The organism is Bradyrhizobium lablabi (assembly GCF_018131005.1).
Lineage (GTDB): Bacteria > Pseudomonadota > Alphaproteobacteria > Rhizobiales > Xanthobacteraceae > Bradyrhizobium > Bradyrhizobium lablabi_D.
On sequence record NZ_JAFCJK010000002.1, the window covers coordinates 909,387 to 965,856 of the forward strand.

Consider the following 56,470-nt stretch of genomic DNA (forward strand, 5'->3'; position numbering starts at 1 on the left):
CCTCGCCCAGGAGATTGCCGGCGCCGCGGATGTCGAGGTCGTGCGAGGCGAGTTGGAAGCCCGCGCCGAGCGTTTCCAGCGACTGCAGCACTTTCAGCCGCCGCTCGGCCTGCGCCGTGATCTTGTGCTGCGACGGCAGCGTGAACAGCGCATAGGCGCGCAACTTCGAGCGTCCGACGCGGCCGCGAAGCTGGTAGAGCTGGGCAAGACCGAACATGTCGGCACGGTGCACGATCAGCGTGTTGGCGTTCGGAATGTCGAGGCCGCTTTCGACGATCGTAGTCGAGAGCAGGATGTCGTACTTGCCGTCGTAGAAGGCGGACATGATGTCCTCGATCACGGTCGGCGGCATCTGGCCGTGCGCGACCGCGACCTTCATTTCCGGCACGTTCTTGTCGAGGAAGTCCTTCACGCTCGCAAGGTCCTCGATCCGCGGCACCACGTAGAACGCCTGGCCGCCGCGATAGCGTTCGCGCAGCAGCGCCTCGCGGATCATCAAGGGATCGTGGGGTGCCACGAAGGTGCGGACCGCGAGGCGATCGACCGGGGGCGAAGCGATGATCGAGAGCTCGCGCACGCCGGTGAGCGCGAGCTGCAGCGTGCGCGGGATCGGGGTCGCCGACAGCGTCAGCACGTGCACCTGGGCGCGAAGCTGCTTGAGCCGCTCCTTGTGGCTGACGCCGAAATGCTGCTCCTCGTCGACGATCAGAAGGCCGAGGTCCTTGAACTTGATGGTCTTGCCGAGCAGCGCATGCGTGCCGACCACGATGTCGACATTACCGTCGGCGAGCCCCTTCTTGACCTGGTTCAGCTCCTTAGTCGCAATCAGGCGCGAGGCCTGCGCGACATTGACCGGAAATCCTCGGAAGCGTTCGGCGAAAGTCTTGCTGTGCTGGCGCGCAAGCAGCGTGGTCGGGACCACGACCGCGACCTGCTTGCCTTCAAGCGCTGCGGCAAACGCCGCGCGCAGCGCCACCTCGGTCTTGCCGAAGCCGACGTCGCCGCAGATCAGCCGGTCCATCGGCCGGCCGCTTTCGAGGTCTTTCAATGTCGCGTTGATGGCACCCAACTGGTCCTCGGTTTCCTCATACGGGAAGCGCGCGCAGAACTCGTCATAAACATGCGGCTGCAGCGGGAATTTCGGCGCCTCGTGCAAATGCCGCTCGGCGGCGATCTTGATCAATTCGCCCGCGATCTCGCGAATGCGGTTCTTGAGTTTTGCCTTGCGCGCCTGCCAGCCACTGCCGCCGAGCCGGTCGAGCTCGACATTGGCGCCGTCGGAACCGTATCGTGACAAGAGCTCGATGTTTTCGACCGGCAGGAACAGCTTGGTGTCGGCGGCATAGTGCAGCTCGAGGCAGTCATGCGGCGCCCCGGAGACCTCCAGCGTCTGCAGCCCGACGAAGCGGCCGATGCCGTGCTCGACATGGACGACCAGATCGCCAGTCGCCAGGCTCGTCACCTCCGAGATAAAGTTGTCGAGCTTCCGGCTCGCCCTGCGCGGCCGCACCAGGCGGTCGCCGAGGATGTCCTGCTCGCTGATAACAGCGAATGCGTCGGTCTCGAACCCTGACTCCATGCCGAGCACGGCCAGCATGGTCTCGTTGCGCGGCGTCGCCTGCACGGTCCGCCAGGTGTTGACGCTGGTGAGGTTCAAGAGCTTGTGGTCACGCAGCATCGCGCCCATGCGGTCGCGCGAGCCTTCGCTCCACAGCGCGATCACAACCTTCTTGCGTTGCGCTTGCAGTGCACCGACATGGGCGACAACGGCCTCGAACACGTTGACGGCGGTGTCGGACCGTTCGGGTGCGAAATTGCGGCCTTGCCGCGCGCCGGCGTCGAACACGTCGCCTGCGCCTTCCGGCACCGCGAACGGCGTCAGCCGCGCGACCGGCGCCTCGCCGAGCAGCTTGGTCCATTCGGCGTCGGTCAGATAGAGTCTGTCCGGCGGCAAGGGTTTGTAGATCGCGCCGCCGCCCGGATGCTCCAACGCCTCGCGACGGGCGTCATGGTAATCGTTGATCTGCTTGAAGCGCTCGCGCGCCGCATCTTCGCCCTGCGGCTCGATCGCGACCGCGGCGCCGTCGAGATAGTCGAACAGCGTGTCCATCCGATCCTGAAACAGCGGCAGCCAGTGCTCCATGCCGGGATGCCGGCGGCCCTCGGAGACCGCTTCATAAAGCTGGTCGTCGCGCTCCGGCGCGCCGAAGGCTGCGACATAGCCCATGCGAAAGCGGCGGATGGTCTCGGTCGTGAGCTGGAATTCCGAGACCGGAACCAGGTCGAGCCCGCGCATGTCGAGCAGCGTCCGCTGCGTCTCGGCATCGAAGGTGCGGATCGATTCCAGGCTGTCGCCGAAGAAGTCGAACCGCACGGGCTGCTCGAGGCCCGCCGGAAACAGGTCGAGGATGCCGCCTCTCACCGCATATTCGCCGGGCTCGCGCACGGTGGAGGAGCGCGTGTAGCCGTTATGCTCGAGCCAGGCGACGATCGAATCCATCGGCACGACATGGCCGGGCGCAACCGACAACGCCTGCGCCGCGACGAGCCCGCGGGCCGGCACGCGCTGCACGATCGCGTTCACGGTGGTCAGCACGATCAGCGGCTTGTCGCTTCCCGCAAGCCGCGACAGCTTTGCGAGCGTGGTCAGGCGCTGCGCCAGGATGCCCTGATGCGGCGAGACACGGTCATAGGGCTGGCAATCCCATGCCGGGAACTGCATCACGCCGATATCGGGCGCGAAGAATTCCAGCGCGCGGGCGAGCTGTTGCATCCGCGCGCCGTCGCGGCACACCACGGCAAGGCTGACCGCCGACGGCTTCGGCTTCGCTGCGATCGCGCGTGCGAGATCGGAGATGACGAGCCCTTCGGCGCCTTCGGTGACATTCGCGAAGGTCAGCGCACGGCCAGGCGCCAACATCGCGGCGGGAGATTTGGCAGGCTGCTTCATGCGTCGCTACCCACCGCGCGGAACGCCCTGATCCGCTCGAACAACGCCGTGGCGCATTCGGCCGGTAGCACCTTGTCACCGGTCAGCGCGGCATACAGATCGGGATCGGGCACCTCGATCAGTTGCTCGAGCTGACCGAGCTCCTGATCGGACAGATCGGCGATCGTGGCATCGGCAAAGCGGCCGAGAATCAGATCCATTTCCCGTGTGCCGCGGTGCCAGCAGCGAAACAACAGCCGCTTGCGGCGGTCATCGAGCCCGCCGCTCGATCGTGTCGATCCCGTCATGTCCCAAATCCATCCAAACGCCAAAAGCCCGGACGTGCCGGGCGGGGGTTGATATAGCGGCGGCGCCGGCGAATGTCAGCCCTTGTTCTGCCCTGATTTATCAACCAGCCGCGCCATTGCCGGGCTTGACCCGACGATCGCCGTCTTTTGAAGATGGATGCCCCGATCAAGTCCGCGCGAGACGACGAGTGTTGCGCGCCGAAAGGCCTAAATGCGTCCAGCTCTGCTCAATCCCCTGTTTGCGCCGGTCACGACGCTCCCCGGTGTCGGTCCGAAGCAGGACAAGCTGCTCCGCTATCTGCTCGACCGCAGCGAAACACCGCGGCTCGTCGACTTGCTGTTGCACCTGCCCGCGAGCGTGATCGACCGCCGCGCGCGGCCGAAGATCAGGGACGCGTCGGCGGGAACCATGGTGACGCTGGAAGTCACGGTCGATCGTCATCGGCCGCCCCCGCCGCGCAATTCCCGCGTGCCCTATCTCGTCTATGCGAGCGACGACACCGGCGACGTGGTGCTGACCTTCTTTCGCGCCCAGCCGGGCTATGTCGAAAAGCTGCTGCCGGTCGGCGCCCGGCGCTACGTCTCCGGCACGCTCCAGATGTATGAAGGCACGCCTCAGATCGTGCATCCCGACCGCGTCGTCGATGAAGCGGGCTTTGCAAAGCTCTCCGGCATCGATCCGGTCTATCCGCTCACCGAGGGACTCGCCCTCGGCTCGCTCCGCCGTGCCATTGCGCAGGCGCTGCAGAAGCTGCCGGACTTGCCGGAATGGATCAGCCCGGACGTGCTGCGCCGATGCAAATTCCCGTCGATCAGGGAAGCGCTGACCCGTGTGCATGTGCCGGTTGAGCTCACCGACATTCTGCCCGACGGCCCGTTCTGGTCGCGACTCGCCTTCGACGAGTTGCTCGCGGGCCAGCTTGCGCTGGCGCTGATCCGAGCCCAGCTCCGCCGTCCGGCCGGCGATCGCAATGCCGGCGACGGTCATCTGCGCAAGAAGATCATCGACGCCCTGCCCTATGCGCTGACGAAGTCGCAACGCGAGGCAGTGGCCGCCATCACCGACGATCTGCGCCAGCCGGTGCGGATGCTGCGGCTCGTGCAGGGCGATGTCGGCTCCGGCAAGACGGTCGTCGCGCTGCTTGCGGCGGCGGCTGTCGCCGAAGTCGGCAAGCAGGCCGCGCTGATGGCACCGACGGAAATTCTCGCGCGCCAGCACATCAAGACCATCGCGCCGCTCGCCGAGTGTGCCGGAATACGCGTCGCGATCCTCACCGGTCGCGAGAAAGGCAGGGAACGGCGCGAGCTGTTGGCCCGGCTCGAAGCCGGCGAGATCGACCTGTTGGTCGGCACGCACGCGCTGATCCAGGACGATGTCGTCTACAGAGCCCTGGCGCTCGCCGTCGTCGACGAGCAGCATCGCTTCGGTGTCCGCGAACGGCTCGCGCTGACGTCGAAGGGCGACGCGGTCGACGTGCTGGTGCTAAGCGCTACGCCGATCCCGCGCACGCTGGTCTTGACCTACTTCGGCGACATGGACGTCTCGGAGTTACGCGAAAAACCCGCCGGCCGCCAGCCGATCGACACCCGCGCGGTGCCGATGAGCCGGATCGAGGAAGCGATCGACGGCGTCGGCCGCGCGCTTGCTTCAGGCAAGCTCGTCTATTGGATATGCCCGCTGGTTGACGAATCCGAAGCCGAAGGCGCCGAGCACCTCACCAATGCGACCGAGCGCTATGAATCGCTCCAGAAGCGCTTCGGCGACCGTGTCGGTCTCGTCCATGGCCAGATGAAGGGTGCCGAGAAGGATCGTGTCATGGCGCAATTCGCCGCGCACGAGATCGGGCTGCTGGTTGCGACCACCGTGATCGAGGTCGGCGTCGACGTGCCGGCCGCGACGATCATGGTGATCGAGAACGCCGAGCGTTTTGGCCTCGCCCAATTGCACCAGCTGCGCGGCCGTATCGGGCGCGGTTCGGAAGCCTCGACCTGCCTTCTGCTCTACAAGGAGCCGCTCGGCGAAATGTCGAAGGCGCGCCTCAAGGTGATCCGGGAAACCACCGACGGCTTCCGTATTGCCGAGGAGGATCTCAAGCTGCGCGGCGAAGGCGACGTGCTCGGCGTCAGGCAAAGCGGCCTGCCCGGTTACCGCATTGCGCGCTCTGACGTGCACAGCCAGTTGATCACGCAGGCCCGTGACGAGGCGCTGCGCATCATGAAGGATGATCCGAAGCAGAAGGGCGAGCGCGGCGAGGCGCTGCGCTGCCTGCTGTACCTCTACGAACGCGACGAGGCAGTACCGCTGATCGGCGCAGGCTAATATCTCTCAGCGTCATTGTGACTGCGGTGTCATTGCAAGCGAAGCCAAGCAATCCATCGCGCCGCATACAGGGAGAAATGGATCGTTTCGTCGCCTTGCTACTCGCAATGACTGGGACGGAGCGCGAACGCCGCCGCCTACTCGACCTTCGCCGGTGCTGCTGCCGGCTGCCGCGAGGCCTGGTTGGCGATGCGCGCTGCGTTGGCTACGCCGGCTAGCGCCGCCGTCCGCTTTTGATCGTTGGTGCCGGGCTGTACCACCCCGGCCGACATGATCAGCGTCGCGGCATCTTCGGCACTCATCTCGACTTCGATGATCTTGCTCTTTGGCACGTAGAAGAAGAAGCCGGTGGTCGGGTTCGGCGAACATGGCAGGAACACCGAGATGTGCTCTTCCTTCCCGGGCAGGCTTGCCGCCACGTCCGCGCTCGGCGACTGCGAGATCAGCACGATCGACCACATGCCCGGGGAGGGAAACTCGACGAGGCCGACGCGGCGGAAGCTCGATCCATTGCCGGAGAACAGCGTCTCGAACACCTGCTTCAGGCCACGGTAGATCGCACGCACCGCCGGAATGCGGCCGAGCAGCTTTTCGCCGAGATCGACCAGCGTGCGGCCGATCAGGTTCGCGGTGAGGAAGCCGAGCAGCGTCAGCGCGATGACGGCGACGATCAGCCCGGACCCAGGCAGCCCGAATGGCAGATAGGTCTCCGGCCGGTAGGCTGACGGCACGAACGGCCGGACCAGGCTATCGACCCAGTTGACGAAATACCAGGTGAGATACAGCGTGATCGCCACGGGGCCGGCAACGACCAGTCCGGTCAGGAAATAGGTACGGAAGCGCGCCATCAGCCCGCGCGGGGCGTCGGGAGGCAGTTCACCAGGCGTGACGGGAGGCACTTGGTTGGGAGTCATTATGGTTCCAGGGCGTCGAAGCAGCCGAAAGGCCGCCACCCCCAGCTAAGCCATTCTAACGGGTTTTTGAAGGCCCTGCGTGGCGTCGGCCCTTGCGACTATTCGACCGTGACCGATTTCGCGAGATTCCGCGGCTGGTCCACGTCGGTCCCCATCACGACGGCGGTATGATAGGCCAGCAATTGGACCGGAATGGCATAGACCATCGGCGCAAAGGTCGCCCCCATGTCGGGCATCACGATCGTCACCAGCGAAGAGACGGTCGCCTCCGCCGCCCCCTTGGCGTCCGTCATCAGGATGATCTTGCCGCCGCGCGCCGCGACCTCCTGCATGTTGGACACCGTTTTCTCGAACACCTTGTCGTAGGGCGCGATCACCACCACCGGCATGTTCTCGTCGATCAGCGCGATGGGGCCGTGCTTGAGCTCGCCAGCGGCATAGCCCTCGGCGTGGATGTAGGAGATCTCTTTCAGCTTCAGCGCGCCTTCCAGCGCCAGAGGATAGCTGGTGCCACGGCCGAGATAGAGCACGTCGCGCGACTTCGCGATCTCGCGCGCCAGCTTCTCGATCTGCAGCTCCGATGTCAGCGCTGCCGCCATCAGCCGCGGGATTTCGACAAGACCGTGCACGAGCTTGGTCTCGTCTTGATCGGAGAGCTCGCCGCGCGCCTTGCCGGCGGCGACCGCCAGCGATGACAGCACCATGAGCTGGCAGGTGAAGGCTTTCGTCGAGGCGACGCCGATCTCGGGACCGGCCAGCGTCTGCAGCACCGTCTCGCTCTCGCGGGCGATCGTCGACGTCGGCACGTTGACGATCGAGAGCGTGTGCACCCCTTGCGCCTTGGCGTAGCGCAGCGCTGCCAGCGTGTCGGCGGTCTCGCCGGACTGCGAGATGAAGATCGCGAGATCGCCCTTGCGCAGGGGGGCCTCGCGATAGCGGAATTCGGAGGCGACGTCGAGCTCGACAGGCAGCCGCGCCAGCCGCTCGAGCCAGTATTTTGCGACAAATCCCGCATAGCTTGCGGTGCCGCAGGCCGTGACCGAGACACGCTGGATGTCTTTGAAGTCGAAGGGCAGCTTGACCGGCAGCATGACGCGCTCGGTCGCCATGTCGACATAGCGTGCGAGCGTGTGGCCCACCACTTCGGGCTGCTCGTGAATCTCCTTCGCCATGAAGTGGCGGTAGTTCGCCTTGTCGACGAGCGAAGTCGCAGTCGTATGCTTGATTGCGTCGCGCTGGACGATCGCATTATCCTTGTTGAAGATCGTGGCGCCCTTGCGGGTCAGAACCACCCAGTCGCCATCCTCGAGATAGCTGATGGTGTCGGTGAACGGACCGAGCGCGATCGCGTCCGATCCCAGATACATCTCGCCCTCGCCGTAGCCGACCGCGAGCGGCGGGCCGTTGCGGGCGCCGATCATCAGGTCGCTCTCGCCGGCAAAGATGAAGCCGAGCGCGAATGCGCCGCGCAGTTGTGACAGCGCGGCCCTCACCGCCTCGATCGGCTTGACGCCGCCCTGGAGCAGATTGTCGACGAGATGAAGCACGATCTCGGTATCGGTCTCGGTCGCGAACACCGTGCCCTTCGCCTCGAGTTGCACGCGCAGCTCGCGGAAATTCTCGATGATGCCGTTGTGGACCACGGCGACCCGCTCGGTCGCGTGCGGATGGGCGTTGTTCTCCGTCGGCTTGCCGTGGGTCGCCCAGCGGGTGTGGCCGATGCCGGTATGGCCGCCGAGCGGCTCGGCTTCGAGCCGCGCCTCGAGATTTTTCAGCTTGCCCTCGGCACGGCGCCGCGCGAGCCCGCCGTCCTCGAGCGTGGCAACGCCGGCGGAATCATAGCCGCGATATTCCAGGCGTTTGAGCGAATCGACCAATTGCTCCGCAACCGGAGCGCGTCCAAGAATGCCGACGATGCCGCACATGCAATTCGATGTCCCCAAATCGCCGAGAAATTGCTCATATGGCGACACGGTCCCTTAACGGGAATCGCCGCCCGCAAGATACTCAATAATTATTGCGATTGCTCACAATCCAGCGTTTTCAATGACTTCCCACCCCTTTTTGGGAGGTTCGGTTATTTTTCTGCCAATTCGTCTCCAAGACCGGCGGGTTCCTCCGATGTCGTCCTTTGGCAGTACCACAAGTCGCCCTTGACAAGCTGAATTGCCGGTATGAGCATATGCCCAATCCGTGGGCAGCTGCTCAAAGGGTGATCCAATGCTTAAGGCGGAAGGATACGAGGTCATCTCCTCTTCAGCAGGACATGATCAACACTTCTTCGCATCTGAACAAGCTCCGGGCGATGCGAACGGCCAGGAGCCGTTGCAGAACTCGGCGGAATTCGCGCAGACCTGCAATGCGCAGGCCCATCAGGTCGTCGACGCGATCACGGCAACGGTCGCCAATGCACAGGCCGGGTTAAACTGGCTCCGCGCCGAACCGCCGGATCTGGAGGAAGTGCGCCGCGCGCTCGATAATGTCGCCAACGCCGGTAACCGAGCAGCCGAAGCCGTCGTTCGACTTCGATCTCTCATGAAGACGGTGCCCACAAAGGATGGAGCTCCCGATCCGTCTGATAGTCCCAAGGTGGCCGGAGCGGAGCCTGGTTAGCTTCCCCCGGCGAATTCGACTGCGGCCTCCAATCCTTGATGTGTTTGCGGCGCTTTCTGCCGCCGCCTCAAGCTGGCCGGTCCGGGCGGCGCCGCGGCCGCCGCCAACACCGACGAGCGCGATTCTGCGCTGAAGCCCGCTACGACGAATGCGGCCGACGAAAGCGAACGATCCGAAGTTTGCGCCTGAGCACGTCGTTCATCGTGGCGAAGGCGGGCACGATCAAGCCGCCGCCGAAGAAGCGCAGAACATATTCGCTCACGGCCGCATCCTTCGAAAGATTTGCCTTTGGTGCGAGGAGTCTTCCCGGCGGAGCATGACAGTTTTGTAAATGCCTGCAGAAAAACCAAGCTCCACGCGGAGCTCCGGCTATTCCCGTCAAGCCGGGAAAGACCTGCTTGCAGAGAAGCAGCGCGGCAATCCGGGTCACCCGATCTCCATTACGCGGGCGGCTGTCCTCACCCCAAAGGGTGCTGCTCATATCCGGCGAGAAACGAACCAGCCATGTGGCGGTGAATTCCGATCGCGGCGCGGCGGACGCGGCCGGGTGCGCCGCGATCAAAGCGGTTTGGCGCGAACGACTGGCCGGATGGCGATGAAGCAAATTCCGGATCGATCGGCCACGCGCACAACTCTCCGAATCTGCAGGAGCATGCTGGAAAGCACCAAAGTCCGCGTTGCGAAGACGGCGCACTGCGATCCGTTACTCGTGTGCTCATGGAAGCCACCAAAAGTTGACCGCGTGGCCGCAATAGCCGTTTGTCTTGCTGGTCGATATCGGTGCAGATGGTCCGGCAAATCCATCAAGGGATGATTTTTGGCTGGGAGAGAAATGGCAGATGTATCCGCGAAGTCCCTCTGATCTAACCGTCGCTACTGTCTGCACCGCGCTTGGGCTTGACGCGGCGAGTGTTGCGTCGATGCAGACCGAAGTGATCGGACAAGGCGTCGGAGTTCTCTGCCAGCTCGCGCGGATCAAATTTTCCTATCATGCCGGTGCGCTTGGGCCGAAGTCGGTGGTTGCGAAATTCCCATCAGGGAACGAGCAAACCCGCGGCCTCGCCCGCCAATTCAAGTTTTATGAACGCGAGATAAATTTCTATAGTCGCATCGCCAAAGAGATTTCACTACCAAGTCCGCGCTGCCTCCATGCCGCCCACGATGTATCAACCGATGATTTCGTCCTGCTCATGGAAGATCTCGGTGACCGGCGACTCGGCGATCAACTGCAAGGCTGTTCGGCGCAGGATGCGTTTGCTGCAATCCGTCAGATTGCCTCGTTCCATGCCAAATGGTGGGATAATTCAAAACTTCGCACTATCGATTGGGTGCCAGTTGCCGAAAGCGATATCAGCAAAGGGGGGCTCGCGCTCTGTCCGGTCGCGTGGCCGTCTTTCCTGCAACGAATTGGCGCCAGCCTTCCGGATGACTTTAGGGAAATCGGCGAGCAATTGTCCGGTCAGATCGGCGACCTGCTCGACCGCTTCCGAGATCGGCCCCGGACTTTCTGCCACGGCGACTACCGGCTCGACAATTTATTCTTCGGCCTGCGACCGGAACACGCGCCAATCACCGTTGTCGACTGGCAGATCGCGATCCAATGCATCGGCACCTTCGACGTTGGCTATTTCGTCAGCCAGAGCCTGCCGCCAGCACTGCGTCGCGAGATCGAACTCGAATTGTTGCGTACATATCACGACCGGCTGGTCGAACTCGGCGTGACCAACTATTCGTTCGGCGACTGCATCGAAGACTACCGTTTCACGCTGATGTTCTGCCTCTGCTACCCGATAATCGCCGGCGGCCTCGGCGATCCTAACAACCAACGAGGAGTCGCGTTGGTCCAGGCCATGACCGAACGCTGCGTTTCCGCCATCAGGGATTGGAAGGCGTTTGAATTCTTGAAGTCGTAGGTTCGATATCCTCGACGGCTTCTAATTCCAAGCAGCGCTGTGAGCCCCCGGACGGAACTCCCCTCGAGAGCGACGAGATGAGGATGAATCATCATCGGACCCGCGCCTTTGTCTGAGCATGATCTTTGAGGCGAGAGGCTGCGCGGAAGGCAAAGACGCTGCCTCCCGGCACCGAGGAACGGCAATTGTCTCCGGAGGCCCGACAAGCCGACTCCGTTGTTCACATCAGCGAATGACCGCCGTTGCGCGGCTTGATCTCACACTTGGGTAGGTTTGGCACAAACTGCACTGGCGCTGCCGAATTTTCCCGGCGTAGATTTCAGCCCCAACGCAGGAGTGCTGTCATGGGCAGTGACATACTTTACCGTGCGTCCATCATTGTGCTTGGACTTAGCCCTATAGCGATCGCGGCTGTTGCCCTCTTCATCTAGAACGCGGGCCGTTCTAGCGACCGCTTCGGGGCAGAGATTCACGTCATGCCCCAACTCAATGCTTGCTTACAGGTTTTGCACCGCTTGATTGCCGAGGGAGACGTGAAGGGCGTCCCCATCGCCGAGAGAGCCATCAACGAATACCTGGATGCGACACCCGACCCGGCTCGCAGGAGCGGCCTCCGATTGATCCAGCAATTCGTTCTGGTCCAGCGCGACGCCGTCGCAGAACATCAGCAAGGCTTTGCCGACGCCATAATCGCCTATATTGAGGGGAGGCCAGCAGCGTAATCCTGTGTTGCCAAGAGCGCCCTCACGCGCCGCCGCGATCCGACCCGCCACTGCTTAGCTACCACCGTTTTGCAGCACAGAGTGCACGCGTCGAGCCAGCTCGGATGCACGGAACGGCTTATGAATAATTGAAAACTCGTCGATCGCCTGGTGACGATCAAGCACATCTTCCGCGTAGCCGGAAGTAAGCAGTATCTTGATCTCGCTGTTCCGTCGCTTCGCTTCGCGGGCGAGTTCGATACCATTGGGTTGACCCGGCATAATAATATCGCTGAAAAGAAGATCAAAATCCTGGCCGCTGTCGAGAGCCCGGATGGCTTCAGCTCCATTCCGAGCGCAGACAACCCGATAGCCGAAGCCGGCCAGCATCTCTGATGTGACTTCCAACATATCCTCATTGTCCTCGACCAAGAGGATGCGCTCCGAGCCCTGCGGCATGGACTGCTTTTGGTCAGCTTCCAGTTCGGCATGAGACTTTTGCATGGCTTTCGGCAAGTACAGAGCGATCGTGGTCCCCACGCCGGGCGCGCTTTCGACACTAATATACCCGCCGGATTGCCGGACAAAGCCATAGACCATGCTGAGACCGAGGCCGGTGCCCTTCCCGACTTCCTTGGTGGTGAAGAAGGGCTCAAAAATCCGGTCCCGCACCTCGGGAGGCATCCCATGGCCGGAATCGACGACGGACAGTCTCACATATGATCCAGGCGGGCACCCGGTCACGGCTCCCTCGTCGAGGAGGACGTTCCGCGTCTCGATTTCAAGCACGCCGACGCCCGACATCGCATCGCGACCATTCAGCGCCAGGTTGAGAAGAGCTGTCTCCAGCAGAGACGGATCAACCTCACACAGCCACAGTCGCTCGTCGGTCCGCAGCCTGATCTCGCATCCTCCCCCGACCGCCTGATGGACAAGCCCCTGGAATTCAGAGATCAGCTTGTTGGCATTGACAAGCTTGGGATTGAGTTTTTGTCGGCGGGAGAATGCCAGCAGCTGCGCGGTGAGAGTCGCTCCGCGGTCAGTGGCGCGCCGCGCTATTGCAAGGAACCGGCGGATTTTATCGTTGCCGCCGGAGCCCTCAATGAGCTCGAGGTTCCCCGAAATGACGGCAAGCAGGTTATTGAAGTCATGGGCAACGCCACCCGTGAGCTGGCCGACAGACTCCATCTTCTGACTCTGATGAAGCTGTTCCTCAATGAGCTGGCGCACTTCCACGGCACGCTTGTGCTCGGTGATGTCTCGAAAAAAAATAGCGGGACCTTCGCCGGAAGGGAACGCATTGATCGCATACCAGACACCACGCCGAGCGAACCGTACCTCGAACGAAACCGCACGATCGTGCGACATGGCCTCGCGAAGCCGACTGAAAATCTCCGTATCGGAGGCATCCAAAAGCGCCTCCTGCAGGTCCATGCCAATGAGCTCTCGCCCGTCGGCGATCTGCGTCCAAGCCTTTTGGTTGAAGAAGCTGATGCGCCAGTCGCGATCGACGATAACCACGCTGTCGGCGGTACTTTCGAAGACCATCGTGAGCCGGGCCGCGGCGTCCTCAGCTCTCTTCTTCGCGTCGGACAATTCTCGTTCACGACGTTCCAGCGCGTCGGCCATGATATTGAAAGCGTCGGCGACCCGCGCGATTTCGGATCTGTCCTGGATGTTGACGCGGCGCGTATAGTCGCCGAGCCTCCATTGGTTCGCGGCCTCGACCAATAGTCCGAGGGGGCGATGGATGAACTGCCGGGCCCCAAGCAGCGTGAAAACCAGCACGATCATCGCGCTTAAGCTGATGAGCAGGATGTCGAACCGAGTTCGACGCTGGATCTCGGCAAACGCCTCCGTCTTGTCGAGGCCAAAGCTCACGCGCAATCCTCCGGACTCGGGCCCGAAGGCGGAAAAGCCGACAATCCTCTCGACGCCATCGACGTCGATCAAATCTGACGCAGGCGCACGGCCAACATCCGGTTGCTCGTTGGCGACAGATAGTTTGCCCCCGACAAACTTGCTGTTATCGGGATACCGAGCAAGGTATGTGCCGTTACGATCCATGATCGCCAGCGCGCCTCCTGCCGGAACATCCATCCGTGCGACGGAGTCCGCCAGCCAGTCGAGGCCGAGTGGTGCGATGATGACGCCGCTCATGCGACCATCATCTCCATAGAAGGGCAACGCAAATTGAATGACCCTCCGGGGAATCGAGAGCCCGGTCGAGAATTCGCCCACAGTAAATGCACCGGTCTTTAACGCGTCGGCGAAGTAGGCCCGCTCGGATACATTGACCGGATTGCGCTCACTGTTTGTGTCGCAGAAGGGTTGGCCATGCACATCAGTAATCAGGAAGGTCAGGAAAGCCGGGAAACGCGACTTCATGCCTGCCAGTGCTTCGTTGCACGACTTGCCGTCCCTCGACTTAACTGCCGGAAGTTCCGATAGCGCCATCATGACTTGCCGAATGCCCTGAATGGTCTGCTGTTGCTCTTCGGCGGCGAGCTTGGCCAGGCTGAGCGCCTGGTCCTGTACTTCCACTTGGCGCTTGCGTCGCAGGTTAGACTCGTTGGCCGCCTGGATCGCGAGTGTGGGTAACAATGCAACTGCAAGAAGCGTCAACAGACGCGACAAGATTGTCATTTCGGCCGGACTCAAACGACCCCAAGTCGCGTCAACATGCTGGGTCTCGTCTTGATCGACTGGTAACGCGTTTTGCGGAACATCCTCATCCTGGCCGCCGTTCCGGCGCCGTACGGCACCATGCGGAATTGTTTGTTCATCCCACCAATCTGAAACACGCAACTGTGTAAACCGATTTCGTAACATCTGGAGCGACATTCTTCGTTACAAATGTAATGCGCATCGAGCCAAGGCTACCGTCGCAAGTCGTGGCGGGCAGCAAATTCTGGAACATCGCTTTCACAGCGCCGTTGTCGAGACGTGATCAGGGGAAGCACGAACCCACATGGGAGAGACGCCATGAAACCGCGACAGATCCTGCTTGCGAGCTGCGTTGCAGTCCTTCTTGGCGCCGGCGGCGCACAAGCCGGTCCTTGCAACACGGCAAACAAGGATGCTGGCTCCGGCCCAACACCAGGACATACCAATCAAACCGTTGGAACAGCTGCTTCACCGCGCGACGAGCATCCGCCAACCAGCAGAATGAACAACGCGAGCGGAGATGTGGCTACATCGTCGCAGGACACACAGAAGCAGATGCAGAACCAGCCCACAGCTGCTCAGCAAGCTCAAGGCGCAAAATCCAGAACTGGCGCAGGAAACGATTGCTAGACTTGCGTAGACCGGCCGCCAACCGAGGCGGCTACACGCTTCGTTCCACCACAGTCTGTGCGTGCCCGCGCGGCCGCATCAGATGCAATCGCGCTTAATCCCGCGATCTTCGCTGCTTCGTTATCAAATGGAGGGTTCAAGGTGCAAGCCCGGTTAGCGTCGATCTGTCTTGCGCTGTCCTGCGGATTGGCCACAGCACAGCCTGCCACAACGGGGGACATGAATGCGCCAACTGGCCGCTCGGCTCCCGAAGACAAGGGTCAATTGCAGCCCCAAGGTTGGACCGGCCCGATCAACACCGGCACAGGTGGCGCACCCCCCGAAAGCCCCCAGGGGCAAAGCCCGCCTGGGATGCAGCCCGCGCCAGATGGATCGACAAAAACGACTGTCGAGCCCCCCAAATAATGTGATGGCGGGGTAGCAGCGCATGCAGACACGGCATCGCTTCCGGCGGAATCGTGCCAAGGAAACGCGTGCGAAAAGCGAGCCAATCTCGCTACAGCCTCAAGGAAACGCGGCAACCCGCGGGTAGCAGAGGAGCAGGCGAATTTCCGCGACGGCCTTGACCTGAATCAATGTCGCTCGAATTGGCAGGATCAGCGTTCCGGCATGACCGCGCGCTACGATTGGATCACCCTAGCCGGGTACGCCGCCATATTGCTGGCGGCACTGGCGCTCGTTGCTCTTCTGTTGGCCTAAGCATGATCCGGAAAAGTGTGTTGCTGCCTTCCCTCGCGACAAACGCGCAACGTTTATGCGGAGATCATGCTCAGAACGAGAGATCATGATGCGACTCGACCCAATCGTATCATGATCTGCGCCACGACCTTTTAGCGCTCAAGATGCCCCCCGGCGTTGGCGACAATGCGGGGACAGGTCGAGCTTGGGAGGTCGCTCTTCAATTGAAGATACCTGCCACCGCTTGCTGCGCCGGTGCGGCCGTGGAGTGCCTGAATTGAAAGAGGCCGCGTCGCGAAGCGGCCCCTTGCGGGGCTTCAAATGAAGCAAAAAACGAAAATGGTCTCGCCCCGGCCTGCCGATCATTGAACCGCGGCTTGGAACGTCAGACGAACGGGACGCCGTAGTAGTCGTTCACGGAGCGACTGACCTTCGGGTCATTCCAGTTCCACGCGCCCTCTTCGCGATACTTTGGAGCGCCGCGGAGCTGATCCTCGGTCAGGTTGGTCAGATATCCTTCGAGCTGGGTATCGTATCTCAACGACTGCCACGGCAGCGGATAGAGATCGTCGCCGATGCCCAGAAAGCCTCCGAAACCAAGCACTGCATAGGACACCTTACCGCTGACCTTGCCGATCATCACGCGTTCAACGCTACCGATCTTCTGGCGGTCCGCGCCATACACCGCCGTCCCTTCGACCTTGTCGCTTCCAATCAGGTTCTCAGTTTCTCTCGCTTCCGCTGCCATGTCGTAAAACCTCGCTTGCGTGTTCGATGTAACTGATCAAGCCGCATCACCTGGAAGCGTTCCTATTTGTACTGACGCCGCGGTAACGTTCATGCAGCCGATGGCAGCTGATCGCGTGTCAGCTTGGTGAAGGTGATGCTCCGTAGGAACGACCGCCGACGCCGTCCGTTGCACCAGAAGTCGACAGGAGGAAGACTGCATGAGAGTTGGAAAGATCGCCTTGGCAGCTGCATTCATCATGGGATCAATTGCTTCGGCAACCGCACAGGGCGCAGGTGGAGGTGCCGGCGGTGGCGCCGGCGCCGGCGGAGGTGCCGGTGCGGGCGGAGGTGCAAGTGCCGGTGCAGGAGGCGGCGGAAACTCCCCGGCCGCCACCACCGGTCAGGGTGCATCGAGTAGCCCTCGCTCGGCGAACCCTGGCGCCACGGCCAATGATACGAAAATGAAGGGCCACAGGAAGTGAGACCAAAATACCCGCCGAGGCGGCACCTCGGCGGCATCTCGATATCAGCTACGGCATCTCGCGCTTTGCCATCAAGCCTTTGGAAGTTCATCCAGACTGCGCCCGAGGAATGCCCTCTATCCACCCGCGCGCTTTCAACTGCCCGCGGCCCGTTGCCGGCCTACACGGCGGGCTTGCTTTTTCCTCTATCTTGCGTGCCCGGGCTTCGCTAGGCTGAGGCTTCGGCGGCGTACCTTGGGAGGAGGCGCGCATGAGGGCGATCGGCGTCGGGGTATTCGCGGTCTTTCTTCTCGTGGTTGTCTACGCGGCCTTCGATCTGCGTCGCGATCACAACCAGATCAACCGGATCAAGGAGGAATGCCGGCAGACGTACAACGACCGTGGCAAGGTGAAAGAATGCATTCTCGACTCGGCGCTTCGGCGCGCAAGGGAACCGCAGATGCCGTAAAGGCGGACCTAGTCCACCGCCACGACCGTCGACTGCACGGAGCGTGGACCGTGCCGCAACACCGCGAAAGCCGACAACAGGATCGAAATCGCTTCTGCGTCACACCAGCGGTGTGAAGTTCAAACTGCGCAGGATGCGTAGAGTGATGCGAACCAAACCAGCGACAAGACGACCCGACGGGCAAATCACTCGAAAGCCTGTCCAGTCGTCGTGCGAAAAATATTTCGCTTCCATCGTCGGGCAAATCAGTTGTTCAATCCCGCGCGTCTCACCCGAATGAGGGGCGGCTCGCGATCGTCACGAACGTGGCGTGAGATGCGGTGGACGCGGAGCGCGTGACTGACGAGCGCATGCGATGCGGACGGCGAAATCGTGTGGTCCTGACGCCCCAGTGGCTGGTGTTAAGTCCGCGGGAGGCTAGCGCCTCTTGCTGATGACGGTGGCAACAAAGCCCGGTCTCACCGAGGAGATCACGTATAAGCCGTAAACCATCGCGCAGGGAAAGCCGGGTCGTTTCCGGTTACACCTGTGGTCCTACCCCCGTGCTTTTTGTTGCACGGGACCCATGGGTGCGATCGGCACCCGGCTTTCCCTGCGCCCTCTGCTTGCAGAGAGCGACAACGACGATGCAAGGCTCGGACAATTCACGTCGCGAGAAGGTGAAGTCGTGCCTGCCCGTCATTGCAAGCGAAGCGACTTGCCCGCTGTAGCCTTGGCGAAGGCGGAAGCAATCCATGATTCAGCAAACGCGGACGCGGATCGCTTCGTCGCCAGCGCTCCTCGCGATGAATTGACCAGAACCGTCTCCGTCTTGACGATCACTTGCTCTTCGGCGTCTTCGCCTTGGTCTTCAACTCGCGAAAGCGTGCGGCGCCGCCTTCGCGGATGGTCTGCTGGCTGCGCTCGACGGCAAGAGCGTCGTCGGGCACATCCTTGGTGATGACGGAACCGGAGCCGATATAGGCGCCTTTGCCGATCTTCACCGGCGCCACCAGTGAGGAGTTCGTGCCGACAAAGGCGCCCTCGCCGATCAGCGTCTTGTGCTTGGAAAAGCCGTCATAGTTGCAGGTGATTGTGCCGGCGCCGAGGTTGGAATTCGCCCCAATATGAGCGTCGCCGACATAGGAGAGGTGGTTGACCTTGACGCCGGCCTCGAGCGTCGCGGCCTTCATCTCGACGAAATTGCCGATCCGCGAACCGTCGCCGAGCGAGGTGCCCGGCCGGATCCGCGCGTATGGACCGACCAACGCCTTCTTGCCGATCTTGACCCCGACGACGTGCGAGAAGGAATGGATCACCGCGCCATCGGCAATGGAGACGCCGGGGCCGATCACCACGAAGGGTTCGATGGTGACGTCCTTGCCGAACGTCGTGTCGGCGGCGAGATAGACTGTCTCGGGCGCGATCAGCGTCACGCCGGCCTCGAGCGCTTGCTTGCGCAACCGCGCCTGCATCACGGCCTCGGCCTCTGCAAGCTGCGCCTTGGTGTTGATGCCGCGCACTTCATCTTCGCTGGTTTCGATCACAACGGCCTCCAATCCCAATTCCCTGACAATGGTGACGGCATCGGTCAGATAATATTCGCCCTTGGCATTGGCGTTGCCGATCTTCTCGATGATTTGGAGCGCCTTGCCGCCGTTGAACGCCATCATCCCGGCATTGCACAGGGTGATCCTGCGTTCCTCCGCGCTCGCGTCGGCCTGCTCGCGGATCGCGACCAGTCTGCCGTTCTCGACGATGAGGCGGCCATAGCCGGTCGGATCGGCGGCATGGAAACCCAGCACGGCGAGCGCCGCGCCTTCTCGCAGCGGCGCGCGCAGGCGCGCAAACGTGTCCGCCGAGATCAGCGGGGTGTCGCCGAATGCGACCAGAAGATCGTCGGTGCCGCGCGCGAGGGCCTCACGCGCGGCAAGCACCGCATGCGCGGTGCCGAGCCGCTCGTGCTGGACGAAAGTCTGCGCGTCGGGGCGGATGCGGCGGGCTTCGTCTGCGACCGCCTGATGGTCCGGACCGATCACGACCGCAAGCGACGATCCTGCGCCGGCGGCCGCGGCGGCAAGAACATGCGACAGCAGCGACTGGCCTGCGACAGGATGCAGCACCTTCGGCAAGGCGGAGCGCATGCGCGTTCCCTCGCCGGCGGCCAGCACGACAGTCAGGCTCGATCGCACAGTCATTCAGTGTCCTCAATGCGACACGCCAGGATTGGCGCCGGGCCGTCTTTAATTGTTTTCCCGGGGAGAGGAAACCGATTCGCCCCTCCCCGCGCCCGGATTCAGGTTCCCGGCCCATTTCCTGTTAGTCTTTGCAGCGTGATTCGGCGGGCCTTGAGGAGGGCCAGGGGCGCTTTGGCCAAAGATCGCGACAACCTGGCGGCTGATTTCGAGCGCGAGGCGGGCGGCGGCCTGTTGAACGGCTTTCTGGCCGAAGAGGACGCGTTCGACCGCCGCGCACTGTGGCGCCTCGGCTCGTGGGGTGTCGCCGCCGTCGCCGCTGTGACCATCGCGGTCGTGGCCAACCAGTCCTATCTCACGTTGAAGCGTGATCAGGTTGCCGCCGCCGACATCGCCCGCCAGGCGCAGCAAATGCAGGTGCTCGCCAAGGAAAGCCGCACCGAAGTGCGGCGATTGGCGTCCGCGATCGATACGCTGAGCAGCGACCGCGACCGTCTCTATTCGCGCGTCTCGAGCCTGGAGCAAGGGCTTGATTCCGTGACCGGGGCGATCACCAGGCAGGCCCCAGCGACCGCAGCAGCTTCGCCCAAACCGGTGACAACTCCCGCCGATCCCCCTGCCACGGCCCCCGCTCCCGCGCCGGCGTCGCCCCCCGCCGCCGCACCAATGGCGGCCACCCCTCAGCCGGCATCAGACAAGCCGACCGCACCGGAGAAGCCATCCACAGCCGACAAGCCGGTAGCACTGGCCGACAAGCCCGCGGTGGTATCGACCGACAAGCCCCCGGCCACCGGCGAAAAGCCGGTCGTCTCCGCAGGGCCGGCGGCGCCCGATACCGCCCCGGCGGCGGGATTGTCGACCGCCAGGGATGCAGCCAAAACGGCGGCCGCGCTGCCATCCCACTCGTTGGCGGCAGCCAAACCGATTGTGGCGCCGCCCGACTCGACCGCGGGCAAGTTGATCGAGCCGGCCAAGGCCGCCATCACCAAGGATGTCTCGGCAAGCCCGATTCCGGATGTTGCCGCTGCCTCTGCACCGGCTGCGGAGGTGGACGTTGGGGCCGCGGCACCGCAGGCGCAGATCCAGCGCACCGAGTTCGGCGTCGATCTCGGTACCGCGAATTCCGTTAACGGCTTGCGCGCGCTCTGGCGCGGCCTGCTGAAGTCCAAGGCCAATGCGCCGCTGACTGCGCTGCGGCCGATCATCGTGATCAAGGAAGCGACCAATGGACCCGGCATGCAGCTCCGATTGGTCGCAGGACCGCTGAACGATGCCGGCACCGCCGCCAAGATTTGTGCGGGCCTGAGCCTGAACCAGCGGCCCTGCGAGACCGCGATCTATGACGGCCAGCGCCTCACCATGCAGGCGGACGAGCCGCCGCCTGCAGCCAGCAAGCCGCCGCAGCACCGGCGGGTCTATCCGAAGCGCGCGGCCGCGCCTCCGGCTGTGGAGGAGCCGAAGAAACCGGAGCCGTCGACATTCTCCTCGCTGTTCGGCCGTAATAGCCAATAATCAGTTGCGGCAACATCTTGTGGCCAATTTCGCACCCATTTTCGCTAATCTTTGACGTGGCTTGTCCCGCATCCCGTTCCCGACCATATTGCTGCGATGAAGAAAGCCCCGTTCCGCCTTACCCCCTACCAGGTCCAGTTCCTGCTGATCGTCGGCTTCGTCACGGTCGGCTACGCGCTTTATGTGCGCTACCTCGCGATCGAGCTCTCGACCGTGGCGCTCGCCTGCGACGCAGGACTGCAGACCATGGCCTGCAAGGCGCGCGCCCTCGCGACCGTGTTGTTCAAGAACTCGGTGTTCGGCACAGTGGCGCTCGTTATCGCCGTGCTGCACGTGATGCGGCCATCGATCGTGCTCCTGACCGGCGGGTTGATCGCCGCCGGCCTTGGCATCGTGCTCTACAACATTGTGCTATCGGGGATCGCGATCGGGCTGCTCATCCTGGGTTTTGCGCGGCCCGCGCCCGCCACAGCGTAGCGGCCAGTAACAGGTACATCACGCAGGTCCAGTCCGATTGCCAGTTGGTCGTCCCCTCGTTGAAGAGGGTATAGATCGCGCAGATGGTCAGCAGGCCGGCGAATACGGATTCCGCGATCGGGCGCGTGCCCTGTTGCGGGCGGTTGAGCATGGTCAGGAGCGCGAAAGGCACCACGGCCATGGTGAGCGAGGCATAGGGGAAATCCCGGTAGCGCGGGTCGAAGGTGAAGCCGAGCGCGGTTTGCGCCGCGATCACCGTGGTCACGACCAGCACGATCGCGAGCAGCACCGCCAGCACGCCCTTGCCGCGATAGTCGCGCGGCCCGAGCAATTCCAGGAAGGTTGGCAGCGCGCGGCCCGCGATCAGCGCATGCGCCACCAGGAGCGGCGAGGCGATCGCCGCTGTCAGCAGCGCGCCCCATAGCAGCCAGCCGCCGATGCCGTAGCTCTCATAGTACATCTTGTCGGCGGCGATCCCGAGCAGCGCGCCCGCCGTCGTCGCGGACACGCCGACCGCGATCCAGGACGAAAGCCGCGGCGTCCAGGGCCTGCGCCGCAGCGTCAGCCATGCCGCGAGGAAGGTGAAGGCGCTGAGCACCATGCCGCAGCCCATCTGGATCCTCCAGGCGGGGAAGTTGCTGATGGGGACGCCAGGCGGATACTTCACCTGCCGCTTCACCGCGTCGAACAGGCCCCAAAAGCCACCAACGGTGCCCTCGAGCTGGCGCTTCCACGGCTGGTCGTAGGCCTCGATCAAGTTGACGCGAAAGCCCTCGCGCTTGGCCAGATCGAGAATCTCGGAGACGATCCGCGCCTGGTTGGTGCGCGACGGCAGCGCACCCTCGCGCATCCGCCCCGCGCTCGGCCAGCCGGTTTCGCCAATCAGGATCTCCTTGCCCGGGAACGCCACCGCCATACGCTTGCGGATGTCATCGACATGGCCGGCGGCGAACTTCGCCTTGATCGGCACGTCTTCCCAATACGGCAGGATATGGATGGTGACGAAATCAACCGCGTCGTAGATTTCGCGGTTCTTCAACCAATATTCCCAGACATCGGCATAGGTCACGGGCACATCGACCTGTGCCTTGACCGCACGGATGTTTGCCGCGAGGTCGGCCGTCGTCATCTCACCACGCAGCAGTACCTCATTGCCGACGATGAGCGAGGTGATCACCCCTGGATATTCCTTGGAGAGGCGGACGGCGATCGCGATCTGCTGCAAGTTCTTGAAGCGGTTGCTGCCGAGCCAGATGCCTTGCATCACCTTCAGCCCGGCCTTTGCCGCCACGCCCGGCACCTGATCGAGACCGTTCTCGATCGAATAAGTGCGCACGCAGTCGGTGACCTTGGCGAGATCAGTCAGGTCCTGCTCGATCTGTTCGACCGGGATGTGAGTGCCAGGCTCCAGCGGCGTCTGGGCACCGCGAAACGGCGTATAGGACACGCATTGCAGCTTTGCGGCAGGATCGATCGGGGCGCGCGCAAGCGAGATCGGCGTAGCGAGCCACCACCACACAGCTGCGATTACACAAAGAGATATCGGGAGAAGCGCCAGCGGCGTACGAAGCGAAATCGGTTCCATCCTCCGGGGGACCGTCGAATTAGCCGGTCAGCGCCCGTCTGCCAAGAGCGGGAATTGGTCAATACCATGGATGTCCTGCGACAGTTTTGCGCTGGAGCGATAAAGTTGTGAGTTTGCTGGACAAAATCCAAAATTCCGGTCATGGGATTCCACCAGCGTCTCCGCCGCACTGGAGACCTATTTGGACGGCATCACGCGGGCCGTCGAAATTGTCTTCGGGCACCAATTTATCGGGGAATGCATGCGTCGACGGCTGGTTGAGTTGAAGAATAGTGTTTTGCGCCGCCTCGCCGTAACGGGCCTTGCGCTCCTGATGGGAGCCGGCGGCGCCTACGCCCAGAGCGGCACGCCCAATCCACAGGACCAGGCCAAGCAGCAGTCTGGCAATCCGCCCGATGCCAACGCTGCCAAGGAAAACAACCAGCGCAAGACCGACGAATTCGTCGAGGCGCAACAGGTGATCAACGGCCCGGCCGGCAACCCGGAATGCGTCTGGCTTGGCCGTCGCGTCGTCCGCCTGATGTGGCTCGACGACCTCGACACCGCCTTCCGCCACCTCGACCTCTACGATCGCTTCGGCTGCCCGGGCGGCCACGTCCAGGCCACCTTCCGCTGCCTGACCCGGTTTGGCGCCCAGATCGACGACAAGGTGCCGCGCAGCCTTGATGGCCGCATCCATGCCTGCTGGATCAACCCGGGCGCCCAGCCTCAGGCCGCCGCGGCGGCCTCGCCCGCGCCGACAGCAGCGACAGCCGGCAATGCGGCGCCCGCACCGGCCGCCTCGCCCTCGCCTGCGCCAGCTCCCTCGGCGTCGCCCGCACAACCGGCGAAATAACGGTATCGCGCGATGGCGCGGCGGCGGATTTTTTCGCAGCGGGAGCAGCTTACGCCCTCAAAACGCCACGGCGCCGTACCAGTTGTTTAATCGCGCGGTAGAGATATCTTTACACTTGCCGGCGTGTTCGGTCGAACCCAGGGGACGGGTTCGCTTTATCCTCAATCTTGGCCCCGTATGGTTTAACCGCGATGCGCGCCGTCGTCGCCGTTCTGTTGCTCGTCACCGCCACCCACGCCGCGCTTTGGGGTTTGTTCCAGGAGAAGCAGTCGGCGCCCGATTTCCACGGCATGTTGCCGAGCGTCTCCTACGCACCGTTCGAGGGAACTTCGCACCCGGACGTCGACAACATCCCGCAGGCCGAACGGATTCGCGCCGACCTCAAGCGGCTGTCGACGATGACGCGCGCGATCCGTCTCTATTCCTCGACGGGCGGTGTCGAGCTGGTCCCACCGATCGCGGCCGAGTTCGGGCTGAAGGTCATGCTCGGCGCCTGGATCGACAAGAATGACGACCGCAACAACCGCGAGATAGATGCGGCGATCAACCTCGCCAAGCGCAACAGCAACGTGATCGGCGTCGTTGTCGGTAACGAGACCATCTACCGTGGCGAGCAGAAGGTCGACGACCTGATCGAACTGATCAAGCGCGTCAAGAAGTCGGTCAACGTTCCCGTCACCACGGGCGAGATCTGGAACATCTGGCGCGACTTCCCGCAGCTCGCCAATTCCGTCGACTTCATCGCCGCCCACGTGCTGCCTTATTGGGAAAACTTCACCGACAAGCAGGCGGTCGACCAGGCGGTGGACCGCTTCAACCTGCTGCGCGACCTGTTCCCCGGCAAGCGCATCATGATCGCCGAGTTTGGCTGGCCGAGCCAGGGCTACAATTTGCGCAACGCCGAGCCCGGCCCGTTCCGGCAGGCTTCCGTGCTCCGGAACTTCGTCACCCGTGCCGAAGCCATCGGCATGGATTACAACATCGTCGAAGCGATCGATCAGCCGTGGAAGTTCTTTGAAGGCGGCGTCGGCCCTTACTGGGGAATTCTCGACGCCGACCGTGAGCCGAAATTCTCCTGGACCGGCCCGATCGTGAATCCAGACTACTGGAAACTTGCGGCGATCGCCGTCCTTGTCGGACTCTTCATGTCGCTGCCGATCCTGCGGCTGGAGTCGCCGACTCCGATGCAGGCGCTGCTACTGTCTGCGGCCGCCAACGGCGTCGGCGCCTGGGTCGCGACCGTCTTCTCCTACTGGAACACGCACTATTTCGTCTGGGGCTCGGCCTTCGCGCTCGGCCTTGGCCTCGTGCTGTTGGTTCCGCTGGTGCTGATCGCGATGGCGAGGATCGAGGAGATCGCGGCGGTTGCCTTCGGCCGCGGCCCCCGCCGCCTGATCAACCGGAGCGCGCAGCTTGCGCCGACCGCCATCGGCGAGAACGTCGCGTTCCCGAAGGTCTCGATCCATATTCCAGCCTATTACGAGCCGGTCGAGATGCTGAAGCAGACGCTCGATGCGGTCTCGCGGCTCGACTATCCGAATTTCGAATGCGTCTGCATCATCAACAACACGCCGGATCCCGAATTCTGGCAGCCGATCCAGGACCACTGCCGCGCACTCGGTGAGCGCTTCAAGTTCATCAACGCCGAGAAAGTTCAGGGCTTCAAGGCGGGCGCGCTGCGCATCGCGATGGACCGCACCGCGGCCGATGCCGAAATCATCGGCATCATCGACGCCGACTATGTCGTGCATCCGGACTGGCTCAAGGACCTCGTGCCGGTGTTCGCCGATCCGCGCGTCGGCCTGGTGCAGGCGCCGCAGGAGCATCGCGACGGCGACCGCTCGCTGATGCACTACATCATGAACGGCGAATATGCCGGCTTCTTTGACATCGGAATGGTTCAGCGCAACGAGGCGAATGCCATCATCGTGCACGGAACGATGTGCCTGATCCGCCGTGCCGCGATGGACAAAGCCGGCGGCTGGTCCAGCGACACGATCTGCGAAGATACCGATCTCGGCCTCACCATCCAGCAGCAGGGCTGGCTCACGCACTACACCAATGTGCGCTACGGCGAGGGCCTGCTGCCTGATACCTACGAGGCGTTCAAGAAGCAGCGACATCGCTGGGCCTATGGCGGCTTCCAGATCGTGAAGAAGCACTGGCGGCGCTTCCTGCCGAAGGCAAGCCGGTTGACGCCCGATCAGCGCCGCGAATTCTCGCTGGGCTGGCTCAATTGGCTCGGTGCCGAGAGCCTCGGCGTCGTGGTCGCCATCCTCAACCTGATCTGGGTGCCGATCGTCGCCTTTGCCGACATCGCGATCCCCGACAAGATCCTGACGCTGCCGATCATCGCCTCCTTCATCGTGTCGCTGGTGCATTTCGTCGCACTCTATCGTCTCAGGGTGAACATCAAGGCCGGCCAAATGCTGGGCGCCATGATCGCCGCGATGAGCGTGCAGTGGACTGTGTCGCGCGCGGTGGCGCAGGGCCTGATTACAGAGCATCTTGCCTTCGCGCGCACATCCAAGGGTGGCCTGTCGCGGATGTCGATCGAGTTTCAGGCATTCTGGGAGGCCGTGATCGGCGTGCTGCTCCTGGTGGGCGCGGCAGTGCTGATCGCCACCAACGGCTTCAAGCAGGTGCGCGAGATCTATATCTTCGCGGGCGTGCTGGTGCTGCAAAGCTTGCCTTTCCTGGCCGCGGTCGCGATCGCGATCCTGGAGAATTCGCGCATCAACGAGTTCGCCTTCTGGCGCAACAGCGCGGTGCGGACGGCGGAACTTATCGGCTTGCGCCCGGTCAGCCTGCCATCGGTCGCTGCCCCGTCCCAACCGGTCACTTCGGAAATCCGGCGGGACGGCTGACCCCAGCCCTTGGACTGCGGCGGACAGGCGGGTCGGACCGGTTCAACAAGCCACCCCAAGCGCCAGTCGCGCGACGGGAATTCCTTGATGCGGGGCGACGCGATTGGGACCGCCGGCGCTATTGACCCGATGGGCCCTGCCCCCTACACAGCGCGGACCGGCAGATGATCCGGGACCTGCACGCATCGGAAGGTTCTTGGGGAGATGCTTGGGTGAGTGAGCTCGTAGCTCAGGCGGTAGAGCACGTGACTTTTAATCATGGGGTCGAGGGTTCGAGTCCCTCCGAGCTCACCAAGCAAGCTTGTCCGACCCGGAGAGATGGGTAACGGAACGTACCTAAGACATGGGTGACAACCTCGTGCCGAACGGGTTGTCGAGGGGCTGCAAGGTTTTCTGCTCCAGATCGCAATATCCGAGATCATAGTGCATGAAGCTGACGAGCCAAATGCCGTCGTCGACCTCCTTGATGCCGAGCTTTTGTCCGGCCAGCACGGTGGAGAGGTCGATCCGCTTGCGATGCAGGCAGAGACGTCCGCAGGCGGTGACGAGCACCTCGCGATCGTGGAACGGATAGGTTGGTTCCGGCAGGCCGGCATAGCCACCCGGTGAGGCGGTGTAGCGTTCGGCGAGGCAGTTCATGTCGAGGGCCTCGTGTGGACGCTCGGCGTTGAACTCGCGGAGGAAGGCGTCGAAGCGTTCCTGCTGCTGCAGGCTGTTAGCGCCCGGTGGTCGGGTGGTCTCCTTTTTGAGGGTGAGGTGCATGCGGACGTGCCGCCGGGTCTTCACATAGAAGATATTGAAGGGCATCGCCTCGCACGCCATTGTCAAGCGGAAGGCTTCACAACGTAAGGTTGCGCGAACAGGCTAACAGACTACCTCCAGGTCCGGAGCGGGAGGTGTTGCTGAAGAGAGCGCGACACGACGAAGCCGCCGCCCATATTGCGGAATGGCTGGCGTCGCCGGGTTCAGATCGCTGACTAGATCGTTGACCTAAGAGTGAGCCCGCAGAGTAAGCCCGCCTCAGTTTGCGACCTCTTTCATGCTCAGCCTAGCCGCGACTGCACAAGTGACATGATCATCAGGGTGCCGATCAGAACCGCCGGACCGCAGCTGACCGCAGCGGCTATCCAAAGTTCCGGCTCGCGCATGATCTTGTAATCGTCGTCCATGGCAAAGTTCTCCACGAAGACCGATGGGTCAACGGGAAGGATCCGGAGACGTTCCCATTACGCCCGCCGGCACGCAGCAGAGTTCCTCGCACGCTTACTGTTGAGCTACAAACGAAGCCCGCCATTCGCGACGGGCTTGAAGTTCCAGGGAGAAGCATCGTGAAGATGCTCGTAGAACGTATCACGAGTAGCGTCCCAGCGGTGTTGCGTGACTGGCACTGTGGATAAGAAAGCCAAGTGCTTAGAAATCCAAACGGGAGTTGCTTTCGTTCGCCCGTTCCGATTGGATTCCAACTGGGGCCGACCGAGCTTCAGAATCATGAGCAGCGGACCATATCCAGTAAGGACCGTCACCATCACGGTCTGCGGTGTCGCGCACCACGGAACATATTTCGTTCAAGGGTCGGTGGTGCAGGTACGATCCGTGCTCGGCGCCAAAGCGACTCAGATCGGAACGTCGCCGCGGGAAATGATCGCCAAACTACTTCTTTCAGAGCTAGTACGCGGTGCCAGCGCAGACGATTAGGGCACCTCCGCCAAGCGCAGAATTGCCCCGCTGAGGGCGCGCCTGAGTCGGGGACGAGAAATGGTTCAAGGAGAACGACCCCGAGGGCGTGGCGTTCGCATATGAGGTTCTGGAGTGAGCCGCATAGGCCACGCGGTGCCGCCTAGCAGGTTTACGCGGTGTCCCAGTTTGTTCCGGTCGTTCCACACCCCGATAGCCGACGAAAAAAACAACCCGAACTGATTCGCTTTTCGCCCGACCCTCTCCTATCTTGGACCCCGGTTAGTGGAGTTCTCGAAGAAGGAGAGTTCTATGAAGTGGGTGTCAATTCTCTTCGGCATCGGGACGGCGTTTGTTGCGACCGCAAGCTCGGCGCAGCCCATCAATCTGACTGGCGTCTACCAATGCATTCAGATGTGTCGCGGAAATCTGCCGGCTCACATCACGCAGAACGGTGCCGAAATCAATCTACTGACTGAAGCCGGTCAGCCGTCGAAGGCATGGCCGGATGCATTATGGCCGGCAAATCGCATCTGGATTGAGTCATTGGATCAAAGCGCCGTTTATTCGCCCGACGGCATGCTTGTTCAATTCGATAGCGGAACAATCTGGCGGCGTGACCTGGGCCCGGTAGTTCGGCTTCGTCCGCGCCGATAGCTCTATCGCGTCTCACGAATCGGCATTGATGGCATCGCCCTCCCGGCGAACGGGCCCAGGTGACGGGCCTGTGACCCAAACCTGACTCTCCAAGCCAAGCTTAAGCCGCTAGTAACTGGGCTTGTGGACTTGACGCGCGTTCGAATGAAGGCGCTACTCGACACGCTCCCAAATGGTGCTGACGACGACCTCCTTGCCATCAACCGCGGCTTTGAACGGCTCGGTGGTAATCGTCAGCGTCTTGCCCTGTATCTCGACCTGAGACGATAAATCTCGTCCGGTCCATAGCTGGTGCCACGACGTATCGTAGCGCGTCACAACCTTGTTGCCTTCAACCTTGTAGGTCCCGCTGCCGAATGACATCGTCTTGAACAACTCAATCCTTTCGGCATCCGTCAGATTGGGGCTGGCGGGAGCCTTGCGGTTGGTCCCGACAATGACAAACGTAAGGAGCCCGCCCCGCGTGAAGATGATGTAGCCAGTTGGCTTTTCTCCAAAGGTCGCTAGAGTCGCGCCCGTCGCTACTTCTTTGCGCAACTGGCTATTGAGGCCCCACACACCAACGAGCTGAGAGGCGAAGTCTTGCGCTGGCGCATGCCGAGGCAACGTCAAAAGGAAAGCGAGAGCTACTGCTGATATCAGAGTGCGCCTCATGGCATCTTCCCCTAAATAGGTTGAAGGCGCGGCCCGCGCGCGGGCGAACGCGCCAATGAAATGCATTTTGGAATAGAAAGACCGACAAAAAAGGCGGCCTGCTTCAAGAATAGTGCCTGCCGAAGGCACCCACGTTACCGACCCGAACGGTGATTTGCGGCATATCCCGTCGTGATAGCCGAGGCTACTCTGCATTAACGTGCCCTGTAAAGCTGCCGCCGAGCATCGCGCAGACGATACCGGTCAAGGTGAAGAACCGCGAGCATCCGGCGTACGCGGCAATCAATTCTAGAGCGCGGACGTCCTTTTTTTGGGGGTCTGAGCGGAAGTTTTCTGCTCAATGAGAGCATTGCCGGTTTTGATCCGGGGCGGTCATGCGCCGCGCCGCTTTGGGAGATGTCTGCTATTCTGCCGCCCGAACCGGACTTCCCTCAAGGCTGCTTCAAGGCTTACGCCGATGCTTTCGCATCCGGTCGTCGCGCAACGAGAATGTTGCTGAAACACTGCAACACCGTCTCGCCCCTTTGGTTGCGCAAGCGGATTTGGTCGCGAAGGATTCCCCGATCGGGGTTCGATCTCGACTCGCGCTTTTCCAAAACGATCGATTCGAGATCGAGTTCATCCCCCGGTCGTACTGCGTTCGGCAGCCTCAGTTCATCCCACCCCATTCCTGCAAGGACACGAAGCGGAGGCTGTAGTTTGCTCGTTAACGAGATAAAGATCGCGAACGTATGGGCACCCGATGCCGACAGTCCTCCAAAGACTGAACGCGCAGCAGCTTCCTCATCGACGTGGAAGGGCCGTGGGTCATACTGCTTAGCGAACCGAATGATTTCGTCCTTGGAGACAAGATAGGGGCCAGCCTTGCGCCTATCGCCAATTTCGGCTTCCTCAAAATACAAGCTGGTCATCGGTCAATCCGTTACGAGCTTACTAGGGTCGGCAAAGGAAAAGATCGCTCACTCTCGTATGATTGTAATCAAATCTCAGTGCGGCCTAATGTCACCCAGGTCCCCTTCCGGCCCGAAGCGTCCATCGACGATGTCCGCTCAAGTGTCGGGTATTCGGGGTGACGCACAAGTCTTGTGCTCGACCTGCGCCTTACTGGTTTGACCCATAACCACAGCAATGGGATGTCAGCACGACGCGCCCGGTCTCCGAGGCGAAGCTGGGAGATTGCTTTGAACTTTTGGGTCGCCACCCCGACCTACGTCTAGGATAACCCGGTGTCCGCAATCCTTTCTTATCGCGAGGAGGAAGGCATGCAGACGATGACGATCGCGCGCCGCTTTCGTGGTCCACCGAATTCAGGTAACGGCGGATATGTCTGCGGGATGCTGGCACGCCACATTCCCGGTGCAGCAGAGGTCACTCTGCGTGCCCCGCCGCCTCTGGAGACGGAGCTTGACGTCGTCGCGCTTGGGGCAGATCAATGGGAGCTGCGCCAGGGCACCGCGACAATAGCGATCGGGCGTGCGATCACATTCGACATGAGCCGGCTCGAGAGGGCGACGTACGCCGCGGCCGTCGAGGCCGAGAAGCGTACACCGGTCAAGCCGCACGAACATTTATTGCCAATGTGCTTCGTATGCGGGCCCGACCGGGCACCGGGCGACGGCCTGCGCCTTTTCGCCGGGCCGCTCGTCCGGCAGGATGACAGCGTGGTCTTCGCTGTGCCTTGGACGCCCGACCCCTCGCTCGCCGCCGCTGACGGCCTGGTTGCTCCTGAGTTCGTGTGGTCCGCGCTGGATTGTCCGACGGGCTACGTGTGCACATACGACCGAGAGACCGGCGGCTTCAACGGTTTACCGATCTTGCTCGGACGTCTTTCCGCTCGCATCGAACGGCGACCGCGCCCAAGCGAGCGATGCGTGGTGACGTCCTGGCAGACCGGCAGTGAAGGCCGGCGTCTCATCGCCGAGGCGGCGCTGTTCGGTGAAGAGGAGAACCTGCTTGCAGTCGGCCGTGCCACCTGGATTGTCGTTGATCGGCAGGTTCAGCTCGGAAAGACATAGAGAGCCGCGGCTGCCGGAAGGCTTGACCACGGAGGGCGGAGGAACACATGCGCGCGGTACTCTGCAACGGTTTCCACGGGATCAAGGCGTTGAGCATCGGTGAGGCGGCCGAACCTCAACCTGAGGCGGATGAGGTTTTGATCGACGTACATGCGGCTTGCGTCAGCTTCGCCGATTACTTGATGATTTGCGGTGGGTACCAGAAGCGACCAGCTCTCCCTTATGTACCGGGAATGGACGCCGCCGGGGTTGTCGTCGCCTGCGGCGAAAACGTTCAGCGGTTTCTTCCCGGTGATCGGGTCGCCTGCGGGGCTTGGTTCGGTAGTCTCGCGGAGCGCATGACCGCCAAGGCTTCGTTCAGCGCCCGTCTTCCAGAAAATGCAGATTTCGTTGTTGGGTCAGCAATACAGCACGGCTATGTCACGGCCTGGTATGCCCTGGTCGATCGTGCCCGGTTGCAGGCCGGCGAAACCATACTTGTGACAGGCGCCGCCGGCGGCGTTGGCCTGGCTTGCATCGAGCTCGCCCGTTTGCTCGGCGCGCGGGTCATCGCCGCCGTTGGCTCCGCCACCAAGACGTCTGTCGTCCGCGAATACGGCGCAGACGAGGTTATCGACTATTCAAGCGAGGACGTGCGCGAGCGAGTGAAAGCTCTAACAGATGGCGAGGGTCTCGATATCTGCTTTGAAAATGTTGGTGGGCCCCTCTTCGGGACGCTTGCGCGTCTCATGCGCTGGAACGGACGGCTGATACCGATCGGGTTCACCAGTGGCGAGATTCCCTCATTGCCAATGAACTTGCCGCTCTTGAAGAATTATTCGATTGTGGGTGCGTTTACTGGCGCCTGGGCCGAGCGGTTTCCCGACGAAAGGGCGCGCGCAGCGGACACGATCATGGGATGGGTCGCCGAGGGCAAGCTGCACCCGCGCATTGACCGCGTGCTTCCGCTTGAGCAGACCGCGGACGCGATGACTGCCATTGCGGATCGAAGCGTACAAGGACGCGTCGTCCTGCGAGTGAGGTGACCGAACCTTTGAATGCGGGTTGTTGACGCCCGGTTGCGTGCGCCACCCGCCCCGAGGCGACGTCCGTCCTTCCCCCTCTGGGACATTCGATCTGACGTCCGTGATGTCCGCCTTCGAGGGCTAAAACGGACATGGCGATGACGCTGACTGATGTCGCCTTTTGACCCAATGTATGGTCCGGCCTTCGCTGGCGGGGCCGGAGTACGGCCGGACCATTCCATTAGCGGAAATCGCTAGCCCGGTACCCCGCTTAGGTGAAATGTCGTGGCAAGGATGCGCCAGCCGTCGGGGAAGCGAACAAGGTTGTACGACTGCCGCCATTGCCTTGTGACGCTTCCATCCGGTCGGAGGTTTTTCCACGTTACAGTTCCGAGAGCACTGCGTTCGCCTATGGGAACGGCCACTACATCGTGCAGAGTTCCACTTGCGGCCCCTTCGCGTCGGTAGGTATCGGCCACTCCTTGGAAGAACCGCGCAATCTCGTCACGTGACTGAAAGCAATGTATCGACCCGTCACCGCGCATGGTGATGCAGGGAGCGCAGTAGAGTTTGGCGATTTGATCACCATCCCAGGTGGCGAACGTTTCCATGTATTTGTTGAAGAAGGCAGATATCTCGACTTCAAGCGCTTCCGCCATGATTTGCCTCCAGATCCGTTTGCTGAGGCTTGGCCGAGGCAGAGTACGGCATCAAAACGTGACTTAGGGAAGTGCGACCTCGCGTCGCTGCGCTTCCAGATTCTAGACCGCACCTCCACACATGGCCGAGGCCGTATGAAGGGCTCTGTTTGCTGTGATTCGCGCAATAAGATTCCCGGCGACTTTGCGGGGCATCTGATGAGGCGCTTTGTTGAAGAATCAACCTATCGCAACGCCGGTCAGGCTGATCGAACGAGCGCATGGTTGGGCCTTTCAACATAGATGACGATGCTGCTATGTCCGCTATGGGCCGACCCAAAGCGAACATCCGCCCCCTGCCCGGGCCCTGTGCTCTGCGGGCTCTATGCAGTAGTTGAATTCACCTACGGTCGACCTCTCGTCGCCGGCAGTGGCGCGCGGGGCACCTCGGAATTTGGCGCGCTGCTTGCCGCCATGTCGGCTCGCGCCGGCGCGACCAGCGGGGTGAAATCCGGGGTTTGGTCGTTACCGAGCCGTATGCCGCTATAGGCGACGAGCCCGTCGGTGGTGGCGACAGCATCGCCCCGGCGCAGCGAGCCATCCAGCGCAAGATCGACTGGCGCAAGGCCGGCGGGACTGCGGCCGTTGCAGGTGCAGTCAGCGCGCAGCGCCTTCCGGTAGGCAAAGGCGTTTTCGCTATCGGCGTAGCGTTCGCCGGTTGCGGCAGATGCGTTGTCGATATTGGAGCCGAAGAAAACTTTGGTCGGGCTTGCCGGACAGAAAGCTTGGCACATTTGCGCTGGCGAGGCAGCGCCGCGCATCAGCGGAAAATATTTGCCGTCGCAGCTGCGCACACAGAAGGCAGGTCCCGCGCTTACAACGACCGGCCGCGGCGGCGGTGATTGCGGATTAGTGTTGAAAACATTGCCGAAAGGCGAGGTCTGGTGCTGCTGCTTCTGGCCGCCGCCGAAAAAGAAATCGAGCAAGCCTTCGGCCGAACTCATCTCCGGCGTTAGTGCAACAGGGCCGATGATGGCGGCAGCAACAAGCATGCGACGGAGCGTGCCCTGAAAGGGCAATTCGGTACGAAACGCTTGCTCGACCCGACGCAACGTGCCTCCCTTGCAGCGCAAGGGGGCGCGCTGCGCTTCCTCATCTCATTCAACACTATCGTGTATTAAGCTCGCTCTAAGGCGGAGAAAGGGAAAGAAAAAGGCCAGTGAGCACAGCGGACGCCACATTCTCCGACCATCATCCCCGGTCGCTGGTGCGCGACAAAACCGGCGGAGTGGAGCAAGCACGGTCAATTCCAGACGTTGATTCTTTTGGAAGCGTTCGACGCTGAGTCGGCGAACCGCCCGATCCGCTCGGCGATTTGCGGTCCTTCGCCTTCACCGGCGCGGCGACCGAGTCAACGCTTCACGTCGATATTGCGCGATTCCGGTAGCATCCACATCGCCAGTATACTCACCGCGCTCATGACCACCACATACCAGGCCGGCGCCATCGGGTCGTGGGTGATCGCCAGCAGCCAGGTCACCACAAACTGGGTGGTGCCACCGAAGATCGAGGTGCCGATGGCGTAGACCAACGACAGGCCTGTGCTGCGAACTGCGATGGGGAGCAGTTCGGGCACCTGCACCAGTCCCGCGGTGCCGAACATCGCGGTCAATGCCGCCAGCACGGCGGTCACCGTCAGCAGGGTCGCAGCGCCCGGTGCCCCAGACAGCCACACGAACAGGGGCACGATCAACAGCATCAGTGCCAGCCGCGGCAGCAAGTTGACGGCCCGGCGCCCCAACCGGTCGCACAACGCGCCGCCGACCAGGGCGAAAGCGAAGGTCGTTACTCCGCCCATCAGCACGCTGACCTGTGAGAGTGCCGCCGGCAGCTTCAGCACCTGCACCGCGTAGGTCACCATGTAGTTGCCCACTTGCGAGGCTACTGCAGTCGACGCAGTGGCCAACACACCCAGGATCAGGATCTTCCTGTGCTCGCGAAACACCGACCCGACGATGGCTGCTCCGCTGCGCTCGTCCGCGCCGGCATGGGTTTCGGGCAGGCTTCGACGGATGTAGATGGCGATAGGAACGAGCAGCAGGCTGACCAGGAAGGGCACACGCCAACCCCAAGCCGCCAGATCTTGCGGTGACAGCAGCAGCGAGAGGGTCACACCAAAGATGCCACCCACCGCGACCGCCAGACCCTGGCTGGCGATCTGCCAGCTCGAATAAAGGCCGCGGCGCCCCTGCGGAGCAGCTTCGATCAGCAAGGCTGTGGCCGGTCCTACTTCACCACCGAGCGCCAAGCCCTGCAGGAGGCGGCATAGCACCACGATGATGGGTGCTGCCATGCCGATGCTGGCGTAGCTGGGCGTGGCGGCCAAGCCGAGGGTTCCGATGGTGATCAGCGCGACAGTGAGAATCATCGCCGGCTTGCGCCCGGTCTTGTCGGCACAGGCGCCGATCAGCACGCCGCCCAGCGGTCGCGTGAAGAAGCCGACGCCAAAGGTGGCTACCGCCGCTAGCAGGCTGCCGAACTCGCCATGCACCGGGAAGAAGGTCTTGCCGATGTACACGGCGAAATAGGCGTAGATGACGAAGTCATAGAACTCCAGCGCGTTGCCAGCCACCGCAGCGGCAACGGCCGTACGGCTAATACCGGCCTCGGGCATCGCGCCGTCGCGAACAACTGTGGCGCCCTGCGGTGCGACAAAGGAAGTCAGGGTGGTGGCGTTCATATGAGAACTCGCGGGTTTGATGGACAAGGAGCCACTCAGGCTTCGACGGGGCAGTCCGCTTGCAGGCCTTCGATGGCCTGCAAGCAGGCCTCGCGGCCTTGACGCCAGACGCTGTGCTTCCAGTCGTCGGCATCGGGGTAGAAGGCCTCTTTGAGGTTGCGCTTGATCTGTTGCGCCAGCAGCGGGTCGGCCGTACCGCGGCGGTGCAGCCAGTGCTCGGCGCGCAGGGCGGACGTGACCCGATCGCTGGGATAGGTGCCATATTCCAGACAGATGCCGATTTGCTCGGCCTGCGGGCACTCCTCAAACAGCGCGGTCTGGATGGGACCGGTCATCGGAATGCTGGTCGAAGAGCCGGTGTGGACGTCGGTCAGTTCTCCCCACCATTGCCTGGCGCGCGGCAGCACGCCGTGATCGAAGCTCGCAAAGATGCGCTCGCCAACGCCGTGCGGTCCGAGCCCGGTGTGGATGTCGATCGAGGCGAGTTGCCGCACGTGGGGCGTGTAGCGCTTCAGGATCGAACGGAAGGCCAGGTTGCTCCAGGCGGGCGCGCTTCCGCCGAAGAACATGCCGTCCTCATGGTCGTACTGGCCCAGACCGATGGCACGCTGCAGGCCGCGGGCACCGTGTCGCCGGCCGTAGACGGCCAATTCAGCTTCCGTGTCTGCTCCGGGCGGCCAGGTCGCTGGCAGCAGCCAATCATGAATCTCGGCGTAGCCGGCGTTGACCGGCAGCGGCTTCGAGAAGTCGACGAAGTTGCGGTTGAGGTCCACGTTCTCCTGCGTCACGCGTCGCAGGTGCGAAAAGCCGTAGGGATTGATCGCGTGCACGTGCAGCACGGCAGTGCCGGCGGGCATTGGTGCGCCCTCACCCAGCAGGCCGGTCTGGATGGCGGAGCCGCAAAAGCCCTCCACCCCGTGCACGCCGCTGAGCACGATCAGCATCTTCGATGCGTCGGCCGGCCCGTCCAGCACCACGTCGATGGCCAGGGTCTCCCCTTCAGCACTGGGCAGGCCCAGCACATTGCTGTCCACCGCCAAGCCGCGGGCGCTGGCCGCGCTCAGAAACTTGCCGCGAGCCATGGCATAGGTCGGGCTGAAGAGATCGAGGGCCCGAGATGAGCTATCGTGCATGTCTTCTCCTGAAAGGGTTCACGTTGAGACCAGTGTCGAGGCGACGGAACGCAGCCGACGCAACTGCCGCTGGCGGCACGCCGCACCGAATGCAATGAAGATGGCCTGTGCCAGAGCGCAGTCGTCGATGCGCATCTCGGGATGCCACTGCACCGCCAGCGCGAAGGCCGACGCCCCCGCGACCGAGAAGGCCTCCACCAGGCCGTCGGGTGCCGTGGCTTCGACGCAAAGGTCTTGCCCCAACCGGTCGATCCCCTGGTGATGGAGTGAGTTGACACACACGCGACGCTCGCCGAGCAAGCCCGCAAGTACGCCTCCGGGCGCAATGTCGATGTCGTGGCTGTCGTCGTACCAGCGCTCGATGGGCCGCGTGTGATCGCCTTCGCGATGGTCGAGCCGACCGGGGCGCGTATGCACCGCCGGATCGAGGGTGCCACCGAAGGCCACGTTCATTTCCTGGAAGCCGCGGCACACGCCCAGGATGGGTACGCCGGCGATCACCAGTCGCCGCAGCAACGGCAACACGGTCGCATCGCGCGCCGGATCAAGTAGTACCTCTTCGGGCAGGGCTGGAGCTCCGTAGTGCTCGGGCGAGACGTTCGAAGGGCTGCCGGTGAGTAGCAGGCCATCAATGCTGTCGATGAGGCTGTCGGCGTCGAATGCTCCTGCCTCGGCGGGCAGACCGAGCGCCATGACGCCCGCGCACTCCGACGCCGCGCGCACATAGCCGTGCAGCACGGCATGTGCCGGATGGCCGTGCCAATCGATCCGATCGGCGGCAATGACCACGAGTGGGCGGCTGAAGGGAGCTACGCTGCAGGTCATGTCCAAGGCAATGGCTCCAAGGCAATGGCGAAAGCTTGCGCCGAGCCTAGGAAACAAATTAGATTGCGTAAATTGCAATTTAAATGCATTTTAGTTGCATAACCTGCAAATGGCCCTTCATGAACACCCGGCAGTTGCGTCACTTTCTTGCCGTCATGGACCTCGGTACACTCAGTGCCGCCGCCGAAGTCGTGCACCTCAGCCTGCCAGCGCTGTCGCGCAGCCTACGCTCGCTGGAGGACGAATTGCGCGTGCCGCTGTTCGACCGCCAGGACCGGCGCCTGCGGCCCACGCCCTATGCGCTGATGTATGCCGAGCGCGCCCGACGCATCGTCTTCGAAGAGAAGGAAGGTGCGCGCTCGCTGGCTCTTATGCGTGGCGGCGAGTTGGGGTCTCTCCATTTCGGCATGGGCTCGTCGATCGCCCGCACGCTCATGGCGCCGATGCTCCTGCAACTGCTATCCGAGGTGCCCGGACTGCGGCTGAGCACCGTGGTGCACAGCACCGACGCGCTGCTAGCCGCACTGCGCCGCGAAGATCTGGACTTCTTCATCGGCGACATCCGCTCGGTGGCGCATGACAGCCAGATGCGGACCGAGCCCGTCTACCGCTGCAACTTCGGCTGGTTTGCTCGTCGCGGCCATCCGCTCGACGGGCGGGCGAAGGTTACCATCGAGGCGCTCAAGACCTATCCGCTCATTGGATCCGGCTATGCCGACGAGGCACTGTTAGAGCAGATGGCGGCGCTCTACGGGCTGTCGCTGCCCCTGCAGGATCATTTCTCGGTCAATACCAACGACGCGTCCACCGTGCTCACGCTACTCACCTCCAGCGATGCCATCGCCCCCGGCACCGATGTTTCGGTGGTCACGGCCCTGCGCGCCGGCACGTTGGTGCGACTGGATGTCAACCCGCCGCTGAACATCCCACTCACCCTGGGCATCGTCGAGCGCGCCGGCCGCACACGCGTGCCCGCGGTCGAGCGGGCCTTCGAGATCGTGCGAGCGCACTTCGCCTCCGTGGCTCGGGCAGTTGACCCGCACGTGCCGCACACGAAGGTGCGCCGCAAGGTCTCAGTGCCGGGCGGGCGCCGGCGCTAACCAGGCACACCTGACCGAACCTACTGGTGGCGCAGCAGGCGGGGCTCACGCAGGAGGGCATCGAAACGTTTGATTCCTGAATGCTGGAAACCGATCGAGGGACACCGACCGTCACTCAAAGACGTGACTTCCGGCTGGGGTCAAACTGAGAAGTCCAGATGCTCAACCGGGAGGTCGGCTTTGCGCCCTCAACAACGGACATTATCAGCCAAGTCTGTCAGGCCCGACGCCGGGAGTCACGTCCAGCCGTTTGCTCGTCGCGCTTGATCGATGCCAGGCAATGATGCGTCGGTCGGACGCCAGGATTTTGGCCTTCAGTGCCCGCAATTGACGGCCGAGAGCAGCAAGACACGTACGGGCCACCCTTGGGGAGCCGGCAGTCGGCTGGATCGGCCGACGACTTCCAGCAATTGCTCGACACCGCGGCGCCCGACAGGGGCGACAATCCCGAATTCGGCGAGATAGACGCGGATCGAGTTGATCACGGCAGCCTGCTGGTGGATGAAGCGATGCGCGCCCGATGAAGCATCAGACAGCTTTGTTGCTCGACCGTCTTGGTCGGCACCGCATGTTGGCACGCGTGAGAGCCTCGCAAATCGCCTCGTTCTTCTGCCGCTTGGCATATATGTGCCGTCTGCTCGCCACACGTACCATCGCCTCGGTTCAAAACCAGTGACGTCGCCCTTCTTGTCGAAGCCGATTTGCCCCAAGACCGTGTCGAACTGGCTAGCGTGCATGGCCTTGACCACCGCCGCAAGATCCAGCGAGCCCACCTCCTCCACGGCTCGGGCCCAAACTTGAACAGCGGCATTGGCATAAAGGGTGAAGCCGACAGGCTCATAGCCATACGCGCGGAATCGCGACACGACCTCCGCCGCGCCGGGAGTCTCACGCGCGTTGCGGACGAGCTAGCCCCGCTCGCGGAGGCGCTGCGGCGGCTGAGGATTGTTGGCGGGATTGGTATCGTACTTGGATATTCGCGTGATTAGCCCCCTAGTGGCGAGCGGTTGCAAATCCGCCTCCAGCGCTTCGGCAATGTCCTTGGCATAGACCTCCCGGTCGTCCACGTAGAGTGTAAAGGATTTCAAATACCTTTCCTTCTTCGCCGGATTCTCGATCGTCGCCTTCGTCCACTGGTAGAGCGGATAGTTTTCGACGCCCTGCTCTTCTGCTACGGCGACATACTCCGCAAAGGCATCGAACTGGCATTTCAGCGCAGCGCGATGCTCAGCGAGGATATCGAACAGCGGCGCTAGTGCCGGATCACGGGGTTTTCGGCGTATCGATTCCGCCGTAGCAGAATCGTTCACGTCGAACCTAACCTGATATTGCCACTGAGAAGTCACGCTAATCTCGCCTTCTGGTCGCACCCGATTTGCCCCTCTTCCGATCGCAAGGCGCTCAAGCACGGCACCTGTTGTGTCAAGAGCTGGCCGCAATGTCAGCCGACCGTTGCGTTAGGAGTTCCCTTTTTGGCAAGGCGCTCGTTGAACGAACGAAGATCGATCACAATTCGTTGGTGGGTTCCGCTGCCGATCTCCTCTATGCCGTCGCTTGCCGACACCTTGAAGTCAACTCGTTTTCCCTCGACGTTGATTACCTCAGCCGTCGCGCACACCTCGTGGCCTACGGGCGTGGCGGCGAAGTGTTGTACATCTACTGAAGTGCCGACCGCGCTTTCACCTGCATCCAAGAACGGTCTGATGGCATTGAGCGCGGCGTTCTCCATGATCAAAATCATCACGGGCGTCGCAAGCACTTGCGGCAATATGGCGTCCTTGAATCGGTCGGCAAGATGTTCGGGTCGCACCCGCAATGTCGCTGTTCCTCGAGCTCCCAACGGAATCTGCCGCATTCTTTCGTCCCGATTTCTATATAGGCGCGTAGACCGCTTCGCCCCAACAGCAGCACAAAAGCGGACACCTGGCTAGGTCGGAGGCGGCCAGAAGCCGATACCACACGTAGTTCAAACGGCAAGTTTTTCGGCGTCTTTGCGAAGGCCCCGCCATGCATGATGGTCGCCCATGGCCCCACCAACGCTGCGAAAGTCCACAGCGGAGATAGTTCGCCAGACGACCTTCAGACGTTGTCGGGCGATCTATTTGGCACGTCGGCTGAACGATTCTGCGTGCGCCTCGGGCAAGTGTTATGAGAGGTCCGAAGCATCTCGCGCTCGCTAGGCGCGCCCTTGCCTGCCGATCACAATGCCATAAAGGAACAGCAGAATTATTGCGCCGACGACACTAGCGAGGAAGCCGGCGCTCTCTCCGGCTTTGTACCATCCCACAGCCTGGCCAAGGTACGTCGCGACGAATGCCCCGACTATTCCCAAAACAGAGGTCAGAATAAAGCCCTTTGGCTCAGCTTTATCGCCGGGCATGATGAACTTGGCAAGCACTCCAACAATGAACCCTATGATGATAGTCCAAAGAACACTCATTTCACTGCTCCTGTCCGTAAAACGTGGCACGGCTGATTGAGAAACGAGCGCCTTTTAAAGACGTTGACGTAGATCAACGTTGGCCGTTCAACCGTCTTCGCGTTTTCACACGGGCTGTGCCAATAGACGACAGAGAATATCGCTTTGCGATTGTGATTACTGCCGACCTTGCCGACGGCATCACGATAGTCCCGCGTGCTGAGGTCTTTGATGCTTTTCGGGATGATGAACTACACCTGCACACGACGCCAAAGGTCACGGAACGGGTTTCGGAGCCGCGTTCTCGCACTGCGTTGTATACTCAGAACCCCTGGGTGGGCCGCCCGTTGACTCTGAAATTCGGGCGGCCCGTGCCGGCCACTTCCAATCGCCCTGCCCACCAGAACAGAAGCGGTAGCCAACGCGGAACGGCCCAGGCGCACCTTTTGGGTGTTACCAGGGCCGCCGTCGATCCGCCGCATGAAGAAAGCTCGGGTCGCGATCTGCTGGTAACATCAGATCCTAACGACGTCTCGTGATAAAGCGTCCATTTTGGACACTCATCCCGTTGCGCTGTCGCCGCCGGTTAATCGCCAGCGATAATTATTTGATTTGTGTTGATCGTGATGACGGTTGATCGCTGCCCTTTGGATTATCCGCTCCACCAACAGTCCAAATCGTGCAGCCGGTTCTCCCGATGCGCTCCTCACTGACCGCGGGCGCTGATAATGCATTTTTGGGACTCGCGGTCAAATCGATTGCTGTTGGATTGCTGTGCCAATCCTCGTCCTCGGATCTTTCCGGAGACGGGTTGGCGAAAAATCGAAAGAAGATCAAGATCACGACCAGGACCACTGGTGGTGGTCGATCAATAGCTGCACGCCCCACAGCACTATTTCGGACGAACCTCATCGTAGGCGTTGCGTAGGAACACCCAATCTACCGCTTGAAGCCTAAGCCGGGCACGGTCAATCTTCCGGTGATGCCAATCAAAGGAGGGTCACATGCTTGGGACGTACCCGATTTTGCACCGTTCGGAGCGGCTTGCATTGGCGAAGGCGTACATTGCGCTCACCCGCGTGATGGTCGCCTCTGTGTTCGGCAAGAACCCCGCCGATCACTCACTGCTGTTGATCGGCTCCGCAATCATGGTGGGCCATGCAGAAAACAGACCTATGAATGCAACCAAGATCTCGCATTACGTCGGTCTGCCGCGCTCGACGGTAATTCGCAAGCTCAACGAGTTCTCAAGGACCGGCGTGGTCGCGCGTCACGGCAACGTCTATCTGCTATCGGAAGAACGCGCCCGCAATCAGACAAAGTACGTCACCGAAGCGATGCGCATTTTCGGTGCGGCAGAAAAAAGTTTGAAAGCCTCCAAACTCGACGCTTAGAATACCGCTAACTGCAGCCAGCCCAATCGGTGCCTTGAAAATATCCTTGAAGGATTACGCCTAGCTGGGTCGCCCGGTCGGCCCGCCCGCCCCGTTGAGCCAGATCAACGCTCAGCCAGCTCCCATCATCGACCTTCGCACATCGCATGCGCCAAGGAGAGGGGCACCAGGCAATCTCTGCTCAGGGGATCCGCCACAACGATGCCGGCGGTGGTCTATCAAGATTATCAGGTAAGCCGCACTTTCCTGCCGTCCTGCAGGTTCGCAACCGCCGGCTCAAGCAGCACGAGGTTTCGGCGCGCTTTGCGCGTGTCGAGCCCGACGATCGCATGACCCTGTGCGGTAAATGCGAGACCTTCCGGCTTGCCATCCAGATCGCCAAGCCGCCACGCCTCGCGGAGCGCCGCGGTGCCGCCCCCCGCCGGGAGATCATCGAGCCGCGCAAGCGTCGCAGACTGGTCACTGAGCAAATAGAGGCAGCCATCCGGACCTATCGCGAGGTCACTGAAGTCGGCGCAGGTTTTGGTGAGTGTCTTGTCGGGAAGCCAGATTGCAAGAGCAACGAACCGATGGCGGCCTCTTCTGATTGACCACCGCTTGCCGTCCGTCAGCGCACCGCCGCGGACCAACCCCCGCGACCGCGAATGTGGCGGGCCGAACTCAATGAGCACCGCCGGCTTCTTCTCCTTGGCAACGAGCAAATGCCCACCGGACATTAATACCGCTCCTTCGCCCCGCGATCCCTTCGGGTCGCGCCACGCTCGCGCAATTTTGTCACGCCCTTCGACCACAAGATCGATTAAGGCAACCGCCTCTAACGACTTGAGGTCGATGAGTTCGGCACGCTGAGGGTTCTCCTGAAGCAGCAAAATGCGTCCGATGCCGTCCGCGCAGACCGCCTCGATCTGCGGGTCATGCCTGGGGAGATCCGAACCTGAGATCTTCGCGATGCTTTTTTTATGCCAGTCGAACTTGCTTCCATCGCCGCGCGACGGCGAGGACCAGGCGATCTTCGCTTCAGCGTCGCCGACCGCGATCAGAGACATCCGACCGTTTGCATTCCGGCGCGAGCAAATACCAGAGACCTCGCAAAGTGGTACATCGACCACGCGGCGCACTCGCAGCCGATTTTTCTTCGGTTTGCCGTTTCTCACCATGGGAGAAGGTCTTTCCGCCTGGCGCCTCCGAGCGAGCGGCCATGTAGCGTCCTTCCTTGATCACCAGCTCCCTTTGATTCAAATCAAGCAAGGGCGTCCAGTCGTTGTATAACGAAACGTCAGTTTCCACGGACGGCTGTGGTTCCAGTGCAAGCAGGTACTGGCACAGGCGCGCGGATTGCGTGGCGGATCTGGACGGCAAACAGGAGCTGTACATGGGTATCCTTGATGAGTTAATGGGCGGTGGGCAACGCCAGAAAGAGTACCGGGATTTCATTGATCGATACGAACAAGGAGATCCGTCGGAAGGTTATTCCGATCAAGAGGTTCTCAATCGGTATGGCGATGTGTCACACGCCGTGCCGCCTGACCAGTACGCGGAGGCTGCGATAGAAGCGTTGGGCAAGCTTTCGCCGGAAGAGCGGGCGGCGTTCGTGAAGATGCTGCAACAGCGAGCCGCGGCGCGCGGCGTGGCGCTACCGGGGCAAGTGGCGCCCGAACCGAAGGAACTGGGCGGGGTGCTCACCGATCTGCATGGGAAGCCCGGTCAACTCCGGGATATCCTCGTCAGTGGTGACGCCCAGCCTCCCTCGCAAGCGCAACCGTCGAACCCGATCATCGACATGCTTGCGTCCCCGCAGGCAAAGGCCGTGCTCGCGGGCATCGCGGCCATGGTGGTCAAGCGTGTCATGCAGGGTTCATCCCGTACCGCGTAGCGCATGCGTGAGGCCCGCAAGAGCCCGCTGCATCCGCGTTGGGCGGAGATGAGGCCAGGTCCGGCTGGGGTCTTGGCCGTGTGAAAATGCCAAGACGCTTGAGCGCGACAGAAGAAGCTATTCGTCCAAGACCGTTTTAGCGCTCAAGCTCACAAGCACCTTCAACTTAGATGACGAACTGAAGAGTCTAATTCTAGTCGCGATACGATCCTTTGCGTTTTTACACAGCCAGGGTCAATCGCGTCAGTTTTGGCCCGTTTGCCGGATGTCGGCTTATCCTCTGACAGTGGCGGAATAGCAGACGTCCCCCAAAGGCTTCTTGGGGCGACAGATGGATATTGATTGAAATGCCCGCGCACTCCCTCGCTCAGTTTGCTCCTCGATCTTGCCGGACCTCCAAGTATTTTCACACCACGACGGCAGTGGACCGTAGAGCCTCTGGATTGCGTCCCATCCCCCGCTTGGCCAGGTGCACCCAGTTGCTCTCCTTGCTGAGCGGGGGCTTGGGGCCAAAGTAAATATCGGCTGACGTATTGGCGTTGACGACAACTCCTTTCTGAATGCCAATGCTCGGGTGTTGATCGATCTGTAACATCGAATGGGCTTGATTGTCGTAGTGCACCAGCGACCAGAAATCCTTGACCGGAATATTCGCGAGCAGGTGTAATCGGTCGGTTTTGCTGCCGTCGAGTGGCTCTTTCGTCGAACTGACATAGGCGACGGCGTATTGCGATCCGACGCCAATCATTTTCATCGATATCGCCGGCGTGATGCCGGTGGCGTAGAAGAACGAGTGTGCGTCGAGTAGTCGGACTCCGCAGGACGCACAAGCTGCGCACACGTCACCTTCTAACCTACTAATTCTATTAAACCATCGCTCCAATCGATCAGATACCCCAGCGTAGCGCGGCGGTCTGCACCGGGGCGTCCCACAATTCTTTTGACTGGCTGTCGAGCACGGAGACGGTGATCGAGGCACCGGCCATGTCGAGGGACGTCACATAGGAACCGGTCAGGAAACGCGTCGCCGCGATCCCCGCCCCGTCCAGAATCCGCTTAGCGCTGTTGACCATCAGATAGAGTTCGATCAGAGGCGTTGCGCCGAATCCGTTGACCAGAAGCAGGACTTCGCTACCCCTGCCGGGCGCGAGATCACTCAGGATCGCGTCGAGCAGCTCGGCAGCAATCGCATCGGCGGATGCCAACGGCACCCTGCGGCGACCCGGCTCGCCATGAATGCCGACACCCATTTCCATTTCGTCGTCAGCCAAGGTAAAATTCGGCCGGCCTGCCGCCGGAACGGTGCACGGTAGGAGCGCCACCCCCATCGAGCGGGTGCGCCGATTGACATCATCGCCGAGCGCCTTGAGAGCGGCCAACGGCATTCCGGTTTCGGCTGCGGCGCCGACCATCTTTTCCACGATCAGCGTACCCGCGACTCCGCGACGACCGGTCGTATAGGTCGATTTCTCCACCGCGACGTCGTCGTTTGTCGCAACGCTCATTACTTCGCGCCCGGCCATCTCGGCGGCCATAGTGAAATTCATCACATCGCCTTCATAGTTCTTGACGATGAAGAGCACGCCCGCTCCGGTGTCGACAGCCTCTGCCGCCTCGATCATTTGATCCGGCGTCGGCGACGTAAAGACCTGGCCGGGGCATGCGGCATCAAGCATGCCTGCGCCGACATAGCCCGCATGGAGCGGTTCATGTCCCGAGCCGCCGCCTGAGATTAGCGCTACCTTGCCCGGCTTCAGGGTGCGGCGGCGCACGAACTTCCGCTCGGTGCCCAGAAGCAGGATATCGGCATGTGCAGCTACCAAGCCGTCGAGACTCTCTTCAAGCAGCGTGTCGGCGCTGTTGATCAGCTTTTTCATGGCGTTCTCCCGATTGTCCGTGTTCTCTGCAGTCCGGATCCGTCAGCCGATGCTTTCGGCGTAGCGCGCGAGCTGAGCAGAAAAGTCGACGATGAGCTGCTCGAGCGCGCGATTCTTCTTGTCGTCACCAAGATCGGGCACCGTCACCGTAACAGTGCGCGTGCGCACCTCGCGGTGGGCTGCGCGTAGCCGTCCCGGGTGCGCGCGTCCATAGGCTTCGAGGAAAGCGGCACGCTCGGCACCGGACAGATGGCAGACCTCGAAGATAATCGCGACATGTTTCGCCGGGATTGGCACCAAGTACGCAGGATTGGTGATCTGGCTCACGAAGGAGCGGTTCTTGCCGAGCGCCGCCGCGAGCTTCAGTCGCGTCCCGGACGGCCGGTTGTCGAGGGCGCGCCGCAGGATGAGCTTGTAATCCGCGACATTGCTGTCGCCCGGCCGGCTTGTATCCCCGCCTGCATCGGTCATATTCATGTGGTCACCCCGGCGACGGCTGCCTTGAGCCGAGCCACCGCAATCGGCGATACCGAGAAAGTCGTCAGGCCTGTCGCCAGAAGCGCCGTCGTCAAGCGAGTATCGGCCGCGGCATCGCCGCAGAGCGAAACCTCGACGCCGCGCTTACGCCCGACCTCGACTGTTCGCGCGATCAGCGCCAGCACCGCTGCGTTGGCCGTATCGTTGAGGTCGGCGACGGCACCGATATCGCGCCCCGCAGCCATCGTGTACTGGGTCAGGTCGTTCGAGCCGATAGAATAGAACGCCGCGCCGAAATCCTCCGCGCACAGCGCTGCTGCCGGCACCTCGACCATGATGCCGAGCGGTGGTCGGGCACAGGCGATTCCCTGCGTTCTGAGAGCCGCGAACTCTGCATCAAGCATGTCGCCGGCACGCTCCAATTCCGAAGGGACCGCGATCATCGGCAGCATCACCTTCAGCGTCCCATGCGCAGCCGCCCGGCATAGGGCCCGCAATTGCACGCGAAACACCTCTGGTCGCGCGAGCGAGAGGCGGATGCCGCGCAGGCCAAGGAACGGGTTGCGCTCACTGTCGGTCGTCAAGCCCGCGATTGGCTTGTCGCCGCCGGCATCGAGGGTGCGGATCGTTACCGGCTTTCCCTGGGTCCAGTCGAGAATGCGGCGGTAGACTGCATATTGCGCGTCCTCTTCCGGCAGCCCTTGGGACACCTCGAACAGAAATTCCGTACGCACGAGACCAATGCCATCACAGATTGCTGGGTCGAGGCCAGCGAGGTCATCGGGCCCGGCGATATTGAGAAGGACCGCGATCCGCCGGCCATCAGCCGTGCACGCAGGCGCGAAGCGGCCCGCGTCGGCGGCAATCCGCGCTGCATTCGCGGCTGCCATGCGGAGTTCAAACAGGCGGCGCGTTTCCGGCTCGGGATCGAAGATCACGGTGCCGGCATCGCCGTCGACGAGCGCCAAGGACGGCGGCTGTCCGCTCCATGACAACGGACCGAGGCCGACCACCATGGGGGTGCCGCGCCCCCGCGCCAACATCGCAGCATGCGAGGAAGGTGAGCCCGCAGCCAGTGCGATGGCGCCGCCTTGCGACCAATCAGCGGCAAGAAAGGCGGACGGCGTGATGTCGTCAGCGGTCACGATCGAGCCACCGGCAATCCTGGCGACTGTATCCACGCCACTCAGATGCGCGAGCACGCGGTCACGGATATCAACGATATCGGCCGCGCGCGCACGGAAGTATTCGTCTTCGGCAGCGCGATAGCCATCGATCTCCACGTTGAGCGCCAATCGCCAAGCATGGTCAGCAGCTACCCCTTGCGAGATGACACCATATGCCGGATCCGCCAGTGCATCATCTTCAAGCATGGCGACCTGGAATTCCAGAATGTCGGCCACCTCTCCCCGACTTGTCTTGATCTGCTCGGCGATCTCCGTTCTCGCGCTTTCGATTGCCACCCGCAGCGCCGTCGCCTCCTGCGTCGGATTGTCGCTCGCCGTCCGCCTGGCCACAGTCGTAGTCAGCATGGTGACTGGCCCGATCGCGAGACCCGGAGAGGCAATAAGGCCATTGAGATGAATCTCTGCCACCGCGCTCAAGCCTCGCCGAAACCGTCATGCACAAGTGCAAGTACGGCAGCAAGCGCTGCCTTGGCATCGGAGCCGGTGACGCGGAAATGCAACGTCGCGCCCTGCGGCGCCTTCACGCGCATTACCTTCACCGGGCTCTTGGCGTCTGTCCAGGGGCCCCCGGCGGCGAGGGCAAGTTCGATCTTCGCGGCAAAACCCTTGGCACACTGCGTGAGCTTTACCGACGGCCGCGCATGAAGACCGACTTTATTGACGAGGACCGCCGAGGCAGTCAGCGGCACAAACGTTTGAGCCGCTCGGGTGACGTTGCCATCATGCATAGAATTCCTCCGCGCTGCGCTTGACGGCGGCAAGCGGTGAGCCGCCCGACGACTCGGTCGCCGCGATCACGGCCCCCTCGACGACCGGGGCATTGCAGACCACCACTCGCGCGCGCCGATCTTCAGCAAGCATCTCTACCGCCATCTCGGAATTGGTCTCCGCTCCGCCAAGGTCGACCAGGATCGCGACACCGGCCGGCGACCAGGCCGTCTCGATCGCCGCGAGGATTCCAGCGACATTCGTGCCGAGCCCGCCGTCGACATCGCCGCCGGTCCAGGCAAGCGGCACGGCGCTGCCCACCATCTGCCGCACCATATCGGCCGCGCCCTCCGCAATTTTTGGGGAATGGGACACGATGACGATTCCGACGTTGCCGGAACTTGAACTGCTCATGAATCTACCTCGGACTCCAGTGTCTCAACCGCTGCCCTGATCAAAAGGGACGCCGAGCGTGACCCCGGGTCCATGTGACCGACGGAACGCTCGCCGAGAAACGACGCGCGACCGCGGATCGCAAGCATGGGAATAGTGCGATCGGCCGCTTGCACCGCCTCCGCCGCGATCGCCTTGGCATCGCCGCCCCCCGCCAACACTGCTTGCACCGGCACCAGGACATCGAGCAAGGTTTTCTGCCCCGCTTCCGAGCGCCCCCGCACTTTGACGGCATTAATCGCCTTCTCGGTCGCCGCGACCAGATCCGCTCGGGTCGACTGTTCCGGAAGCGCCTTGCCTAGCTCCATGAAGAAAGTCCCAACAAGCGGCCCGGACGCACCGCCGACTTTCATGACCAAGGTCATTCCAATCACTTTCAGCATCTCCGGCAGCGATTTATCGGCAAGGTCCGGCAATGCCGCGAGCACGGCCTCGAAGCCACGCTTCATGTTCAGACCGTGATCCCCGTCACCGATCGCCTGGTCAAGGCTTGTCAATTCATCCGCGTGTTCGATCACGGACCTGGCAAGCGCACGCACCAGTCTTTCCCTGGCCTCCCGATCAAGGCTCATGCCGCGATCCTCCCACCTTTCGCATCGAAGAACAGCGGCTTGTTGAGGCGCAGCGACACGACATCCCCGGCGTCCAACCTCGTCTCAGGATCGGCCAGAGTCACAACCGGCTGGCCGGCGAGGTCGAGGTGAAGATGGCTCTGATCGCCGAGGTGCTCGACCCGCTTGACGGTCGCCGACACGTCTCCGCCGCCGCGCGTGATTGTCAGGTGCTCGGTCCGCGCGCCGATAGTCTGCGCTCCGGACGGCACGCCGGCGAACAAGGACGCCGGCAGCAGGTTGATCGTCGGCTGGCCCAGCCGCGCCGCGACATGGTCGTTGATCGGGTTCTCATAGATCTCGCGCGGCGAACCAATCTGCATCAACCGCCCGGCTTCGATCACGCCGATGCGCGACGCCATGGTCATCGCTTCCGTCTGATCGTGGGTTACGTAGAGGATCGTCGCGCCGAGATCGGTTTGAATCCGTTTGAGCTCGAGGCGCATCTCGCCGCGCAATTTGGCGTCCAGCGAGGAGAGCGGCTCGTCCATCAAGTAGATCGAGGGCGAGCGCACCAGGGCCCGGCCGATCGCGACACGCTGCATCTGCCCGCCCGACAGCTGCGTCGCCTTGTTGTGCAGCTTGGTTTCGATGTGGAGAAGACGCGCGACCTCCTTCACCTTCGCCTGGATGTCGGCCTCAGACACGCGGCGGATCGGCGCACGTAACGCGAAGGCCATGTTCTCGAACACAGTCAGGTGCGGATAAAGCGAATATTGCTGGAAGACGAAAGCAACGTCGCGATCGGCTGGTGCATTGCCGGCAACGTCGCGTCCGCCGATCCGGATCGAACCGCTGTCCGGCCGCTCCAATCCTGCGATCAGGCGTAACGTCGTGGTCTTTCCGGCGCCGGTCGGCCCGAGCAACGCGACGAACTCGCCGTCACCTATGGTCAGGGACAGATCCCTGACCACCTGCGTCCTGCCGAACGCCTTGGAGACCGCTCTGATCTCGACTTCAGCCATGGGCCGCTCCTTCGTGCAGCGCGGTTCGAATGGCCCGCCCCGTCGTCTTGTCGAAGATCGACAGCGTGTCGGGCCGAAAGTCGAGCCCGACATTATCGCCGATGCGAAAGGATATGCTGCTGGGCGAGCGGGCCTTGAGTGCGCCGTAACGCGTCGTCACGGTCACGATCTGCGTCGTGCCGAGATATTCGGACCCATAGACCTCACCCCGCACCACGCCGCGATCGGCGAACCGCACATGCTCGGGCCGGACCCCGAGGACGAGGTCGCTTTCCGCCAGCGCCTCTCGCGCCGCAGGAATGGCGATATCGCGCTCGCCGAGGCGGATCGCCTGCGCACCGGATTGCAGGCCGCTGCGGAACGACAGGAAATTCATGGGCGGCGAGCCGATGAAGTCAGCGACAAAGAGCGACGCCGGCCGGTCATAGATTTCGCGTGGGGTCGCAACCTGCTCGACGACGCCATCGTTCATCACTGCGATCATATCGGCCATTGCCATGGCCTCGAGTTGGTCATGCGTGACGTAGACCGTGGTCGCGCCGAGACGGTCATGCAGTGCGCGCAATTCATGGATCATCGCCTCGCGCATCTCGGTATCGAGGGCGCCGAGTGGCTCGTCCATCAGAAAGCATTTCGGCTTGCGCACGATCGCCCGCCCGAGTGCGACGCGCTGCCGGTCACCGCCGGCGAGGCCCGACACGGACCGGTCGAGAAGATGGGAGATCCGCAAGATCCGCGCGGCCTCCACGACCCGCCGGTCGCACTCAGCCGCGCCGATGCCCTCGCACTTCAGGGGAAAGCCGATATTGCGCCGGACGTTCATGTGCGGGTAGAGCGCAAAGAGCTGGAACACAAAGGCGATATCGCGCGCCGAGGCGCGGTTCATCGTCACATCCTCACCGTCGAGCCGAATGGTGCCGGCCGTCGGCAGTTCCAAGCCTGCGATCATGCGGAGCGTCGTGGTCTTGCCGCAGCCGGATGGCCCCAGCAGACAGAGGAACTGACCGTCCTCTACCGTAAAGCCGGCGGCCCTCACCGCATGAAACGCTCCGAAGGATTTGTCGAGTGCCTCGACCCTGATCTGTGCCATCGCGCCCTACTCCCTGACCTTCGACACAATGGTGAACATCACCGTCCCGAACAGGGTGGTCGCGAGCGACCAGGAATACAGCGTCAGGAAGAATGGTTGCATCAGCATGACGACACCGGCGGCGATGATCGTCGTCGCGATCGCCTCCAGCGGACCGCGTCGCAGAATCTTGTCCGCGAAACCGCGACGCGTGATGGACGGATTGGCATCGACAATCATTTGCGGACGGCTCCAAAGGTGATGCCGCGCAAGAGATGCTTGCGCAAGAGCACCGTGAACACCACGATCGGCACCAGGAACAGCGTCGTGCCGGCGGCAACCGCGGGCCAGTCCTGTCCGCCTTCGCCGATGATGATCGGAATGAACGGCGGCGCCGTCTGCGCGTTGCCCGACGTCAGAAGCACGGCGAATGCGTATTCGTTCCATGCGAAAATCAGGCAGAAGATCGCCGTTGCCGCAATTCCGGTCGTGGCCTGCGGCAGTACAACCTTCACGAAGGCCTGGAAGCGCGTATATCCGTCGATCATCGCGGCCTCCTCGTACTCCCGCGGGATCTCGTCGATGAAGCCCTTGAGAAGCCAGACGGCGAGCGAGACGTTGACCGAGGTGTAAAGCAGGATCATCCCGAGCCGGGTATCCGATAGTCCGACGGTGCGGTACATCAGGTAGATCGGGATCGCGACCGCGATCGGGGGCATCATCCTGGTCGACAGGATGAAGAACAGCAGATCGCCCTTTAGGGGCACGCGGAACCGCGAGAAGCCGTAGGCCGACAACGTGCCCAGGGCGACGGCGAGCACGGTCGAACCAAAGGCAATGATCAGCGAATTGAAGAAGCGCGGCACGTAGTTCGAGGGCCCGGCGACCACCATGTTGCGGCTCCGAGCGATGCTGTCACAAAGACCCTGCGGCGGCCCCAGCGTCTTGATGAAGTCCGGCGTCTGGCGCGAGCGCGTCGTGAAGAGATTGCAGAAACCTTCGAGCGACGGCTTGAACAGCACCTTGGGCGGATAGGAGATTGCATCGTCCGGCGACTTGAACGCGGTAAGCCCGATCCATACCAGCGGGATCATGGTGATGATGGCGTAGAGCACCACGAGCGAGCCGGCAAAGCGCCGCACCACCGCCGACGGCTCGACGACCGAATGCGCTGCGTTGGCTGACGTCATCGGCTTTTCACCTTGTTCAGCGCTTTCACGTAGATATTGGCAAGGCCGAAGACCGTCACGAACAGGATGATCGCAAAGGCCGAGGAATAGCCGGTACGCCAACTCTCGAACGCCGCGCGCTTGAGCGTGATCGATGCGACCTCCGTGGTCGATCCCGGCCCACCGCCGGTCAGCAGGTTGACCATGTCGAACATCTTGAAGTTCTCGATGCCGCGAAACAGCACCGCCAGCATGATGAACGGCAGCGCCATCGGCAGCGTAATCGACCAGAACTGCCGCCATTTCGAGGCGCGGTCGACCTCCGCCGCCTCATAGATGTAATCGGGAATCGAGCGCAGACCGGCGAGGCAGATCAACATCACATAGGGCGTCCACATCCAGGCATCGACAATGACGATGGCCCAGGGGCTGAGCCTCACGTCGCCCAGCATCTGAAACGACGAGGCATCGCCGCTGGTAAAGAATGCGACCACGTAATTGAACAATCCGATCTGAGGCTGGTAGAGAAACGTCCAGAAGTTGCCGACCACGGCCGGCGAAAGCATCATCGGCAGCAGAATGATCGTGGTCCAAATGCCGTGGCCGCGGAACTTCTTGTCGATGAGAAATGCGAGGCCGAATCCGAGGACGGTCTCGATCACTACCGTCCAGATCACGAAATGCGCCGTCACCTGCATCGCCGCCCAGATGTCCGGATCGGTCAGGATCGACTGGTACCAGTCGGTCCCCAGCCAGATCGTCGGTGCATTCGGCCGGTTGGCGCGATAGTTGGTGAACGAGAGATAGATCGTCCAAAGCAGCGGGAAGATATTGATCGCGAGCAGCAGGACGATCGTCGGCGTGATGAAAAGCCAGGCGAGCGCCTTGTCCGACAAGCCCCGGATACGGCGCTCCACGCTCGGCCGGACCATGACGGCCTGATAGTTGATCCGCGAAGATGCACTCAAGTCGTTCATGATCTGGACCGATCCTGGCACCGGGAGCGTCAGCGAGGCGACAGATTCCGGCAATCTCGAAAGGGGCCCGGAGCGCGCTCGCGCATGCTCCGGGCGGCTGCCGTTAGAACTTCTTGCCTTCTTCCTTGAAGATGGCCTTCCAGTCTTTCACCAGGCCGTCGAGCGCCTCCTTTGCGGTGCCCTTGTCGGCCACCACGTAGTCATGCACACGCTTTTGCTCCGCCTGCAGCAGCTGGGCATAGGAAGGCTCGGCCCAGAAGTCCATGACCATCCCCATCGACTGCAGGAATTCCTTGGCAAAAGGCGCACTGTTCGGGAAGCTCGGATCGTTCAGCACGGACTTGGCGCAGGAATAGCCGCCCAGCGCCCACCACTTCTTCTGCACGTCAGCACCGGAGAACCACTTGATGTATTGCAGCGCTTCATCCTGGTTCTTGGAGTAGGAAACAACCGAGATTCCCTGTCCGCCGAGTTGCGTTGCCTGTCCTGCAGGGCCGGCCGGATTGACGAAGAAGCCGATCCTGTCGCCGCCGACATTGGGATCCTTGTAGAGACCCGGGAAGAAGGCGAAGAAGTTCATCTGAAGCGCGACCTGGCCGGACTTGAAGGCATCGAGACCTTCTGACATGTACGAATTGGAAGCGCCGGGAGGCGTGCAGCACTTGTAGAGATCCTTGTACGCCTCGAGCCCCTTGACGGCGACGGGCGAGTTCACGAACCCGTCCATCGCGTAGGGCTTTTTCGGGTCGTCGTATTTGAAGCCGTAGTCGTAGAGATAGTTCGAAACGCCCATGGTGATGCCTTCCGAGCCGCGCTCGGTGTAGATCGAGGCGCCATAGACCTTCTTGCCGTCGATTTCACGGCCCTGGAAGAACTGCGCGATGTCGCGAAGTTCATCGAGCGTCTTCGGCACGGCGAGATCGCGGCCGTACTTGGCCTTGAAGTCCTTCTGCACGTCGGGCCGGGCAAACCAGTCCTTGCGATAGGTCCAGCCGACCGCGTCGCCCATCGCCGGGAGCGCCCAATAGTTCGGCGTATTCTTCGGCCATTCGGAATAACCAACCACCGTCGCAGGCATGTAGTCGTCCATGCTGATTCCTTCCTTCTTGAAGAAATCATTGAGCTTGACGTACTGACCGTTTTCCGCGGCGCCGCCGATCCATTGTGAATCGCCGATGATGAGATCGCATAACGAGCCGCGCGAATTCAGTTCGTTCAGGAAGCGATCGGCATAATTGGTCCACGGCACGAATTCGAACTTCATGCCAATGCCCGTCTTGGCGGTGAAGTCCTTCGAAAGCTCGACCAGCGCGTTGGCGGGGTCCCATGCGGCCCAGCAAAGCGTGATGGTTTTGCCCTGCGCCTGTGCGGGCGTGGTCCCCGCCGCTATGCCGAAGGCGGACGCAACCGCTCCGCACGCAAAAACAAGCGCCTTCAATGTTCGCTTCATAACGCGCTCCCTCCCAATGGGGGCCGGCCATCGACATGGCACGGCTTTCCGACCCGCTCGAATGCTTCGAGCAGAGCAACACAGTCCTTGACGAGCTGAACAACTAAACTGCCGTTTCCTCGCGCCACCCGGATTCTATAGGCCCGGCAGGCTCGATTTGTTTAGTAAGACACAGTTTACTAAACATTGCAAGCGAAGCTGGCTGGTTCTTCGACACAGTGCCAGCGCTCGATCTTCGTCCTAGGTCCGAAGATGATGCGAAGCTTCGCGAACATGTTGCATGCGCTTGCCTTCGTCAGCGGCAACAGAAGCTATATCTACTCCAATCATCGAGAACTGTGCGCCACGACCGCGCGTGCCCATTGCGCATCAATACCCTTGAAGTGGTCGGCGCAAGCACGGGGCTGCATCGGCACGTTATGCTGAAAGCAGCCGGACATCCGTTGAGGCAGAAATCCAACTCCAGCCCGGCGACGACCCTCAAGCCCCCATGCAGTCGCGGAGGAAGATTGGGGTGCCACGCGGCGGGGGATGCACCGCGACCTTTGTAACCCTTCTCGCAAATAACAACGCCTTGCGGTTCGCTCCAGGGAGCGGTTATCGTGTCGATCCAATCCCC

50 protein-coding genes, 1 tRNA gene and 2 pseudogenes (1 of these 53 running past the window's edge) are annotated in these 56,470 nt (G+C 62.1%); 17 read left to right on the forward strand and 36 right to left on the reverse strand.

Annotation, left to right across the window (positions count from 1 at the left end):
* Both mfd and JQ553_RS09225 read right to left on the reverse strand, forming a co-directional pair.
* Positions 1 to 2,950, reverse strand: the 5' portion of a protein-coding gene (mfd, locus tag JQ553_RS09220) for a transcription-repair coupling factor (RefSeq protein ID WP_212499559.1). It extends 569 nt beyond the left edge of the window; the window shows 2,950 of its 3,519 coding nt (coding positions 1–2,950); it begins with the start codon at positions 2,948 to 2,950; its stop codon lies off the left edge, out of view.
* Entirely contained in the window at positions 2,947 to 3,237 is a 291-nt protein-coding gene (locus JQ553_RS09225) for a succinate dehydrogenase assembly factor 2 (RefSeq protein ID WP_212499560.1), read from the reverse strand. Before JQ553_RS09225 ends, mfd begins: the two co-directional genes overlap by 4 nt.
* Before the next feature lie 211 nt (positions 3,238 to 3,448).
* Here JQ553_RS09225 and recG point away from each other — a divergent pair, with 211 nt between their 5' ends.
* Positions 3,449 to 5,557: an ATP-dependent DNA helicase RecG gene (gene recG / locus JQ553_RS09230; protein ID WP_212499561.1), complete on the forward strand. Its 2,109-nt coding sequence runs from the start codon at positions 3,449 to 3,451 to the stop codon at positions 5,555 to 5,557.
* 137 nt (positions 5,558 to 5,694) lie between these two features.
* Here the strand turns inward: recG and JQ553_RS09235 are convergent, their stop codons facing one another.
* Positions 5,695 to 6,471 carry a DUF502 domain-containing protein gene (locus JQ553_RS09235; RefSeq protein ID WP_212499562.1) on the reverse strand — a complete coding sequence of 259 codons (777 nt, stop codon included), beginning with the start codon at positions 6,469 to 6,471 and terminating at the stop codon, positions 5,695 to 5,697.
* Between the two features lie 98 nt (positions 6,472 to 6,569).
* Positions 6,570 to 8,396: a glutamine--fructose-6-phosphate transaminase (isomerizing) gene (glmS, locus tag JQ553_RS09240; RefSeq protein WP_212499563.1), complete on the reverse strand. Its 1,827-nt coding sequence runs from the start codon at positions 8,394 to 8,396 to the stop codon at positions 6,570 to 6,572.
* A gap of 295 nt (positions 8,397 to 8,691) precedes the next feature.
* Between glmS and JQ553_RS09245 the strand changes: the two genes are divergently transcribed.
* Positions 8,692 to 9,084: a hypothetical protein gene (locus JQ553_RS09245; RefSeq protein ID WP_212499564.1), complete on the forward strand. Its 393-nt coding sequence runs from the start codon at positions 8,692 to 8,694 to the stop codon at positions 9,082 to 9,084.
* Between the two features lie 139 nt (positions 9,085 to 9,223).
* On the opposite strand, the gene JQ553_RS09250 is transcribed toward JQ553_RS09245, so the two are convergent.
* Positions 9,224 to 9,688: a hypothetical protein gene (locus JQ553_RS09250; protein ID WP_212499565.1), complete on the reverse strand. Its 465-nt coding sequence runs from the start codon at positions 9,686 to 9,688 to the stop codon at positions 9,224 to 9,226.
* Between the two features lie 160 nt (positions 9,689 to 9,848).
* Between JQ553_RS09250 and JQ553_RS09255 the strand changes: the two genes are divergently transcribed.
* Positions 9,849 to 10,997 carry a phosphotransferase gene (locus tag JQ553_RS09255; RefSeq protein ID WP_212499566.1) on the forward strand — a complete coding sequence of 383 codons (1,149 nt, stop codon included), beginning with the start codon at positions 9,849 to 9,851 and terminating at the stop codon, positions 10,995 to 10,997.
* Between the two features lie 476 nt (positions 10,998 to 11,473).
* Positions 11,474 to 11,719, forward strand: a complete 246-nt coding sequence (locus JQ553_RS09260; RefSeq protein WP_212499567.1) for a hypothetical protein — start codon at positions 11,474 to 11,476, stop codon at positions 11,717 to 11,719.
* Between the two features lie 54 nt (positions 11,720 to 11,773).
* On the opposite strand, the gene JQ553_RS09265 is transcribed toward JQ553_RS09260, so the two are convergent.
* The gene (locus tag JQ553_RS09265) at positions 11,774 to 14,542 is read right to left on the reverse strand and encodes an ATP-binding protein (RefSeq protein WP_249144053.1); all 2,769 of its coding nucleotides are present in this window, start codon (positions 14,540 to 14,542) and stop codon (positions 11,774 to 11,776) included.
* 141 nt (positions 14,543 to 14,683) lie between these two features.
* On the opposite strand from JQ553_RS09265, the gene JQ553_RS09270 reads away from it, so the two are divergent.
* A complete protein-coding gene (locus JQ553_RS09270) occupies positions 14,684 to 14,995 on the forward strand; it encodes a hypothetical protein (protein ID WP_212499568.1) in 312 nt (103 codons plus the stop codon).
* 1,063 nt (positions 14,996 to 16,058) lie between these two features.
* Here JQ553_RS09270 and JQ553_RS09275 read toward each other — a convergent pair.
* Positions 16,059 to 16,421 (reverse strand): PRC-barrel domain-containing protein, encoded by a 363-nt coding sequence (locus tag JQ553_RS09275; RefSeq protein WP_212499569.1) that lies wholly within the window; start codon positions 16,419 to 16,421, stop codon positions 16,059 to 16,061.
* A gap of 713 nt (positions 16,422 to 17,134) precedes the next feature.
* Here JQ553_RS09275 and JQ553_RS09280 point away from each other — a divergent pair.
* Positions 17,135 to 17,332 carry a hypothetical protein gene (locus JQ553_RS09280; protein ID WP_212499570.1) on the forward strand — a complete coding sequence of 66 codons (198 nt, stop codon included), beginning with the start codon at positions 17,135 to 17,137 and terminating at the stop codon, positions 17,330 to 17,332.
* Positions 17,333 to 18,150: 818 nt separating this feature from the next.
* Here the strand turns inward: JQ553_RS09280 and glmU are convergent.
* The gene (glmU, locus tag JQ553_RS09285; RefSeq protein WP_212499571.1) at positions 18,151 to 19,509 is read right to left on the reverse strand and encodes a bifunctional UDP-N-acetylglucosamine diphosphorylase/glucosamine-1-phosphate N-acetyltransferase GlmU; all 1,359 of its coding nucleotides are present in this window, start codon (positions 19,507 to 19,509) and stop codon (positions 18,151 to 18,153) included.
* 171 nt (positions 19,510 to 19,680) lie between these two features.
* Between glmU and JQ553_RS09290 the strand changes: the two genes are divergently transcribed.
* A complete protein-coding gene (locus JQ553_RS09290; protein WP_212499572.1) occupies positions 19,681 to 21,018 on the forward strand; it encodes a hypothetical protein in 1,338 nt (445 codons plus the stop codon).
* 96 nt (positions 21,019 to 21,114) lie between these two features.
* The gene (locus JQ553_RS09295; RefSeq protein ID WP_212499573.1) at positions 21,115 to 21,495 is read left to right on the forward strand and encodes a hypothetical protein; all 381 of its coding nucleotides are present in this window, start codon (positions 21,115 to 21,117) and stop codon (positions 21,493 to 21,495) included.
* Here the strand turns inward: JQ553_RS09295 and JQ553_RS09300 are convergent.
* Positions 21,455 to 23,080 (reverse strand): beta-(1-6) glucans synthase, encoded by a 1,626-nt coding sequence (locus tag JQ553_RS09300; protein WP_212499574.1) that lies wholly within the window; start codon positions 23,078 to 23,080, stop codon positions 21,455 to 21,457. The genes JQ553_RS09295 and JQ553_RS09300 overlap by 41 nt on opposite strands.
* A gap of 241 nt (positions 23,081 to 23,321) precedes the next feature.
* On the opposite strand from JQ553_RS09300, the gene JQ553_RS09305 reads away from it, so the two are divergent.
* The 3 genes from JQ553_RS09305 to JQ553_RS09315 all read left to right on the forward strand — a co-directional run bounded on the left by JQ553_RS09305 (position 23,322) and on the right by JQ553_RS09315 (position 27,076).
* The gene (locus tag JQ553_RS09305; RefSeq protein ID WP_212499575.1) at positions 23,322 to 23,915 is read left to right on the forward strand and encodes a beta-1-3, beta-1-6-glucan biosynthesis protein; all 594 of its coding nucleotides are present in this window, start codon (positions 23,322 to 23,324) and stop codon (positions 23,913 to 23,915) included.
* A 191-nt stretch (positions 23,916 to 24,106) separates the two neighbouring features.
* Positions 24,107 to 26,782 (forward strand): glycosyltransferase, encoded by a 2,676-nt coding sequence (locus tag JQ553_RS09310; RefSeq protein ID WP_212499576.1) that lies wholly within the window; start codon positions 24,107 to 24,109, stop codon positions 26,780 to 26,782.
* Positions 26,783 to 27,000: 218 nt separating this feature from the next.
* Positions 27,001 to 27,076: transfer RNA gene (locus tag JQ553_RS09315), tRNA-Lys, on the forward strand.
* A gap of 42 nt (positions 27,077 to 27,118) precedes the next feature.
* On the opposite strand, the pseudogene JQ553_RS09320 reads toward JQ553_RS09315, so the two are convergent.
* Positions 27,119 to 27,556: pseudogene (locus tag JQ553_RS09320) on the reverse strand (IS481 family transposase); the annotation flags it as partial.
* Positions 27,557 to 27,825: 269 nt separating this feature from the next.
* Positions 27,826 to 27,951: a hypothetical protein gene (locus JQ553_RS34885; RefSeq protein WP_283817231.1), complete on the reverse strand. Its 126-nt coding sequence runs from the start codon at positions 27,949 to 27,951 to the stop codon at positions 27,826 to 27,828.
* A gap of 817 nt (positions 27,952 to 28,768) precedes the next feature.
* Between JQ553_RS34885 and JQ553_RS09325 the strand changes: the two genes are divergently transcribed.
* Positions 28,769 to 29,113, forward strand: a complete 345-nt coding sequence (locus JQ553_RS09325) for a hypothetical protein (RefSeq protein ID WP_212499577.1) — start codon at positions 28,769 to 28,771, stop codon at positions 29,111 to 29,113.
* Between the two features lie 153 nt (positions 29,114 to 29,266).
* Here JQ553_RS09325 and JQ553_RS09330 read toward each other — a convergent pair whose 3' ends face one another.
* Together JQ553_RS09330 and JQ553_RS09335 are read right to left on the reverse strand one after the other, a co-directional pair.
* Positions 29,267 to 29,962, reverse strand: coding sequence for a lipocalin-like domain-containing protein (locus JQ553_RS09330; protein ID WP_212499578.1), 696 nt, complete (start codon positions 29,960 to 29,962; stop codon positions 29,267 to 29,269).
* Positions 29,963 to 30,216: 254 nt separating this feature from the next.
* Entirely contained in the window at positions 30,217 to 30,678 is a 462-nt protein-coding gene (locus JQ553_RS09335) for a MaoC/PaaZ C-terminal domain-containing protein (protein WP_212499579.1), read from the reverse strand.
* A gap of 315 nt (positions 30,679 to 30,993) precedes the next feature.
* Here JQ553_RS09335 and JQ553_RS09340 point away from each other — a divergent pair, with 315 nt between their 5' ends.
* Together JQ553_RS09340 and JQ553_RS09345 are read left to right on the forward strand one after the other, a co-directional pair.
* Positions 30,994 to 31,782, forward strand: coding sequence for a hypothetical protein (locus JQ553_RS09340; RefSeq protein ID WP_312015107.1), 789 nt, complete (start codon positions 30,994 to 30,996; stop codon positions 31,780 to 31,782).
* A gap of 47 nt (positions 31,783 to 31,829) precedes the next feature.
* Positions 31,830 to 32,807: an NADPH:quinone oxidoreductase family protein gene (locus tag JQ553_RS09345; protein WP_212499580.1), complete on the forward strand. Its 978-nt coding sequence runs from the start codon at positions 31,830 to 31,832 to the stop codon at positions 32,805 to 32,807.
* A gap of 233 nt (positions 32,808 to 33,040) precedes the next feature.
* On the opposite strand, the gene JQ553_RS09350 is transcribed toward JQ553_RS09345, so the two are convergent.
* From JQ553_RS09350 to JQ553_RS09370, 5 genes are all read right to left on the reverse strand, one after another.
* Positions 33,041 to 33,445 carry a DUF4440 domain-containing protein gene (locus JQ553_RS09350; RefSeq protein ID WP_212499581.1) on the reverse strand — a complete coding sequence of 135 codons (405 nt, stop codon included), beginning with the start codon at positions 33,443 to 33,445 and terminating at the stop codon, positions 33,041 to 33,043.
* Between the two features lie 383 nt (positions 33,446 to 33,828).
* Positions 33,829 to 34,476 carry a DUF2865 domain-containing protein gene (locus JQ553_RS09355; protein ID WP_212499582.1) on the reverse strand — a complete coding sequence of 216 codons (648 nt, stop codon included), beginning with the start codon at positions 34,474 to 34,476 and terminating at the stop codon, positions 33,829 to 33,831.
* A gap of 359 nt (positions 34,477 to 34,835) precedes the next feature.
* On the reverse strand, positions 34,836 to 36,164 hold the full coding sequence (locus JQ553_RS09360) for an MFS transporter (RefSeq protein WP_212499583.1): 1,329 nt from the start codon (positions 36,162 to 36,164) through the stop codon (positions 34,836 to 34,838).
* A 35-nt stretch (positions 36,165 to 36,199) separates the two neighbouring features.
* Positions 36,200 to 37,297, reverse strand: coding sequence for a M14 family metallopeptidase (locus tag JQ553_RS09365; protein WP_212499584.1), 1,098 nt, complete (start codon positions 37,295 to 37,297; stop codon positions 36,200 to 36,202).
* A gap of 18 nt (positions 37,298 to 37,315) precedes the next feature.
* On the reverse strand, positions 37,316 to 38,122 hold the full coding sequence (locus tag JQ553_RS09370) for a gamma-glutamyl-gamma-aminobutyrate hydrolase family protein (protein WP_249144127.1): 807 nt from the start codon (positions 38,120 to 38,122) through the stop codon (positions 37,316 to 37,318).
* Positions 38,123 to 38,241: 119 nt separating this feature from the next.
* Between JQ553_RS09370 and JQ553_RS09375 the strand changes: the two genes are divergently transcribed.
* On the forward strand, positions 38,242 to 39,222 hold the full coding sequence (locus JQ553_RS09375; protein WP_212499586.1) for a LysR family transcriptional regulator: 981 nt from the start codon (positions 38,242 to 38,244) through the stop codon (positions 39,220 to 39,222).
* Positions 39,223 to 39,536: 314 nt separating this feature from the next.
* On the opposite strand, the pseudogene JQ553_RS09380 reads toward JQ553_RS09375, so the two are convergent.
* From JQ553_RS09380 to JQ553_RS09395, 4 genes and pseudogenes are all read right to left on the reverse strand, one after another.
* Positions 39,537 to 40,100: pseudogene (locus JQ553_RS09380) on the reverse strand (hypothetical protein); the annotation flags it as partial.
* 30 nt (positions 40,101 to 40,130) lie between these two features.
* The gene (locus JQ553_RS09385; RefSeq protein WP_212499588.1) at positions 40,131 to 40,568 is read right to left on the reverse strand and encodes a hypothetical protein; all 438 of its coding nucleotides are present in this window, start codon (positions 40,566 to 40,568) and stop codon (positions 40,131 to 40,133) included.
* A 95-nt stretch (positions 40,569 to 40,663) separates the two neighbouring features.
* On the reverse strand, positions 40,664 to 41,077 hold the full coding sequence (locus tag JQ553_RS09390) for a thioesterase family protein (RefSeq protein WP_212499589.1): 414 nt from the start codon (positions 41,075 to 41,077) through the stop codon (positions 40,664 to 40,666).
* A gap of 321 nt (positions 41,078 to 41,398) precedes the next feature.
* The gene (locus JQ553_RS09395) at positions 41,399 to 41,662 is read right to left on the reverse strand and encodes a GlsB/YeaQ/YmgE family stress response membrane protein (RefSeq protein ID WP_212499590.1); all 264 of its coding nucleotides are present in this window, start codon (positions 41,660 to 41,662) and stop codon (positions 41,399 to 41,401) included.
* Between the two features lie 983 nt (positions 41,663 to 42,645).
* On the opposite strand from JQ553_RS09395, the gene JQ553_RS09400 reads away from it, so the two are divergent.
* Positions 42,646 to 43,035 (forward strand): helix-turn-helix domain-containing protein, encoded by a 390-nt coding sequence (locus JQ553_RS09400; protein ID WP_212499591.1) that lies wholly within the window; start codon positions 42,646 to 42,648, stop codon positions 43,033 to 43,035.
* 227 nt (positions 43,036 to 43,262) lie between these two features.
* Here the strand turns inward: JQ553_RS09400 and JQ553_RS09405 are convergent, their stop codons facing one another.
* On the reverse strand, positions 43,263 to 44,192 hold the full coding sequence (locus JQ553_RS09405) for a hypothetical protein (RefSeq protein WP_212499592.1): 930 nt from the start codon (positions 44,190 to 44,192) through the stop codon (positions 43,263 to 43,265).
* Between the two features lie 215 nt (positions 44,193 to 44,407).
* Here JQ553_RS09405 and JQ553_RS09410 point away from each other — a divergent pair, with 215 nt between their 5' ends.
* The gene (locus JQ553_RS09410; RefSeq protein ID WP_212499593.1) at positions 44,408 to 44,908 is read left to right on the forward strand and encodes a hypothetical protein; all 501 of its coding nucleotides are present in this window, start codon (positions 44,408 to 44,410) and stop codon (positions 44,906 to 44,908) included.
* Positions 44,909 to 45,314: 406 nt separating this feature from the next.
* Here the strand turns inward: JQ553_RS09410 and JQ553_RS09415 are convergent, their stop codons facing one another.
* The 13 genes from JQ553_RS09415 to JQ553_RS09475 all read right to left on the reverse strand — a co-directional run bounded on the left by JQ553_RS09415 (position 45,315) and on the right by JQ553_RS09475 (position 55,851).
* Positions 45,315 to 45,662, reverse strand: a complete 348-nt coding sequence (locus JQ553_RS09415) for a DUF1214 domain-containing protein (RefSeq protein WP_212499594.1) — start codon at positions 45,660 to 45,662, stop codon at positions 45,315 to 45,317.
* Between the two features lie 133 nt (positions 45,663 to 45,795).
* Positions 45,796 to 46,785, reverse strand: a complete 990-nt coding sequence (gene dhaK, locus JQ553_RS09420; RefSeq protein ID WP_212499595.1) for a dihydroxyacetone kinase subunit DhaK — start codon at positions 46,783 to 46,785, stop codon at positions 45,796 to 45,798.
* A 42-nt stretch (positions 46,786 to 46,827) separates the two neighbouring features.
* Positions 46,828 to 47,256 carry a hypothetical protein gene (locus JQ553_RS09425; RefSeq protein ID WP_212499725.1) on the reverse strand — a complete coding sequence of 143 codons (429 nt, stop codon included), beginning with the start codon at positions 47,254 to 47,256 and terminating at the stop codon, positions 46,828 to 46,830.
* A 2-nt stretch (positions 47,257 to 47,258) separates the two neighbouring features.
* On the reverse strand, positions 47,259 to 48,857 hold the full coding sequence (gene ptsP, locus JQ553_RS09430) for a phosphoenolpyruvate--protein phosphotransferase (RefSeq protein ID WP_212499596.1): 1,599 nt from the start codon (positions 48,855 to 48,857) through the stop codon (positions 47,259 to 47,261).
* Between the two features lie 5 nt (positions 48,858 to 48,862).
* Positions 48,863 to 49,177, reverse strand: a complete 315-nt coding sequence (locus tag JQ553_RS09435) for an HPr family phosphocarrier protein (protein WP_212499597.1) — start codon at positions 49,175 to 49,177, stop codon at positions 48,863 to 48,865.
* Positions 49,170 to 49,571, reverse strand: coding sequence for a dihydroxyacetone kinase phosphoryl donor subunit DhaM (gene dhaM / locus JQ553_RS09440; protein ID WP_212499598.1), 402 nt, complete (start codon positions 49,569 to 49,571; stop codon positions 49,170 to 49,172). The genes JQ553_RS09435 and dhaM overlap by 8 nt, the downstream gene beginning before the upstream one ends.
* Positions 49,568 to 50,182 carry a dihydroxyacetone kinase subunit DhaL gene (gene dhaL / locus JQ553_RS09445; RefSeq protein ID WP_212499599.1) on the reverse strand — a complete coding sequence of 205 codons (615 nt, stop codon included), beginning with the start codon at positions 50,180 to 50,182 and terminating at the stop codon, positions 49,568 to 49,570. Before dhaL ends, dhaM begins: the two co-directional genes overlap by 4 nt.
* Positions 50,179 to 51,186, reverse strand: coding sequence for an ABC transporter ATP-binding protein (locus JQ553_RS09450; RefSeq protein ID WP_212499600.1), 1,008 nt, complete (start codon positions 51,184 to 51,186; stop codon positions 50,179 to 50,181). Before JQ553_RS09450 ends, dhaL begins: the two co-directional genes overlap by 4 nt.
* A complete protein-coding gene (locus tag JQ553_RS09455; protein ID WP_212499601.1) occupies positions 51,179 to 52,276 on the reverse strand; it encodes an ABC transporter ATP-binding protein in 1,098 nt (365 codons plus the stop codon). Before JQ553_RS09455 ends, JQ553_RS09450 begins: the two co-directional genes overlap by 8 nt.
* 6 nt (positions 52,277 to 52,282) lie before the next feature.
* Positions 52,283 to 52,495, reverse strand: coding sequence for a hypothetical protein (locus JQ553_RS09460; RefSeq protein ID WP_212499602.1), 213 nt, complete (start codon positions 52,493 to 52,495; stop codon positions 52,283 to 52,285).
* Positions 52,492 to 53,445, reverse strand: a complete 954-nt coding sequence (locus tag JQ553_RS09465) for a carbohydrate ABC transporter permease (RefSeq protein WP_212499603.1) — start codon at positions 53,443 to 53,445, stop codon at positions 52,492 to 52,494. The genes JQ553_RS09460 and JQ553_RS09465 overlap by 4 nt, the downstream gene beginning before the upstream one ends.
* Entirely contained in the window at positions 53,442 to 54,401 is a 960-nt protein-coding gene (locus tag JQ553_RS09470; protein ID WP_212499604.1) for a carbohydrate ABC transporter permease, read from the reverse strand. Before JQ553_RS09470 ends, JQ553_RS09465 begins: the two co-directional genes overlap by 4 nt.
* Positions 54,402 to 54,504: 103 nt before the next feature.
* On the reverse strand, positions 54,505 to 55,851 hold the full coding sequence (locus tag JQ553_RS09475; RefSeq protein WP_212499605.1) for an ABC transporter substrate-binding protein: 1,347 nt from the start codon (positions 55,849 to 55,851) through the stop codon (positions 54,505 to 54,507).
* Between the last annotated feature and the right edge of the window lie 619 nt (positions 55,852 to 56,470).

Bases quoted from the DNA above. Each gene is read 5' to 3' on its own strand.
- JQ553_RS09225 (WP_212499560.1), bottom strand. From the start codon at position 3,237: ATGACGGGATCGACACGATCGAGCGGCGGGCTCGATGACCGCCGCAAG.
- recG (WP_212499561.1), top strand. From the start codon at position 3,449: ATGCGTCCAGCTCTGCTCAATCCCCTGTTTGCGCCGGTCACGACGCTC.
- JQ553_RS09235 (WP_212499562.1), bottom strand. From the start codon at position 6,471: ATGACTCCCAACCAAGTGCCTCCCGTCACGCCTGGTGAACTGCCTCCC.
- glmS (WP_212499563.1), bottom strand. From the start codon at position 8,396: ATGTGCGGCATCGTCGGCATTCTTGGACGCGCTCCGGTTGCGGAGCAA.
- JQ553_RS09245 (WP_212499564.1), top strand. From the start codon at position 8,692: ATGCTTAAGGCGGAAGGATACGAGGTCATCTCCTCTTCAGCAGGACAT.
- JQ553_RS09260 (WP_212499567.1), top strand. From the start codon at position 11,474: ATGCCCCAACTCAATGCTTGCTTACAGGTTTTGCACCGCTTGATTGCC.
- JQ553_RS09265 (WP_249144053.1), bottom strand. From the start codon at position 14,542: ATGTCGCTCCAGATGTTACGAAATCGGTTTACACAGTTGCGTGTTTCA.
- JQ553_RS09270 (WP_212499568.1), top strand. From the start codon at position 14,684: ATGAAACCGCGACAGATCCTGCTTGCGAGCTGCGTTGCAGTCCTTCTT.
- JQ553_RS09275 (WP_212499569.1), bottom strand. From the start codon at position 16,421: ATGGCAGCGGAAGCGAGAGAAACTGAGAACCTGATTGGAAGCGACAAG.
- JQ553_RS09280 (WP_212499570.1), top strand. From the start codon at position 17,135: ATGAGGGCGATCGGCGTCGGGGTATTCGCGGTCTTTCTTCTCGTGGTT.
- glmU (WP_212499571.1), bottom strand. From the start codon at position 19,509: ATGACTGTGCGATCGAGCCTGACTGTCGTGCTGGCCGCCGGCGAGGGA.
- JQ553_RS09295 (WP_212499573.1), top strand. From the start codon at position 21,115: ATGAAGAAAGCCCCGTTCCGCCTTACCCCCTACCAGGTCCAGTTCCTG.
- JQ553_RS09300 (WP_212499574.1), bottom strand. From the start codon at position 23,080: ATGGAACCGATTTCGCTTCGTACGCCGCTGGCGCTTCTCCCGATATCT.
- JQ553_RS09305 (WP_212499575.1), top strand. From the start codon at position 23,322: ATGCGTCGACGGCTGGTTGAGTTGAAGAATAGTGTTTTGCGCCGCCTC.
- JQ553_RS09310 (WP_212499576.1), top strand. From the start codon at position 24,107: ATGCGCGCCGTCGTCGCCGTTCTGTTGCTCGTCACCGCCACCCACGCC.
- JQ553_RS34885 (WP_283817231.1), bottom strand. From the start codon at position 27,951: ATGGACGACGATTACAAGATCATGCGCGAGCCGGAACTTTGGATAGCC.
- JQ553_RS09325 (WP_212499577.1), top strand. From the start codon at position 28,769: ATGAAGTGGGTGTCAATTCTCTTCGGCATCGGGACGGCGTTTGTTGCG.
- JQ553_RS09330 (WP_212499578.1), bottom strand. From the start codon at position 29,962: ATGCAGAGTAGCCTCGGCTATCACGACGGGATATGCCGCAAATCACCG.
- JQ553_RS09335 (WP_212499579.1), bottom strand. From the start codon at position 30,678: ATGACCAGCTTGTATTTTGAGGAAGCCGAAATTGGCGATAGGCGCAAG.
- JQ553_RS09345 (WP_212499580.1), top strand. From the start codon at position 31,830: ATGCGCGCGGTACTCTGCAACGGTTTCCACGGGATCAAGGCGTTGAGC.
- JQ553_RS09350 (WP_212499581.1), bottom strand. From the start codon at position 33,445: ATGGCGGAAGCGCTTGAAGTCGAGATATCTGCCTTCTTCAACAAATAC.
- JQ553_RS09355 (WP_212499582.1), bottom strand. From the start codon at position 34,476: ATGCTTGTTGCTGCCGCCATCATCGGCCCTGTTGCACTAACGCCGGAG.
- JQ553_RS09360 (WP_212499583.1), bottom strand. From the start codon at position 36,164: ATGAACGCCACCACCCTGACTTCCTTTGTCGCACCGCAGGGCGCCACA.
- JQ553_RS09365 (WP_212499584.1), bottom strand. From the start codon at position 37,297: ATGCACGATAGCTCATCTCGGGCCCTCGATCTCTTCAGCCCGACCTAT.
- JQ553_RS09370 (WP_249144127.1), bottom strand. From the start codon at position 38,122: ATGACCTGCAGCGTAGCTCCCTTCAGCCGCCCACTCGTGGTCATTGCC.
- JQ553_RS09375 (WP_212499586.1), top strand. From the start codon at position 38,242: ATGAACACCCGGCAGTTGCGTCACTTTCTTGCCGTCATGGACCTCGGT.
- JQ553_RS09390 (WP_212499589.1), bottom strand. From the start codon at position 41,077: ATGCGGCAGATTCCGTTGGGAGCTCGAGGAACAGCGACATTGCGGGTG.
- JQ553_RS09395 (WP_212499590.1), bottom strand. From the start codon at position 41,662: ATGAGTGTTCTTTGGACTATCATCATAGGGTTCATTGTTGGAGTGCTT.
- JQ553_RS09400 (WP_212499591.1), top strand. From the start codon at position 42,646: ATGCTTGGGACGTACCCGATTTTGCACCGTTCGGAGCGGCTTGCATTG.
- JQ553_RS09405 (WP_212499592.1), bottom strand. From the start codon at position 44,192: ATGGTGAGAAACGGCAAACCGAAGAAAAATCGGCTGCGAGTGCGCCGC.
- JQ553_RS09410 (WP_212499593.1), top strand. From the start codon at position 44,408: ATGGGTATCCTTGATGAGTTAATGGGCGGTGGGCAACGCCAGAAAGAG.
- JQ553_RS09415 (WP_212499594.1), bottom strand. From the start codon at position 45,662: ATGAAAATGATTGGCGTCGGATCGCAATACGCCGTCGCCTATGTCAGT.
- dhaK (WP_212499595.1), bottom strand. From the start codon at position 46,785: ATGAAAAAGCTGATCAACAGCGCCGACACGCTGCTTGAAGAGAGTCTC.
- JQ553_RS09425 (WP_212499725.1), bottom strand. From the start codon at position 47,256: ATGACCGATGCAGGCGGGGATACAAGCCGGCCGGGCGACAGCAATGTC.
- JQ553_RS09435 (WP_212499597.1), bottom strand. From the start codon at position 49,177: ATGCATGATGGCAACGTCACCCGAGCGGCTCAAACGTTTGTGCCGCTG.
- dhaM (WP_212499598.1), bottom strand. From the start codon at position 49,571: ATGAGCAGTTCAAGTTCCGGCAACGTCGGAATCGTCATCGTGTCCCAT.
- dhaL (WP_212499599.1), bottom strand. From the start codon at position 50,182: ATGAGCCTTGATCGGGAGGCCAGGGAAAGACTGGTGCGTGCGCTTGCC.
- JQ553_RS09450 (WP_212499600.1), bottom strand. From the start codon at position 51,186: ATGGCTGAAGTCGAGATCAGAGCGGTCTCCAAGGCGTTCGGCAGGACG.
- JQ553_RS09455 (WP_212499601.1), bottom strand. From the start codon at position 52,276: ATGGCACAGATCAGGGTCGAGGCACTCGACAAATCCTTCGGAGCGTTT.
- JQ553_RS09460 (WP_212499602.1), bottom strand. From the start codon at position 52,495: ATGATTGTCGATGCCAATCCGTCCATCACGCGTCGCGGTTTCGCGGAC.
- JQ553_RS09465 (WP_212499603.1), bottom strand. From the start codon at position 53,445: ATGACGTCAGCCAACGCAGCGCATTCGGTCGTCGAGCCGTCGGCGGTG.
- JQ553_RS09470 (WP_212499604.1), bottom strand. From the start codon at position 54,401: ATGAACGACTTGAGTGCATCTTCGCGGATCAACTATCAGGCCGTCATG.
- JQ553_RS09475 (WP_212499605.1), bottom strand. From the start codon at position 55,851: ATGAAGCGAACATTGAAGGCGCTTGTTTTTGCGTGCGGAGCGGTTGCG.